A 56849-nucleotide genomic window follows, 5' to 3' on the forward strand; every position below is an offset into this window, starting at 1 on the left:
AGTTCATACAGGCTAAGTTGTGCGCCTTCTATGAGATAGCAGCGAAATCAGTTCGGGCTAAACACGTACTACAGCCGAAAATAGGAACGAACCCAAGTGCAGTATGCCAACTGCCCCCCAGAGAATTCGACTGGGTATCCAGTTGCTGTCGTTCTTTCGGAGTGTTCTGACATCGAGATAGAGGCATAGTGAGTATATGGGGGCCAGTAGACTGCCGACCAATACTGTGGCTCCCACTGTGAGGGTAGAGAACAGAAATATCAAACTCAGTTCTGGATTAGATGGAATCAGACTTGGGGGCGACCCGGCTTGCGGTTCGCTAACTATCTGAAGGATACCGTACGAGATCCACGTTAACCCCAATACTCCAATAAAGAACGCGACTCCGTACCACCACCGTGAATCAGGAGACCGGCTGGAGGACATACTTGACATAGACTACGTGTTAGAACGTTGTCCGTTGAGGTCTATAAATTCAGTGACCCAACGATTTGGTTGATAACAGTGTAGGATAGCTCCCCTGTACTGACCATACTGAGGTGGAATATATCACTTTCTACTGATTTCAACGAAGCCATAGTATAGAAACACCCGACCGCAAACTCGTCTTCCAGGACTCGACTCAGAACGTCAGGTGCGAACTCGACGACAGCCCCGCGTCGTCGTCGCCGTCATCGTCCGACAACCCCTCGGAGAGGTACGCGAGGCCGTCGTCGGTGAGGAACACCGCGACGTCGCGCACCTCGATATCGATAGCGCGCAGCGTCGTCCCCGCCGCCTCGCCGTTGTCACAAGAGCCCTCGCACGTATCGAACGCCGAGCTGTGCTTAGGGCAGACGACAGACCCGTCCCGCGTCACGGTGCCCACTCCCGCGCGGTGAAGCCGCTAGTCCTCGTGGGTTCAGCGGTTTATCCACGCGCGGACGAGCGGCTCCTCGCCGTCCACCTCGCCCGCGTCCGTTTCTCCGTCCAGCTCGTCCGCGCACGGCACGAGGAACACCTCGCGGTCCGCGTCGCCCTCGCGGGCCGTGAACGCCCACGACCCTTGCTCCCGGACCGTAAGACCGTAGTGAGTACCCCCTTTCGCCTCAGTACTTCGCGTCGGCGCCGGTCGTCTCGTAGATCCGGTCCATGATCGCGTCGCGCTCGCCGGTCCAGTTCGCCATCGCGGCCGGGCTGGTCGGGTACGACTCGTAGTGGGCGAGCAGCTCGTCCGCGAGCGACTTCGTCTGGTAGAAGTTCCGGATCGTCCCCCAGTAGCCGAAGCTCTTGACCGCCGCCTTCAGCTTCAGGCCGAACGACATCGACGTCGACCCCTCGTACAACGCCTCCGCGAGCTTCTCGCCCGGGAGCGACGCGAGCAGGCCCATCAGGTCGTCCACGTCGACCGCGGTCGAGAGGACGTTGTACACGTCGAGCCCGGCATAGCGCCCGCCGAAGTGGTCCATCACGCGGGTGTTGTACCGCCAGAGGTTTTCCTCGCTGACGTCGCTGTCCGAGACCGCCTTCACGGCCTGCTCGCCGGCGTATTTGCCCGCGTACGCCGCCCCGGCGATGCCGCCGCCAGTCGTCGGGTTGACGTGGCCCGCGGCGTCGCCGACCGCCATGTACCCCGGCGCGACCGCCGAGTCGTACGGGCGGCGGGTGGGGAGCGCGGCGCCGAGCTTGTCCGTGACCGTCGCGCCCTCGAACTCGGGGCGGTCCCGCAGGTCGCGTTTCAGCGCCTCGACGAGCTGCATCGGCTCCTCGTTCATCTGGAAGCCGAGCCCGGCGTTGATCTCCGTGCTCGTTCGCGGGAAGTACCAGAGGTAGCCCGCGGCGCGGTCGGTCGCTTTGAAGACGAGGGCGTCGTCCCACTCGACCGGCTCCGGGACCTCGACGATCTCGCGGTACGCCGAGCAGAACTGCGAGTAGCGCACGTTGGTATCGAACGTCGTCCCCTCGAAGTCCGTCTTGTCCTGGAGCAGCGACAACGACCCGGCGCCGTCGATGACGAGGTCCGCCTCGTAGGTGACCGGGCCGCCCTTCCGCTTCGCGCGGAGCCCCGTGACCCGGCCGCCGTCGCTCTGTGTCACGTCGTTGATGACGGTGTCGTAGTGGAAGTCGACGCCCGCGTCCTCCGCGCCCGAGATGAGCTGCCGCCCGTACTCCCAGCGGTCGATGACCGCGAGCTCGCCGGGGACGGGGATCTCGAGGACGGTGTCCTCCTGCGGGATCTCGAAGCGCCCGTGGTCGACGCCGGTGTTGGTGAACGCCGGCTCCAGCCGGTCTTTCGGGATAGCCTCCGGGAAGGCGTCGGCGCCCTTCAGCGCGTCGCCGCAGGCGATGTGGCCCGCCTCCTCCGCGTCCTTTCGCTCGACGATGACGACGTCGAGCCCCTCGTTCGCGATCGTCGCGGCGGCGTAACAGCCGGCGGTCCCGGCGCCGGCCACGACGACGTCGTACTCGTCGATACTCATGTCACGTGGGTCGTTGCCCCGGTGGCAAAACTCTTTGTTCCCAATTCGGTCCCTTATGAACCGACACGAGCGGTGCGGATCGCGGGACTGCAGCGGCCCCGGCGACGCGTCGCCGTCGGACCAACCGGTTGGTCCGGACCGCATCTCGAAATCGGCTCCCACCTCGGGCTCGGAACCGGCTCCCACCTCGGGCTCGGAACCGGCTCCGACCTCGAGACGGATCGGTCTCTCCCCCGCCTCACTCCTCAGTCTCGTAGTGCTCTCCGGCCGCCTCCGGGAGCCGCGTCCGACCGACTAGCGCCAGGACGATGATGACCACCACGAACGGCGTGATCCGGATGAGCTGGCGGGGGATCCCGATCCCCTGCAGCTGGAGCACGGTCTGGACCGCGTCCAGCCCCGCGAACAGCATCGTCGAGAGGAACGCCCCGACCGGGTTGTAGTTGCCGAACAGGTACGCCACGATGGCGATGAACCCCTTCCCGTTGACCATCGTCGGGCCGTTGCCGGTGAACTGGCCGAGGTCGAGCGACAGCGCCGCGCCGCCCATCCCGGCGAGCACGCCCGATATCAGCACCGCCGCGTACCGGACGCGGGTGACGCTCACGCCGGCGGTGTCGAGCGCCTTCGGGTTCTCCCCGCTGGCGCGTATCCACCGGCCGAACGCCGTCCGCTCGAAGACGTACCACGAGCCGAAGACGGCGGCGAACAGCAGGTACACCGACGGCGACGCCGAGAAGAGCGCGCCGAAGAACGGGAGGTCGGCGAGCACCGGCACGTTGATCGACGGCGACGTCGCGACGGTCGGCGTGTTCGGGCTGCCGTAGATCACCTGCGAGGCGAACGGCGCGAGCCCGAGCGCGATGAGCCAGACCGCGAGCCCGGCGATGATCTGGTCCGCGCGGAACCCGATCGTCACGACGGCGAACAGCGCCGCGAGCAGCGTGCTCGCGGCCACGCCCCCGGCGAAGCCGATCCAGACCCCACCGGTGACGTCGGCGACGTAGATGGCGCTGAACGCCGAGATGATCAGGAGCCCCTCCAGCCCGATGTTGATCACGCCCGACTTCTCGGCGAAGATCCCCCCGAGGGCGGCGAACGCGATCGGCACGGACAGCCGCAGCGCGGCCGCGAGCGTGTTCCGGCTCGTGAGCGCGTCCGCCAACGTCCCGGCGAGCGAGTCCGGGAACAGCAGCCCGGCGAGAAGGAGCGCGACGACCGCGGCCACGGTCACGCCGCCGACGAGCGCGCGGGTCGTGTACCCCTCGAGGAAGCCCGCATCGTCGTCTCCGGGGGCGGTGTCGGCGTCCGCGCGGTCCGCGGGCGCGTCACTCATCGGCCTCACCTCCCCGGTCGCCGGCGGCGCCGCCGTCGGTCGCGACCGCCTCCGGTTTCGACCCCGTCCCCGGCAGCCCGCGGGCCAGCAGCCGGAAGAACTCCGGCATCGCCACGAACAGGATGATGAGCCCGCGGAGGACGCCCACGAGCTGCGGCGGGACGTCGGTCGCGAACTGGACGACCGTCGTCCCGCTTTTTAAAACACCGAACAGCAGCGCTGCGACGCCCACGCCGAGCGGGTTGTTGCCGGCGAGGATCGAGACGGTGATCCCGTCGAAGCCGTAGGCGGGGATCCCCGTCTGGAACGTCCCGAGGACCATCATCACGTACATCGCGCCGGCGATGCCGCCGAGCGCGCCCGACAGCGTCAGGCTCGCGACGACGGTACGCTTGGCGTCGACGCCGCCGTACTCGGCCGCCTCGGGCTGGACGCCGCTCGTGCGGACGTCGTACCCGAAGGCCGTGTGCTCGAGGACGTAGTACAGCGCGACGACGGCGAGGAGGCCGAACCCGAGCGCGACGATCGAGAAGTCCTGTTGGGCGCCGAACAGCAGGGCCGGGAACTGCGCGAACTCCGGGAGCGGAACGGTCTGGTTCGCGGCGCTCTCTGGGTCTTTGAACACCCCGCTGACCAGGTACAACGCGATGCCGGTGGCGATGAAGTTGAGCATGATCGTCGTGATCACCTCGTTGGCGTCGGCGTACGCCTTCAGCAGGCCGGGGACCGCGCCGTAGAGGCCGCCGAACACCGCGCCGACGAAGAGGCCGAACGGGATCAGGACCACGGTGCCGAGGGCGCCCGACACGAGCGACGACGCCCAGAGGACGCCGAGCGCGGTCGCCAGCGCGCCGACGACCATCTGCCCCTGCGTCCCGATGTTGAAGATGCCGGCGCGGAACGCCAGCGCGACCGAGAGCCCGGTGAACAACAGCAGCGTCGACTCCCGCAGCGTGACCGCGAACTGCCCGTTCGGCGACCAGCCGCCGCTGAACGGGTCGCCAAGCGCCCCGAGGAAGAGCCGGTCGAAGACGACGACGGGGTCGTAACAGAAGCCGGTGCCGAAGTAGTACACCGCTTCGCCGACGGTACACGTCGTCATCCGACCCGCCACGAGCACCAGCACCGCGCCGATGAGGACGGAGAGGACGAGCGCCGCCGTGCTGATCAGGACCCGTTCGGTCGCGGACGCGTCGACGAGTCGCGCGAGCGCGTCGCGAGCGCGGTCGGCGGTGCTCACGCTCGCTCACCGCCCGCGGCGTCCGTGCGGTCGGCCAGGCCGCCCCGTTCGGTTCCGTCCGCGTTCCCGGTCGGCTCCGGTTCGCCTCCGCCGCCCCCGTCGTCTCCCGGCCGCTCCCCGGCCATCAGCAGGCCGAGCTCCTCCTCGGTCGTCTCGTCCGGGTCGACCACGTCGATGAATTCCCCTTCGTAGACGACGGCCAAGCGGTCCGAGAGGCCCTGTACCTCCTCCAGCTTGGAGGAGACGAGGAGGATCGCCACGCCCTGCTGGCGGAGCTCCAGCAGCCGCTCGTGGATGAACTCGATCGACCCGACGTCGACGCCTCGCGTCGGGTGCGAGGCGACGACCAGCTCGGGGTCGCGCTCGAACTCCCGGCCGACGATGAACTTCTGCTGGTTGCCGCCGGAGAGCGACTCCGCGTCGGTGTCGGCGTCCGGCGGCCGGACGTCGTACTCGTCGATGATCGCCTGGGCGTGCCCTCGCGTCTTCGACCAGTCGATCCGTCCGTTGGCGGCGAGTTCGGTGCCGTGTTGGCTGCCCAAGAGGCCGTTCTCCACGAGATCGAACTCCATCACCAGTCCGCGGTCCTGGCGGTCCTCGGGGACGTACGCCATCCCCGCGTCGATCCGGTCTCGCCGCGAGGCGGTCGTGACGTCCTCGCCGCGGAACCGGATCTCGCCCGCGTCGGGGGTCCGGAGGCCGGTCACCGCCTCGACGAGCTCGGACTGGCCGTTGCCGTCCACGCCGGCGATCCCGAACACCTCGCCGCCCCGGACCTCGAAGGAGACGCCGTCGACCGCCCGGACCCCGCGGTCGTCGTCGACGGCGACGTCCGAGACCGAGGCGACGACCCCGCCCGTCTCCGCGGTCCCGTGGTCGACGTCCAAGAGGACCTCGCGGCCGACCATCAGCTCCGCGAGCTCCGCTTGCGTGGTCGCGTCCGCGTCGACGGACCCGACCTTCCGCCCGTCTCGGAGGACTGATATCTCGTCGGCCGCGCGCATCGCCTCGCCGAGCTTGTGGGTGATGAAGATGATCGTCTTCCCCTGGGCGGTGAGCTCGTCGAGCACGTCGAACAGTTCTCCGACCTCCTGGGGAGTCAGCACGGCGGTCGGTTCGTCGAGTATCAGCGTGTCGGCGCCGCGGTACAGCGCCTTCAGGATCTCGACGCGCTGTTGCTCGCCGACGGAGACGTCCTCGATCCGCGCGTCCGGGTCGACGTCGAACCCGTAGCGGTCGGCGAGTTCGACGACGGCCTCGCGCGACCCCGCCCGGTCGACGGCGAGCCCGCCCCACTTCCGGGGCTCGTTGCCGAGCGTGATGTTCTCGGTGACGGTCATCGGGTCCACGAGCATGAAGTGCTGGTGGATCATCCCGATCCCGGCGTCGATCGCGTCCCGTGGCGAGCCGAACGCGTGTGTTTTCCCGTCGAGCCGGACCTCCCCCGACGTTGGTTCGTAGAGGCCGTAGAGAACGTTCATCAGCGTCGTCTTCCCGGCCCCGTTCTCGCCCAAGAGGGCGTGGACGGTGCCGCGCTCGACTTCGAGGTCGACGTCGTCGTTCGCCACGACCCCCGGAAACCGCTTCGTGATCCCGTCGAGGTGGACGGCTGAGGGCATTGGTCTAATACCTCCTGGTTCGAGGGCGGCTGAATATGTTTGGATATGTCTCGGTCCGAGCAGGCCGGCGAACGGCCGGCAATCCGACCGAACCGCGTGACTGACGACCCGACCGGACTACGAACCCGCTCCGTTAGACTTCCGAGGGAACGGAGAGGTCGCCGGCGATGATATCCTCGCGGGCCGTCGCGACCTCGTCTCTGACGTCGTCGGGGATCTCGGACCCGAGCTGGTCGCCGTAGACGAGCGCGACGCCGTCGTTCTCCAGGCCGAGCGCGACGACCGACCCACCGGGGAACTCGTCATCGACGGTCGCGTCGATCGCGTTGAAGACGGCGGTGTCGACCCGCTTGACCATGCTCCCGAGGATGACGTCGGCGTAGTCGGGTCGCGTGACCGACTGGTCACGGTCGACGCCGATCGCGAACTTCCCCTGTTCCTGTGCGGCCTGGAAGACGCCGGTGCCGGTGTTGCCCGAGGCGTGGTAAACGATGTCGGCGCCGCTGTTGTACATCGCGGTCGCCGCCTCGCGACCCGCAGCGGGGTCGTTGAAGCTCCCGGTGTAGTTGACGCTGACGTCGACGTCGTCGCTGCCGGCGGCGACGCCCGCCTCGAAGCCAGCTTGGAACTTCTGGATCAGGTCGGACTCGACGCCGCCGACGAACCCGACGTTCGTGGAGTCACCTGCGGTCGACCCCGCGCCAGCGGAGAAGTCGCGGGTGGTGAGCAGGCTCGCCATCAGGCCACCGAGGTACGACCCCTCGTGCTCTTGGAACGTGTAGCTCGCGACGTTGTCCGCCTCCACGACCGAGTCCACGATCATGAAGTCCTGGTCGGGGTACGACTCGGCCGTCTCCGAGAGCGAGTCCGCCTGGAGGAAGCCGATACAGGACACCAGGTCGTAGTCGGGATCGGACGACTCCGCGAACTGCTGCTGGAAGTTGCTGAACTGCGAGACCTCGTCCGGCTGGGCCTCCTGGAACGAGATGTTCAGCTCCTCTTCCGCCTGGATCGCCCCCTGCTGGGCCTGATCGTTGAACGACCCGTCGCCGAGGCCGCCGGTCGCGTACACCATCCCGATGTTCGCCGCGGGGCCGCTCCCGCCGTCGTCGCCGTCGGACCCGTCGGAGCCGTCGGAGCCGTCCGATCCGTCGCTGCTCGGACCGCCGCTACAGCCCGCGAGGCCGATGAGCCCCGCCGCGCTTGCCGCCTTGACGAACCGCCGCCGATCGAGGTCGGATACCATGTCAGGTACAACGGGGCGCGAGCGCATCATAAATTCGTCGCTCTCGGCCCCCAGATATGCACGCTCTCGGAACGCTACGGGGAAAATGTTCCCTATGCGGGCGGATCGAGCCCGAACGTGTTCACGTCCGTAATTTATAAGCGTCGACCGGCGGGTTACGCGCCGTCGGCCGCGCTCACCGCGTCGGCGACGACGCCTTCGACCTCGGCGACCAGCTCCTCAACTGCGTCGCTCTCGGCGTACACCCTGACGTACGGCTCCGTGCCGGAGGGCCGGACGAGCGTCCACGAGGCGTCGGGGAACTCCAGGCGCACGCCGTGGTCGGTGTTCACCGTCGCGTCGGTGAACGCCGCCGGCAGCGCGGTCTCCAGCCGGTCCATCGCGTCGGCCTTGGCGTCGTCGGGGCAGTCGACGCTCAGCTTGCGGTACGGGCGCTCCGTGATCGGCTCGCGGAGGCCGTCGAGCCCCTCGTCGGCGACGAGCCGGGCGATCACGGCCGCCGAGGCGACGCCGTCGATCCACTCGCCGTGAGCGACGTGGATGTGCTTCCACGGCTCCGCGGCGAAGACGACGCTGGTGTCCGCGGTCGTCCCCGCCGACCGGGCCTCCTCGCGAACCGCCGCGATGCCCTCGTGAAGGGCGCCGAGCCGCACGCGCTCGACGCGCCCGCCCGCCTCGCGGACGCGCTCGTCGATACGACCGGAGGCGTTCGGGGTCGTGACGACCACGGGGTCGGCGGCGTCGCTCTCGCGGGCGTACCGCTCCGCGAGCAGCGCGAGCACGGTGTCCTCGTGGACGACCTCGCCGTCGGCGTCGACGATCACGATCCGGTCGGCGTCGCCGTCGTGGCCGATGCCGAACGCGAACCCCTCGGCGTCGCCCTCGCCGCCCTCGGCGTCCGTCTCCCGTCGACCCGGATCGTTCACGCCCTCGTTGGCGTCGGCGACGAACGCCCGGAGGTCCCGCAGCGTCCCCGGGGTCGGCTTGCTCCCCCGGCCGGGGAAGTGGCCGTCCACGTTCCCGTTGAGCGTGACGACGTCGGCGCCGAGCTCGCGGAGCACGGTCGGCGTCGCGGGCGCCGACATCCCGTTCCCGCAGTCGACCGCGACCCGGAGTCCGTCGAGCGGGGCCCCGAACCGCTCCGCGTACGCGCGGACGTCGGCGAGGTAGCGGTCCGCGGCGTCGACGCGCTCCGTCTCGGTCCACGCGTCCCACGCCGCCGGCGGCTCCTCGTTCGCCACGCGCTCCTCGACGGCGAGTTCGGCCTCGCGATCGAACTCGCCGCCGTCGCGGAACAGCTTGATCCCGTTGTCGGTCGGCGGGTTGTGCGAGGCCGTGAGCATCACGCCGTACCGGTCCCGCGAGGCGTGTGCGAGCGCGGGGGTCGGCAACCGTCCGGCGCGCAGCACGCGGACGCCGCCCGAGGCGAGTCCCGACTCCATCGCCGCCGCGAGCGCGGGGCCGGTCACGCGCCCGTCGCGGGCAAGCACGACCTCGGCGGGGCGCGCGTCGGCGTCGCCGCTCTCCCGACCGCTCGCGCCGCCCTCTGCGTCCGCCCGTACCTCCGCCGCGACGGCGCGTCCCACGGCGAGCGCGAGCTCGGGCGTGACCCGTTCCTCGGCGCTCCCGCGGATCCCCGCGGTTCCGAACAAGTCCATACCCCCGCCTGGGCCGGCGAGGAGTTAGAAGCCGTCGGTTGGCGAGCGTCGGCTCCACGGCCGCCGTGCGTCGGCCGGACGAGCGTCGGCCGGACGGGCGTCGGCGTCGACGCGCCGAGCGCCGGGCGTCGTTTTTAACCCCGCGGCGGTCGCACGCTCCGGTCATGGCAGACCGCACGCGAGCGCACGTGTACGTCTCGGGCCGCGTCCAAGGCGTCTACTACCGCGCGACAACGCGCGACACCGCCCGGGAGAAGGGGGTCGACGGCTGGGTGCGCAACCTCGACGACGGGCGCGTCGAGGCCGTCTTCGAGGGACCGACGGACGCGGTCCGCGAGATGGTCGCGTGGTGCGAGACCGGGAGCAAGGCGGCCGACGTCGACGACGTCGACGCGACCGAGGAGGAGCCGGAGGGGCTGGACGGGTTCGAGGTCCGGTGGTAGGCGGGCGGTTCCGGCGGGCTCAGGGCGCCACCGGATCGCCCGGTGAGTCGCGGACGCCGAGCTCCGCTAGCGCGCGCAACACCACGATCGCCTCGACGACGTCGCGCTCCTCGGTGTAGGGGTCGTCGACGGCGTCGAGGGTCGCCTCGGCCTCGGCGGCGAGCCGAGACTCCAGCTCCGTCTGGTCGGTCTCGGGCTTGGTCGCCGACAGCAGCGCCTCGTGGTCCTCGCGTAGGTCCAGCGAGACGTGCGCCGCGTTGCACCGCGAGAGCGGGTGGGTATCCATCTCGATGGCCAGGTCGCTCACGAGCTCCCAGTCGTCGGCACAGAAGCGCAGCGTCACCGCTCCGACGACGTCGCGCCACGAGATCGGGCCGCCGTTCGCCATCAGCCCGATCGCCCGCGGCGGCACCGCGATCCGGGTGTGCGTGTCGTCGCGGCCGCACAGGCAACAGGGGGTGTTCTTCAGTCCGGCGTACACGCCGATTTGTACGGGCCGGAGAGTGGTGTGCGTTTCGGCGCCGAGAGCGGACTGCCGACGACACGGTATATAAACGAACGCGGTGCGGTGGCGCGCGCCTCCGAGCGGTCGCCCTCGGCGGCCGCGAGGAGCGCGTGCGAGGGAGTCGGTCGTCCGGAGCGAAGCGGAGGACGACTGACGAGGCTGGGGAGGTGTGAGGTGCGGTTGCGGTGCGCTGCGGGGCGGGACTCAAAGGGGCAGCCGCGAGGCGGGCGCAGGCGATGTAAGCACCGCAACGAGGGAGCGGTAGCGACCGAGTGAGGAGCGCAGCGAGCGTGCGCCCGCCTCGCGGCTGGGGCTTTGGGAGAGTTCGCCGCCGCTCCAGTCTAATAAGTTTATAACCGAGCGGCTGGGGCTTTGGGAGAGTTCGCCGCCGAGTTGGTGAAAATTTATAAATAGACGCCCACAGAACCAACTATCACTTATAAACAACCAACGACCTCGCAGACGAATTCCTATCCGCTACATTCGGCGAGCCACTCGTGGGCCCAGTCGTCGATCTCCTCGAAGACGGGCGCGAGCGACTCCCCCTTGTCGGTGAGGCTGTAGTACGTCGCCACCGGCGACTCCTCTTCCAGGCGCCGGTGAACGAACCCCGTCTCCTGGAGGTCGTCGAGCACGCGAGAGAGCGTGCGGGCGTTCGCGTCGGTCTCCCGCTTGAGCTCGTTGAACCGCGACTCGCCGTTCAACAGCTCGTGGAGTACGACGAGCCGCCAGCGCGAGCCGATCTGTTCGAGCGAGTCGACGACGGGGCACGGCGTCTCTGGGGGCGACGTTGTCTCCGACGCCGACGACGCCTCAGAATCGGCCTCTACCTCGGTCGTTTTCCCCGGGTCTCCGCCGGCGATTTCCTGCGATGACATCGGTGTTACCTACTTACACGTTCGTCCGGGAAGCGATAAATAGGTTACGTCCGTATACGTAGTTACACGATGTTAGCTGAATTCACGACGCTACCGCTGCAGCTCGACGCTCCCCTCGCGGGCGAACTCTTCTTACTCGGCCGGATCCTGTTCGGCGCGACGCTCGCGTTCATGGGTCTGAACCACTTCATGGACGTCGACACGATGGCCGGCTACGCCGAGTTCAAGGGGCTCCCGGCCCCGCGCTTCTCCGTTGTCGCCTCCGGGCTCGTCCTGGTGCTGGGCGGGCTCGGCCTCGTCGTCGGCGCGTTCCCCGTACTCGCGGCCGGCGCGCTCGCCGCCTTCCTGCTCGTCTCCGCCGTGACGATGCACGACTTCTGGTCGGTTGACGACCCCGAGGAGAAGCAGAGCGAGATGACGAGCTTCCTCAAGAACGTCTACGGCGCGGGCGCCGCGGTCGCGCTGCTCGCCGTCGGCGGCACCGCGTGGCCCTACGCGCTGGGCCTCGGCCTGTTCTGAGCCGGCCGGGACCGTTCCGGGCGACCGCGACCGTTCCGGGCGACCGCGGCATCGCTTTTCGACCGCGCCTTCCGAACCGTCACTACCACTAACTGACTCCGCACTCACCGACGACATGCCCATGACCGACGCCCCGCCCACCACCGGACTGCACCACGTGACGAACATCTGCACCGACATGGACGAGACGGTCGCGTTCTACGAGGACGCGCTCGGCTGGTACACCGTCAAGCGGACCCAGAACTACGACGACCCGGGGACGCCCCACTACTACTTCTCGTCCACGCCGGAGGGGGAACCGGGGACCAACGTCACCTACTTCGAGTACCCGAACTCGCAGGGCGCGCCCGGCCCGGGAGCGAGCCACCACTTCGCGTTCGGCGTCGAAGACGAGGCGACGCTCGGGGAGTGGCAGACGCACCTCCGCGAACAGGGGGTCCGCGTCTCCGAGGTGAAGGACCGCACCTACTTCAAAAGCATCTACTTCAGCGACCCCGACGGGCTCGTCTTCGAACTGGCGACCGATGGGCCCGGGTTCGCTCGGGACGAGGAGGAGCCCGGCAGCGAGGCGATCGACCCGTTCGCCGAGGGGTACGAGAACTGAGGGGACGCGTCGCGGGTCCGCGGTCTCAGCAGTCGGCGTCGGTATCGGTCGATTCGTTCGCCGAGGGCGACTCCGCCAGCGCCGCGAATCGGTTGAGGGCCCGCCGACAGACGGGGACGTACCACGCCGCGACGGCCGGGACCTCGATCACGACGCGACTCCGGTCCGACTCCCCGGCGTAGCCGTCGACGCGGTGGCCCGTCGCCGGGACCCCGGCGATCCGCCAGTCCCAGCGTCGCCCGTTGCACGCGGTCACGCGGAACGGGACCCACGCCCCGCCGACCGAGACCCGGCCGCTCGTCCCGCGAGTCACGTAGCGGTCGTCGCTCTCGACGGCACCGATCGCCGGCCCCCACTCCGGCCAAGCGCGGGTGTCGCGGAGCGTCTCGGCGGCGACGTCCGGCGCGACCGCGACGTCGCGACCCACGGCGAGCGTCGCGCCCTCCCGGACGACCGTCGACCGGGAGTCGCCGCCGCGACACTCGAGATCGAAACGTCCGTCCGATTCGCCGCCCGACCGAGACGCGTAATTCACGGTTCGTCCAACGATCTCGTCGCGCTTAACCCGACGCATATTAATACCTTAAATGCTATCAGGTCTCATTATCTCTTATCACGAAGGCTTAATATCCGGATCCGCGCAAGCGAGAGGCAAGATGGCCGACGACCGCGACACCATGAAAGACGTCTCGCACACAGCGCCGAACGACACCTCCGTGGAGGGAGTCTGGGAACGAGGCCGAGTGTCCGTCGAAGAAGAGGAAGAAGAGGAGTAGCGCCGGAGTCCGACCGCCGACCGCCGGTCGACTCCTCGACCGACGCCGTCTTTCGCGCCGAGCGAAGAGCGGAGCGCGTCTGCTTCGATCACCGCCGCTGGCCGACACCCTTTTTGAGGTCGTTTTTGCACACGCGGTATGATCGGAGTCGCACTCGGGGCGGCCGGAATCGCAGCGGTGACCGCGTTGCTGGCGCTCAGCGCGTTCTTCTCCAGCTCTGAGACCGCGATCTTCTCGCTGCCGGCTCCGTTCTCGCGGCTGATAGCCGCGGAGGTGGGTTTAAGCCCGGCCGCGGCCGAGCGATCTCCATGATCGAGGTGGCGGGGTTGCGCAAGACGTACGGCGACTTCGCGGCGGTCGTCGACAGCGACTTCTCCGTCGAGGAGGGCGAGGTGTTCGGCATCGTCGGCCCGAACGGCGCCGGCAAGACGACGACGCTGAAGGTGCTCGCCGGGCTCGTCGACCCCACCGAGGGGGACGTCGAGGTCGCCGGCTTCCCCTCGGACGACCCGGAGATGCGGCGGCGGCTCGGCTTCCTCCCCGAGGAGTCGCCCCTCTACGAGGAGATGACGCCGCTGTCGTACCTGAACTTCTTCGCCGACCTGTACGACGTGCCGAGCGAGGTCGCCGACGAGCGGATCGAGGCCGCCCTCGACCGGCTCGAACTGGACCACCGAGACCGCCGGCTCGGCGACATGTCGAAGGGGATGAAACGCAAGGTCGCCATCGCGCGGTCCCTCGTCAACGACCCGGACGTGCTCGTGTACGACGAGCCCGCCTCGGGGCTCGACCCGGTGACGACCAACTCCGTGCTGGAGTTCACCCGCGAGCTGCGGGCGGCCGGGAAGACGGTCGTCTTCTCCGCGCACAACCTCTACCACGTCGAGTCCGTCTGCGACCGCGTCGTGGTGATGAACGAGGGCCGCATCGTCGCCCGCGGGAGCGTCGACGGGATCCGCGAGCGACACGGCGAGACGACCTACCACGTGTTCACCGACGTCGCGCCCGCCGCCGGCGAGCGCCTGATCGAGGCCCTCGCCGACCCCGACGCCCCGACCGAGGAGGTCGGCGACCGGTTCCGCACCGTGGTGCCGGACATGGACGCGGTCGAGGCGGTTCGGGCGGCGGCCGCGGAGGCCGGCGGCGAGGTCGTCGACATCCGCACCCGCGAGCCGAGCCTCGAGGACGTGTTCCTCGACATCGTCGGCCGGCCGATGCCCGGGCGGTACACCGGGGGCGGCGGGGCGGTCGACGAGACCCGCGACACCGCCGGAGACGGTGGCGAAGGTGACGACGAGAGGAACCGACCGGCCGAGCCCCCGGAGGGCGCCGAGTGATCGACCGGCTCCGGAGGGTCCTCCGGGTCGCCCGCTGGGAGGTCGCCCGCGCGGGCGGCGGCGTCGACCGCCGAACGCTGGCCGCGGCCCTCGCGCTCCTACTCGTCGCCGGCGGCGTCCTCGGCGGCGGGCTCGCGGTCGGCGCGGTCGGGCTCGACGTCGACCGCGACGTGTACCGCGTCGCCGTCGACGGCGACTCGCCGTACGCGGACGCGGTCGAGGAAGCCCCGGCCCTGACACCGGTGCCCGTCGAGGGAGCCGACCTCGGCGACACGGCCGACCTCGTCGTCTTCGACGGCGGCGGGAGCCGAACCGACGCGGTTGAGACCGTCGCCGTCCGCGCCAGCGACACCCGCAAGGGCGAGGCCGCCGCGGCCGAGTTCCGCGCGGCCGTCGAGGCGCACAACGAGCGGCTGATGGCCGCCGAGGAGAACGCGACCGCCGCCTTCCCGGTCACCGTCACCCTCCGGTACGTCGGTCGGACGAGCGCGCTCGACGAGGGCTCGACCCTCGGCGAGGATGACGGCGGAAGCGACGACGGCTCGGGAGGCGGGACCGGCGGCGACGCGGAGGGCGGCGACGACGGCTCGGGAGGCGGAACCGGCGGCGACGCGGAGGGCGACGACGGCGACACGAGCGAGACTGCCCCGACCGGCGGCGACACCGCGACCGACGGCGGCGGCCTCGCGGTCCCCTCGGTCGGCGGCGGGACGTTCGGCGCCGACACGGTGGGCTCGCCGGGGTCGATCTCGCCGCCGTTCCCCTTCGTCTCGCTGCTCTTAGCGTTCGTCTTCCTCGTCCCGATGAACTTCCTCATCCAGGCGTACGGCTCCTCGGTGCTCGACGAGCGCACGAACCGCCGGGGCGAGCCCATGCTCGTCACGCCGCTCTCGCCGGTCGACATCGTCGCCGGGAAGACGCTCCCGTACGTCGCGGCCGCGCTCGTCGTCACGGCGCTCATCGCGCTCGGGGTCGGCGGCGGCGTCCTCTCCGTGCTCGCCGTGCTCCCCGTGGCCCTGACCTTCCTCGCGGCCACCTTCGTCGGCGCGATGTTCGCGCGGTCGTTCAAGGAGCTCACCTTCGTCACGGTGGGCGTCAGCGTGCTCCTCACGACGTACGCCTTCGTGCCGGCCATCTTCACCAACGTGACGCCCGTCGCGCTGGTGTCGCCGCTGACGCTCGTGGTCTTCGACCTGCAGGGCGAGGCCGTCTCGGCCGGCGAGGCCCTCTTCTCTACGGTCCCGATGGCGCTCGGTTCCGCGCTCCTGTTCGGGCTCGGTCTCGGGGTGTACCGCGAGGAGGACATGTTCACCCAGAAGCCTGTGCCGCGGAAGTTCCTCGACGCGCTCGCGGTGCGGCTCTCGCCGGTCGAGGACGTCGCCCTCGCGGGACTCGTCGACCGCGGGCGACTCCGCGCGCTCGGGTCGGTCGCGTTCCTCACCGCCTGCACGATCCCCTTCGTGTTCGTCGCGGAGCTGCTGGCGGTCGCGACGCTGTTCGCGCTGCCGGTGACGGTGTCGGTCCCCGTGCTCCTCGTGACGATCGCCTTCGTCGAGGAGGTCGCGAAAAGCGTCGGCCTCTACGCCGGGTTCGAGCGCGACGTCTTCGCCCGGACCGACCGGGTCGCCGTCGCGGTCGGCGTCGCCTCCGCGGTCGGGTTCTTCCTCGCCGAGAAGGCCACGGCGGTCGCGCAGGCGGTCGGGCTCACGGAGCTGTACGTCGGTCGGGCCGCGTTCGGGAGCGTCGCCGGGGGAGCGGGGCTCTCCCCGGTCACCGCCGTGGCGCTGCTGTTCGCGCCCCTCCTGCTCCACGGGTTCGCGACGACCGTCGCCGCGGTGGGCGCGAGTCGGGACCGGACGTACTACGTCCTGACGCTGGCGCTGGCGACGCTCGTCCACGCCGCGTACAACTTCGGGGTGGTGAGCCTCCATGGGTGAGACCGATAGCCGACCGGCGAGCGCCGGGCGGAGCAGTCGTCTGACGATCGCCGGCCGCGAACTGGCGGGCCTGCGCGCCGAGAAGACGATCCTGCTGGCGATCGCGATCCAGCTGTTCATCGCCGCGTTCTCGTCGTTCCTCGTCGTCGGGCTCGTCTCGATGTACGACCCCGGATCGCTCGGCGGCGCGGAGGTCGAGGTGGCGGGCGCGGGCGACGCCGTGAGCGACCTCGAACGCGCCGCGAGCGACGTCGAGGGCGCCTCGGTCACCCGATACGAGGACGGCACCGCCGCGCTGAACGCCTTCGACCGGAACGCCGCCGACGCGGTGGTGATCGCGAACCGCAACGATGACGGTCGGGTCTCCGCGGTCGTCACGGCGCCGGACGCAACAGTCGAGACGACCGTGATCGTCGTCCAACTCCGGGAGCTGCTCCGGTCCTACGAGCTGGACGAGCGCGAGGACCGCGCCGCGTACCTGAGCGAGTCGCCGCTTCCCCTGCCGGACCGGACCGGCTCCAGTCCGTACTTCACGTTCACGTACACCGTGTTGATCCCGGTCCTCGTCTTCCTCCCCGTCTTCATCTCTGGGTCGCTCGTGGTCGACTCGATCACCGAGGAGATCGACGAGGGGACCCTCGAGCTGCTCCGCGTCGCCCCGGTCACCCTGGGAGAGATCGTCGACGGAAAGGCGCTCGCGGCGGTCGCGATTGCCCCCGGACAGGCGCTGCTGTGGCTCCTCTTGCTCCGCGCGAACGGGACCCCCGTCGCCAACGTCCCGTCGATCCTCGCGCTGATGACCGCGCTGACGACGCTCGTCGTCGCGCTGGCGGTCGCCATCTCCGCGCTCGCGCCGGACCGGCGCGCCGCCCAGTTCCTCTACTCGATCGGCGTCCTCGTCCTCTTCGGCGGCGCGACGGCGATGGCCGGCGGCCCGGCGAACGCGGTCGCGCGCCTCGCCATCGATAGCGCGGACGCGGCGACGACCGCCCTCGTCGTCGCCTACGTGGGTATCGCGGCGGTCGCGTACGTCGGCGTGCGGCGACTCGTCGCCGAGAACGGGTTCGAGGGGTGAAAGTTCCGCCGTCGATGCGTGCTCACCGCTCGCCGGTGACGTGGTCGACGAGGTCTTCGACCCACCCCGCGGTCGGAAGCTCCCAGCCGTACGCCACCGCGATCAGTCGCGTGCCGACGGTCACGGCCGCGCAGCCGGCGGCGGCCGCGCCCCCGAGGCCACCCAACGCGCCGAGCGTCCAGTACGCCGCGCCGCCCAGCACCGCGCAGGTCGCGTAGAAGTCGTCGAACAGGATGAACGGCGCGCGGTCGAGGAGGATGTCCGCGAACGCGCCGCCGCCGACCGCGTTGATCGTCGCGACGGCGACGACGCCGAAGGCGGAGGCGCCCGCGTCGGTGGCGACGATTGCGCCGGTCGTCGCGAAGGCGGCGAGCCCGATCGCGTCCGCGACGAGCGTGATCGGGTGTGTGTCGGCCGATCGGAGGACGACGCTGAGGCCGACGGCCAACCCCACCCCGACCAGCCCGAGCGCGATTTCGACCGGCGACTGGAGGGCGAGCGGGACCCGGTTCACGAGGAGGTCGCGGGTCACCCCGCCCGCGAACGCCATCGCCAGCCCGACGACCGCGACGCCGAACAGGTCGAACTCCTCGCGGACCGCCTTCGTTGAGCCCACGAGCGCGAACGCGACCAGTCCGACCGTGTTCATCGCGGCGAACGGATCGCCGAACAGCGCCGTTCCGAGGTCGCCCGTCACCCGCCGAAGGCCCCCAGACTCGACTGTAGTTCGCGGTCCGGCACCTCGTCGGTGAGCTCGTGGCCGACCAGCTCGCGGGCGTCGACCGCGTACGTTGAGCCGCCGCGGTCGAGCACCAGCACCCGGCCCTTCCAGCCGCGCACCGTCCCGGCCGCCATCGTCTCCGTGACGGGTCGCTCGTCGAGGTCGAGCCCGTCGTCGAACGCGAAGCGCTCGATGGGGTCGAACCGCGCCAACAGCCCCTCCCACGCCGACTCGTCGACCCCGCGACCGAACCCGGCGAGCTTCGTCGGCACGCGAACCCGGTCGACGAGGTCGTCGCCCTCGGCGAGTTCGGCCTCGACCCGTCGGGCGATCCGCCCGTCGGGGAAGGTGCGGACGTGGGCCGCGCGGTCCGCCCCCTGCTCGCGGAGCCGGGTCTCCAGCCGCCACAGCCGCGTCACGCCGACCTTCAGCACGTCGGGAGCGAACGCGGCGAGGTACAGCGCGTGTTCCTCGTGGCAGTCCATCTCGTCTTTCAGGCAGTCCCCCGTACACCGCGCACAGACCCAGACGCCCCCGTGGGCGTCGCAGTAGGGGGCCTTCGGGGCGTCGCAGGCGACGTGGTCGCCGTCGTGGAGGCTCCCCGCGCAGCGCCGGTCGCCGAGCCCGTACGCCAGCTCCGTCCCGGCGCCGGCCTCGACGAACTCGACCGCGCCGCCGCTGGCGACGTAGAGGCCTTCTCCCGACTCGTAGCCGACGACTTGCACGCGTTCCCGTAAGGGGAGCCGGGACTTATGCGCGTCGTCGGGGGAGCGATCGAATCGGTGGCGCCTCGTCATCCGGCCGAATCGCCCGCGAACGGCTCTGACGGCTTCTCGGCGAGTAGACTACCCCACCCTACTCGCTCACGGCGTTGCCGCTCGCTCCTTGAGGTCGGAGGCTCCACCTCGGGTTACGCTGAACAGTCAGGTGTCCCTCCGACCCCCTGTGCGGGTCGATCGACTTCTTCTGGGACGGACACAACGGTTATTGGTCGAGAAGGCGAACGCGTCACGTATGCGAACGTCAACAATCGTCGTGGTGGTGGGCGTGGTCTTGTTCGTCCTCCCACTTCCGGGAACGTTCATTCTCGGCGCGCTACTCGTGCTCGCGGGAGTCGTCGCTCGCCTGCTCGGCGCGTGAGTCCGTGAGGGAACTGCCCCCGTCTCAGCACTCGCGAGCCCGGGAGTAGCACACGTCTATCCGTGTTTCTGGCAGCGAAATCCGAGTTAAGGGTTCCGACCCGATAGCAGCCGACGGATCCGAGGGAGTCAACGGTATCTACGCTGCCGGTACCAGCGAGACCGACCGCGGTTTTATTTATTTTAACCATGATCCGTCCGCATGCTCGACGCCGCGCTCGCGCCCACCGGCGGCGATTCCGGAGTCATGCTCGCGCTCACGGTGACAAACGGTGGCGACGATCCGGTCACGCTCCGGTTCCGGACCGGCCAGCGCGCCGACTTCGCGGCTTTCGAGCCCGCCGCGGGCGACGGGGCGGACGACCCCCGTCGCAGCACTGTCGGGCCCGTCTGGCGACACGCCGAGGGACGGCTGTTCACGGGGGCGCTCGGCACCGAGACGCTGGCGCCGGGCGAGTCGGCGACCTACGAGGCGACGTGGCCCGATCCGCCGGCGGGCGAGTACTTGGTCGTCGGAACGCTGACCGCCGAGGAAGGGGACGCGGAGGCGACCGCGACGGTCGCGATCGACTGAGTCAGCGCCCGGTGCGGGCGAGGTCTCAGTCAGCGCCGTCGCCGTGGACCGCGTCGGCGTGGACTACGTCGCCGTGGACCGCGTCCTCGACCGCGGCCGCGAAACGTTCGCGCGTCCGATGGCTCGACTCGGCGTCGGTCCGGACCTCGATCAGGTGGGAGCCGTCGGCGTCGCAAGCCCGCGCGTACGCCTCTCCGAGCGCGTCCGCGGCGGCTTCCGCGGCCTCCTCTGGGCCTCCGTCCCCGTCGCCGACCCCCTCGGGCCGCGCGTCGATCCGGGCGTACTCCAGCCCGTGGAGGTCGGCCATCGGCTCGAACTCGACGCCGTGCGGTGTTTTAAATGACTCCGTGAACTCCGGTTCGAACGACTCGATCGGGAGCGCGTGGAAGATCCCGCCGCCGTCGTTGTTGATCAGGACGATCGTCGCGTCGACGTCGCACCGGTCGATCGCGAGCAGCCCGTTCGTATCGTGGTATAAGGCGAGGTCGCCGACGACGAGGGTGAGGTCGTCCGTCGTGGCCGAGCCGGCCCCGAGAGCACTGGAAACGATCCCGTCGATCCCGGAGACACCGCGGTTGCCGAGCGCGGTGACATTCGTCGTCGTCGGCCCCGCGAACCGGTCGAGGTCGCGCACGGGCATGGAGTTCGAGACGAACAGGGTCGCCGGGTCCGGGAGCGCGTCGGCCACGACGCGGAGCGCGTCGCCCTCGTGGAACGGCGCGGGGTCGGACGGGTCGGGGAGCGCGTCGGTCTCGCGCCCGTGGACCGCCCGCGCGGTTCGGTCGGCCTCCTCCCACTGCGCGCGCCAGTCGGGGTCGCCGCCGCCCCCGCCGCCGAGCCGCGAGAGGCGAGCGCAGAGCCGGCTCGGCTCGGCGACGACGAGGTCGGTCGCGGCGAACTCGGCCTCGCGCCAGCGCCCCGCGGGATCGACCTGGTACTGGTCGGCGCCGGTACCGGCGAGGTACTTCCGGAGGTTCTTCGAGGTGGGGGAGGCGCCGAGCCGGACGACGACCTCCGGGTCGGTCCACTCGGGAGCCGGCTCTGACTCCCCCGCCACCGCTCCCGAGAGGTACGCGTCGTACGCGCCGATCACGGGCGCGACGCGAGTGTGGCCGCCGTACCGGACGCCCGAGAGCGGGTCGGCGAGCACCGGGAACCCTGTCGCGTGCGACAGCGCAGTCACCGACTCGGCGTCGAGCCCCGGCGGGTCGGCGGGGCCGGCGACGATCAGCCCGCGGTCGGTCGTCATCAACTCGTTGGCGAGCGCCCGGAGTTCGTCGTCGGCCGGCTCCGGCGATCCCGGCGTGACGTCGACGTACGGACCGTCGCGGCCGGCCTCGGCGACCGGGTCGAGGTCAGCGGGCACGTCGCCGGACACCCGCGTCGGCTCCAGCGGCTTTTTAAAAGGGACGTTGAGGTGGACGGGTCCGGGGTCGTCGCCCTCGGCGGTCGCGACGGCCCGGCTCACGGTGGTCCGCAGCGACCGGAGCGCCCGGTCGTTCGGCGCCGGCTCGGGGAGATCCTTATAAAAGCGCACGGCGTCGCCGTACAGCTTCTCTTGGTCGGCGGTCTGGTTGGCGCCCGAGTCCCGCAGCTCGGGCGGGCGGTCGGCGGTGAGCGCGAACAGGGGGACGCGAGCGTTGTTCGCCTCCATCACGGCGGGATGGTAGTTGGCGGCGGCGGTGCCCGAGGTGCAGATCAGCGGCGTGACGCTCCCCGTCCGCCGGGCGCGGCCCAGCGCGAAGTAGGCGGCTGAGCGCTCGTCCAGCTGCGAGAAGACGCGGAGGTCGTCGCGGCGCGCGGCGGCCATCGTCAGCGGCGTCGAGCGGCTGCCCGGCGAGACGACGACGGCGTCGACGCCCGCGGCGGCGAGCTCGTCCACGAGCGCCCCCGCCCACAGCGCGTTCCGGTTCGGCGCGGTCATTGCCACCGCTTGGGGGTCGATATTTAAATACTCCCGCGGGTCGGGCTCGGCGGCGACGACCCGCGGTGACGCTCAGGCTCGATCGAGCCGCGAGAGGCCGTGCCACACCGCGTCGACGAGCCGGTCCTCGCCCTCGCCCTCGGCGTCGCCCCACCCGCGGGCGATGGCGTCCTCTAACACCGGGACCGGGTGGTTCTCGAAGTTGTTCATCCCGCGGAACGTCTCCAGCGCCTCGCGGTGGGGCTCGCCGAAGGCGTCGACGCCGTCCGCGTCGCCCTCGCCGAGGAAGCCGAGGTCCGCGAGCGTCGCCGCCGCCTCGGCCGCGGCGTCGCCGGTCAGCTCCCGGGTCTCGTCGGGCGCCTCGCGCTCCAGCAGGGTGACGTCGTACAGCTTAAACACCCGTTCGAGCTCGTCGATCGGGCGCTCGTGGTCGTCGACGCGCACGTCGATCCACCGGTCGTTGCGACCGTCGTAACCGCCCTCCGGCTTGGCGACGTACAGCGCCGCCGACTGCTCGCCGCGCTTGTCGCCGCCGGCCGCGTTGCCGGCGTGGAGCGCGGCGATCAGCCGCTCCGGGAGCCCGCCGTCGGTCTCCTCGAACGCGTCCGCCATCGCGGTCAGGGTTTCGGCGTTCTCGAGGATGTTGCCCTGGACGGTGTAGCTCTCGCCTTGCAGGTCGCCGGCGTAGTCGTGGCACTCGTCGCCCGTGAACGCGGCCGGCTCGCCGTCGAGACCGACGACGCCGACCTGTCGCGACCGGGCCTCGTCGTCGCCGCTCGTGAGCTCGTCGACGACCGTCGCCGGCTCGTTCCCTTCCCGGAGGAGGTCGAGCCCGTCGGGGCCATAAGCGACGTTGGCGAAGCTCTGCGTCGCGATCGCGCCGGCGTTCGCGCTAACGAACGGGACGACCGCGCCGACGCTGACGAACTTCGACTGGACCGCGACGCCGACGGCGTCGGTCTCCGGGTCGCGAGCGGCAATCGAGAACGTCGAGGGACGAGGTTGCATACGGACGGATCGATCGGCGGGCGACCTCATAAATGCGGTCGGCCCGTCGCGACGATCGTCGGCGCCCTCCGCACCCCGGCTCGCGGCCGCGTTCTGCAACGCTTATGCACGCCGACCGACTTCGATCGGGTATGAGCGACGACGACGCCGTCGACGTCGAGGTCGAGTCCTCCGACGACGCCGCGGCCGACGCGGCGAGCGCGAACGGCACGGCGGAGGCAACCGCCGAGGGAACGAGCGGCGAGTCGCCCGGAGAAGCCGGCGAGGCCGACGATGACGGCGGAGAGGCCCTTGCCGCCGCCGTCGCCGAGCACGACGAGGCGCTCGCGCGGGAGGTCGCGGAACTGGAGGCGGAGCTCGCGGAGACGCGCGAGGAGCTGCTGGAAGCCGAGGGGGAGGTCGACGACCTGACGAGCAAGCTCGCCCGCGTGAAGGCGGACTTCAGCAACTACAAGGGGCGCGCCAAGCGCAAGCAGGAGGAGATCCGCGAGCGCGCCTCCGAGCGGCTCGTCGAGCGCATCGCCCCCGTCCGGAACGACCTCCTGCGCGCGCTCGACCAGGAGGCGGGGAGCGACCTCCGCCCTGGCGTCGAATCGACGCTGGAGAAGTTCGACGAGGTGCTCGGCGAGGAGGGCGTCGAGCCCATCGCCCCCGACCCGGGCGAGGAGGTCGACCCCGCGCGCCATCAGGTGATGCTCCGCGTCGAGAGCGATCAGCCCGACGGGACCGTCCACGAGGTGTACGAGCCCGGCTACGAGATGGGCGACCGCGTCGTCAGCGAGGCGAAGGTCACCGTCAGCGCCGACGAGTCGTAGTCGGCGTCACCGGGTCCTTCCGCTCTCACTCTCCGTTTTTGCTCTCCTCACTCCCCGTTCCCGCCGTTCGTCCCGTACCGCTTCGCGAGTTCGTCGAGCCCCGCGTCCGGCTCCGCGGCGTGGGGCACCGACAGCGGCGAGACCGACACCTCGCCGTCGACGACCGCGCGCCGGTCGGTGCCGACCGGGTCGGGCACGTCGGCGGGCGTCATCCGCCCCCAGATCGGGTCGGAGATGGCGACGCCGCCGTTGCCGTCTGAACTCGCCTCCATTCCGTACCACTCCGAGGGCGTGGTGACGCGCATCGGCGCGGGGTCGACCCGGCGTTCGTCCGCGGCCGCCTCCCGACCCCCGTCGACCTCGGCCGGCTCCGCTATCGGCGCGTTGACGTTGAGGTAATCGGCACGCTCGAACACGCCCGCGGCGTCGCCCTCGTCGACGAGGAACCGCGTGGCGCGGACGGCGTGCGCGAACGACGCGGGGGGCAGCTCACGCTGCCGCCAGTCGTCGCCGCCCGGCACGTACATCGACGCCGCGATTCCGGGGACGCCGAAGAAGGCCCCCTCGACGGCCGCCGAGACCGTCCCGGACCGCCCGAGGGTGTACGCGCCGAGGTTGGCGCCCTCGTTGCAGCCGGCGACCACGAGGTCCGCGTCTGGGACGAGCTCGTCGAGGCCGGCGACGACGCAGTCGACGGGCGTTCCGTCCACGGCGTAGCCCAGTTCGTGCTCCGCGACCTCGACGTCGGCGGAGATAGCGCGGCCGATCGACGACCGGTCGCCCGTGGGCGCGACTGTCACCACGTCGTAATCGGCCGCGAGCGCGTCGTACAGGGCGCGGAGGCCGACGGCGTCGACGCCGTCATCGTTCGTCAACAGGATCCGCTCGACGCTCATACCGTCATATCGGGCGGTTCGGACAAAAGCCCACCGTCGCCGGGCCGGCCCCGTCCGTTCCGACCGCGCCGAACGGAAAAGCCCACGTATCCCGGGCCCGCACCGTTCGATATGGGATTCGGGGACACGGCGAAGAAGATCCAGACGCTCGCCGACAAGGCCGAGCGCACGTATCAGAAGATAAACGAGCTGCGCGCCGAGGTCGAGGAGACGCAGACGACCGTCCTGGACACCTCCGAGCGCGTCCAGCGGCTGGAAAACGAGATGGCGGAACAGCGGGCCGTCCTCGACGCGGTCGCGCGCGAGGTCGGCGTCGACTTGGAGAGCGTTAGCACCGAGGCGCACATCGCCGAGGCGGAGCGCGTCGCCGCGGAGAATGCCGCCGGCGACGACGCGGATTCCGCCGAGGGCGACGACGCCGCGTAAGCGGCTATTCGGCCGCCTCGGCAGTCCCGTCGGCGCTCCGTCCTCCCTCGTCCGCCCGGGACACCACCTCGGCCGGCACGCCCGCGGCCGTCGTCTCCGGCGGGACGTCCGCGGCGACGAGAGAGTTGGCGGCGACTCGCGCGCCCTCGCCGACCGTGACGCCCGGGAGGACGACCGCACCGGCCCCCACCATCGCGCCCTCCTCGACGACGACGTCGCCGAGGCGGTACTCCTCCTGGAGGAACTCGTGGCACAGCAGCGTCGCGTCGTAGCCGACGATCGCGTCGCTCCCGACCGTGATCCGCTCGGGCCAGAACACGTCCGGCGTCGACTCCAACCCCCACGCGACGCCCGTTCCGACCGTGACGCCGATCCGCCGCAGCAGCCAGTTCTTCAGCCGGAGGCTGGGGGAGACTCGCGCCAGCACGATGACGACGTAGTTGCGCACGACGACCAGCGGCGACTTCGCGTCCGGCCACGACCACAGCGAGTTCCGCGGCCCGCGCGTCGGGCGGCGCTCGAGCCGATCGGTGCGGGAGTCGTCGGTGGTCGAGTCGCCCGCTCTGTCGGTGCCCTCGGCCTCGCCCGACGTGTCCGCCGCGCCCGCCGCGCCGTCGTCCTCGTGAGTCACGAAGTGACGTTCGGGCGGCTTCGGTAAAAGGGTCGCTGCGCGCTCGGCGGCCGGACGCGGGGACGTGCGAGGCCGCGACTACCCCCGCAACTCGTTCATGTGCTCGATCCGGCGCTCGACGAGAGCGGCCTTCCCCACGTCGTGGCGGATTCGCAGGCCGTCGCCGGCGGCCGAGAGTCCCGCCTCGGCCTGTCGCTCCGCGGCGTCGATCGAGCCGCCGCGGCCGACGACCGCGAACGACCGGGACGTGGTCGTGTACAGCCCGTCGTCGCGCTCGTCGACGCTGGCGTAGTAGAGCAGCGCATCGCCGACGCTCTCCTCGTCGACCGCGATCCGCGCGCCCGCGTCGGGGTCGACCGGGTAGCCGTCCGGAACGGCGTACTTACACACGGTCGCCTCGCCGGAGAAGGAGAGGTCGGGGAGATCGGTCTCCTCCCGCGCGGCCGTCAGCACGTCGATGAACGGGGTGTCCAACGCCGGCAGCGTGTTCATCGCCTCCGGGTCGCCGAAGCGCGCGTTGAACTCGACGACCTTCGGCCCCTCGTTGGTGAGCATGAACTGCCCGTAGAGGACGCCCTTGTAGTCGGGGAGCGCCTCGACGACCGCCTCCAGCACGTCGACCGCGTCGGCGTAGTCGCCCTCGCCCATGAACGGGAGCGAGAGGTCCGTGTCCGTGTACGAGCCCATCCCGCCGGTGTTCGGGCCCTCGTCGCCCTCGTAGGCGCGCTTGTGGTCTTGGACCGCGGGCGTCGTCCGGACGTCGCCGTTCGCGACGAACGCCTGTATCGTGAACTCCTCGCCGACGAGCCGTTCTTCCAACACGACGCGGTCGTAGTCGGAGTCGCGGAGGTACGTCTTCGCCTCCTCGGGGGTCACCTGGTCGCCGATCACCTTCACTCCCTTCCCGCCCGTGAGCCCGGCCGGCTTCACCGCGAGGTCGCCGTCGTAGGCGTCGATGTAGTCGCAGGCGGCCTCCGTGTCGTCGAACACTTCGTAGTCCGGACAGCCGGGAATGTCGGCTTCGTCCATGAACTCGCGCTGGTACGCCTTGTCCGTCTCCAGGCGCGCCTCCTCGGCCCGCGGGCCGAACGCGTACACCCCGGCGTCGTCGAGCGCGTCCGCGACGCCCGCCGCGAGCGCGGACTCGGGGCCGATCACCGCCAGATCCGCGCCCACCGCCGTCGCGTACTCGGCGACTGCCTCGGCGTCGGTCTCGTCGATCGACTCGAAGCCGTCGGCGAGCCGGCGGATGCCCGGGTTTCGGTTGCTCGCGCAGGCGTACAGCGCGCAGTCGTCGGCGACCGCGCGGGCGATCGCGTGCTCGCGTCCGCCGCCCCCCACCAGCAGTACGGTCTCGGTCATATCCGACGGATGAGTACACGGTAGTGTAAGCTTTACTTTCCGCACGCAAGCAGATAGCCACAGACGTGGATCGGACCCCGGAGCGGGCCTCGCTCGCGTGGCTCGTGTGACGGCTTTTTGCCTCGCCGGGGCGAACCGGAGGTATGTCACAGCCGACGGAGCGGAACCGCCTCGCGGACGAGGCGAGCCCGTACCTCCAGCAGCACGCCGACAACCCGGTCCACTGGCAGCCGTGGGGCGACGCGGCGTTCGAGCGCGCCCGCGAGCACGACGTCCCGGTGTTCGTCTCTATCGGCTACTCTTCCTGTCACTGGTGTCACGTGATGGCCGAGGAGAGCTTCGAGGACGAGGGGGTCGCCGAGGTGCTCAACGACTCGTTCGTGCCGGTGAAGGTCGACCGCGAGGAGCGCCCCGACGTCGACAGCACGTTCATGACCGTCTCCCAGCTCGTCACGGGCGGGGGCGGTTGGCCGCTCTCCGCGTGGTGTACGCCGGAGGGCAAGCCGTTCTACGTCGGGACGTACTTCCCGCCCGAGCCGCGCCGGAACCAGCCGGGGTTCCGCGACCTGTGCGAGCGCATCGCCGACTCGTGGGCGGACCCCGAGCAGCGAGAGGAGATGGAGCGCCGCGCCGAGCAGTGGACGACGAGCGCCCGCGACGAGCTGGAGTCGGTCCCCGAGCCGAACGTCGCGGACGGCGCGAGCGGGAGCGAACCTCCCGGTGCCGACCTCCTCGACGAGGCGGCCGCCGCCGCGGTCCGCGGCTACGACGACGAGTACGGCGGGTTCGGGAGCGGCGGCGCGAAGTTCCCGATGCCGGGCCGGGTCGACCTGCTCATGCGCGCCTCCGCTCGGAGCGGCCGGGACGCCGCGCTCGCGGCCGCGACCGGAACCCTCGACGGGATGGCCCGCGGCGGGATGTACGACCAGGTCGGCGGCGGCTTCCACCGGTACGCGACCGATCGCCAGTGGACCGTCCCGCACTTCGAGAAGATGCTGTACGACAACGCGGAGCTTCCCCTGGTGTACCTCGACGGGTACCGCCTGACCGCCGACCCGACGTACGCCCGCGTCGCGAGCGAGACGCTCGCGTTCCTCGACCGGGAGCTCCGCCACGACGAGGGCGGCTTCTTCGGCACGCTCGACGCGCGGAGCGCGCCCCCCGAAAGCCGGCGGGGAGACGCGAGCGACGACGGAAGCGGACACGCTGACGTCGAGGGGGCCTTCTACGTCTGGACGCCCGGCGAGGTCGACGCGGTCCTCGACGAGCCGGCCGCCTCGCTGGCGAAGGACCGATGGGGGATCGAGCCGGGCGGGAACTTCGAGCGCGGCACGACCGTGCCGACGGTCGCGGCGTCTGTCTCGGACCTCGCCGACGAGCACGATCTGTCGGCCGAGGAGGTCCGAGAGCGCCTGACCGACGCTCGCGTCGCGCTGTTCGAGTCCCGGGAATCGCGCCCGCGTCCCGCCCGCGACGAGAAGGTGCTTGCCTCGTGGAACGGCCGGGCGATCTCCGCGTTCGCGAGCGCGGCCGGGCCCCTCGGCGAGCCGTACGTCGAGATCGCCCGCGAGGCGCTCGACTTCTGTCGCGACCGGCTGTACGACGAGAGCTCCGGCGAGCTCGCCCGGCGATGGCTCGACGGCGACGTCCGCGGACCGGGGTATCTCGACGACTACGCGTTCCTCGCGCGCGGCGCGCTCGACGTCTACGCCGCCACCGGCGACCCAGAGCCGCTCGGGTTCGCGCTGGAGCTGGCCGAAGCGATCGTCGCGGAGTTTCACGACCCGGACGACGGAACGATCTACTTCACGCGGGACCCCGGCGGCGCCGATCGGGGAGACGACACTCTCTTCGCCCGCCCGCAGGAGTTCACCGACCGCTCGACGCCGTCGAGCCTCGGCGTGGCGGCCGAAACGCTGGCGCTGCTCGACGGCTTCCGGACCGACCGCGAGTTCGCCGCGATCGCGGAGCAGGTCGTGACGACCCACGCCGACCGGATCCGCGCGAGCCCGCTGGAGCACGTCTCGCTCGTCCGGGCGGCCGAGCGCGTCGAGACGGGCGGAATCGAGGCGACGATCGCCACCGACGCGGTGCCGGACGCGTGGCGCGAGACCCTCGGCGAGCGGTACCTCCCCGGGGCGCTCGTCGCGCCGCGACCGCCGACCGAGACGGGACTCGACGCGTGGCTGGACCGACTCGGCATGGACGAGGCGCCGCCGGTCTGGGCCGGGCGCGACGCCGTCGACGGCGAGCCGACCGCCTACGTCTGCGAGGGCCGGACCTGCTCGCCGCCCGAGACGGACCTCGACGCGGCGCTCTCGTGGCTGGCCGAGCGGCGGTAGGGAAAGCCCGCCCGGGGCGCCGAGAGGAGGCGCGGTCCCGGGACCGCGCTCCGGGCACAGCGCGAGGTAGCCGCGTCGTACTTTTAAGTATCGGCCACGACGCTCCGATCATGCACGACTTCGTCGTCGTCGGCGCGGGCCCCCCGGGCTCGCGGTTCGCCAGGCGCGCGGCCGAGGCCGGCCGCGACGTCGTCGCCTTCGAGAAGGGGACGGTCGGCGAGCCGCTGGCCTGCTCGGGGCACGTCTCCGACGACGTGTGGGAGTACGTCCCCGACGAGGCCCGCGACCGGCTCCTCCAGAACCGCGTGTACGGGGCGCGGTTCCACGTCGGCGGCCCCGGCTCGACGGCGTACCCGTTTTATAAGGATCGACCGGTCTCGAACGTCATCGACCGCGTCGGACTCGACCGGACCCTCGCCGACTGCGCGCGGGACGCGGGCGCCGACGTGCGAGAGAACCACACCGTCCTCGACGTCGACGAGCGCTCGGACCGCGTCGCCGTCGAGGTCCGGACCCCGGACGGCGACGTGGAGACGGTCGAGGGCCGGATGGTCGCCGGCTGCGACGGCCCTACCTCCCGCGTGCGCCGGTCGCTCGACCTCCCCGAGCCGGACGAGCTCCTCCACGGCGTGCTCGCGTTCGACGACGCGCCCGACGACGGCGACCTCGTCGACGTCCACCTCACCGCGCCGACGTTCTTCGCGTGGCGGATCCCGCGGGGGGACGCCGGCGTCGAGTACGGGCTCGCGGCGCCCCCGAGCGACGACGTCACGGCGATGTTCGACCGGCTCACCGACGCGTACGGGGCGACGACCGACCGGTTCTGCTCCGGGGCGATCCCGGTCGGCCCGCCGGACCGCGTCACCGCGGACCGCGCGTTCCTGATCGGCGACGCGGCGGCGCAGACGAAGCCGTTCACCGGCGGCGGCATCCTGTACGGGATGACCGCGGCCGACGTGGCCGCGGACGTCGTCGACCCCGCAGACCCGGGGACGCTCGCCGACTACGAGTCCGGCTGGCGCGACGCGATCGGCCGGGAGATCCTGCTCGGAAAGGGTATCCGGCGGTGCTACTCGCTACCGGAGCCGGTCCAGCGACTCGGCCTGTGGGCGCTCTCGGGCGAGATCGGCGTCCACATGGACCGCCCGAGCTCCTTCTTCTCCCCGGCGCACCTCCGGCGGCTGTTCTCGCGGAGCGACCCGCCGGAGTGACCGAGGGGTGGAGTCAAACCGGACGCCCCGGCCCGCCTACTCCTCGACGACCTCGGCGAACGAGACGTTCTCGCGGACGCTCGTGATCTCGACGGTCGGCTCGTCGCCCGGCTCGGAGTCCGGGACGATGACGACGTAGCCGCGCTCGATCTTCGCGATCCCGTCGCCCTTGTCGCCCAGCGTCTCGATCGTGACCTCGCGGACGTCGCCCTCGGAGACCGGTGGGCCGGCGGCCTCGTCCGGGGTGGAGCGGGCCCGCGACCCCCCGGTGCCGTTCCCGGCCACGTCTCGGTTCGCCGACGCGTCCGTCCGTGACTCGGTCGAGGCGGCGGCCTCGCCTCCTCCGTCTCGTTTTATCAGTGCCACGCGGTACGTCTCGTCGTGAGCGACGGTCTCATGCTCGATTTCTGAGGAGGGAACGACGACGACGTGATCGCCGTCGCGCTCCTCGACCTCTCCGGTGAACAGACACGCGAGCGAATCGGTGATTTCGACCATGGGCCACGTTGCGAACACGGCAATGAAAAGCTCCCTATTTATGCCACGCCGCGCGGGCCGTCTGAAGATCGTAGGATTCGTGCCGCAGTGAGCGTCGGGATTTCGGACTGACGTCCTCCCAGCGCTAAACGGCGAGGATTCCACGAAGTGGAGTTTGAGGTTCCGTGTTTCCTCGGGGTTCAAGAACGCTTTCGCGTGACCCTTCGACGGTAGCTGTCCAATTGTCACCGAGAACGTGGCGAACCGGTTCTGGTCTTGTTACCCACCACGGTCGCTGGGCGAAGACCGTCTGACGGTGAAACCGTCGTACCGTTCGTGGGGAAGACTATCACCGTACAGTACGCTTAAACCCTAATAAGTGGAGGGAAGCCAAACTCAAAAGCCCATCCTTGGTAGCTCATGTAGTCGATTGTCGGATTCATCCCCGGCCTACAGCACGGGGCTTTCTCCTCGATTCTCCGTAACGTCCACTCTCGCAATCGGTCACGCGGTGAGCTCAACCGAGTCCCGTCAGTCCCGTTCTTCCACGAACGTCGCGATCCGGTCGGTGGCCTCCTTCAGCTCGCGCATCGAGGTCGCGTACGACACCCGGAGGTGCCCCTCGCCGCCTTCGCCGAAGACGGAACCCGGGACGACCGCGACGCCCTGCGCCTCCAGCAGCGCCTCGGCGAAGGCCTCGTCGTCGCCGCCGCAGTCGGGGAACGCGTAGAACGCGCCGCCGGGCTCGAACGTGTCGAGCCCCATCTCGTTGAACCGGGAGACGACCAGCCGCCGGCGGCGGTTGTACTCGTCGACCATCTCCGCGACCTCGTCGTCGCAGTGGTCGAGCGCCTCGCACGCCGCGTACTGGGGCGTCGTCGGCGCCGACAGCATCGTGTACTGGTGGATCCGGTTCATCGCGTCGATTGCCTCGCTCGGCCCCAGCGCGTAGCCGAGCCGGAGGCCGGTCATGGCGTACGCCTTCGAGAAGCCGTTGACGACGACGGTGCGCTCGCGCATCCCCGGCTGCGTGGCGATCGAGCTGTGGTCGGCGCCGTAGGTGAGCGCGGCGTATATCTCGTCGGCGACCACCCTGAGATCCTCGTCGCGGCAGAACGCCGCGACCTCGGCCATCTCCTCGTCCGTCATCGTCGCGCCCGTGGGGTTGTTCGGGTAACAGCAGACGAGGAGGTCCGCGTCGGCGGCGCCCGCCGCTTCCAGCGACTCCCGCGTGAGCGCGAAGTCGTCCGCGGCCCGGGTGGGGACCGTCAGCCGCTCGCCGCCCGCGAGTTCGATCCCCGGCCCGTAAGAGATGTACGTCGGCTCGTGGACCGCAACCGTGTCGCCGGGGTCGACGAGCGCGCGGAACGCGAGGTCGACCGCCTCGCTCGCCCCGGTCGTGACGAGGGTCTCGTCGGTCGGGTCGTACGACTGGTCGTAGCGCTCGTGGTGGTCTGCGATCCGCTCGCGGAGCGCGGCCATCCCCCGGTTCGACGTGTAGGAGGTCTTCCCGCGCTCGAGCGAGTCGATCGCGGCGGTGCGGGCCGCCCACGGCGCGGAGAAGTCGGGCTCGCCGACGCCCAGCGATATCACGTCGTCGCGCGCCTCCGCGAGCTCGAAGAACTTCCGGATCCCCGACTCCGGGAGGTCGTTGGCGCGGTCGGACAGCCTCATGGCGAGACTGAGAGGCGGTCGTCGTCGTCGCCGTCCTCGAACCGCACCCCGCCGTCCTTGTACGTCTCCATGATGTAGTGGGTCACCGTCTGGGTGACCTCGGGCATGGGCGCGACCTGCTCGGAGATGAACCGGGAGACGTCCTCCATCGTCTCGCCGAGCACCTCGACGGCGAAGTCGTAGTCGCCGGAGACGAGGTGGAGGGCGTCGACCGCCGGGAACTTGGCGATCCGGTCGGCGACCTGCTCGTAGCCGGTCTCGCGGTCGAGCTCCACGTTGATCTCGGCGACCGCGCGGATCTTCCCCTCGTCGACGCGGTCCCAGTCGACGACGGCCTGATAGCCGTGGACCACGTTGTCCCCCTCCAGCGCGTCGATCGCCGCCGCTACCGCGTCGGCGTCGAGGCCCGTCTGGGCCGCGATGTCGTCGATGTCCTCGCGGGCGTTCCGCGCCAACACGTCGAGTACCTCGCGCTCGGCGTCCATACCGAACAATCGGACGGGGACGGTTTATGAGTAGCGACGCGCGCAAGACGGGCGAGCGCTCCGGACGGCGGACCGCGGCCCTCCGGCGGCGATCCTTCCGCCATCCCCACGGCTTTCCACGTGGCACGCGAACGCTCGATTATGGCTTCAGACACCGCGACCCGGAGCGACACGTTCGACATCGGCGGCGACCTGACCGTCGACCGCCTCGGCTTCGGCGCGATGCGGATCACGGGCGAGGACATCGTCGGTCGCCCCCACGACGAGGACGAGGCCAAGACGGTCCTCCAACGAGCCGTCGACCTCGGCGTCGATTTTATTGATACCGCCGACTCTTACGGCCCGGGCGTCTCGGAGCGGCTGATCGGCGAGGCGCTCGGCGACTCCGACGACGTCGTCGTCGCCTCGAAGGCCGGCCTGCTCCGCAACCGCGAGGGCGACTGGCTCCCCCACGGCGACCCGGAGTTCCTGAAGAATCAGGTCCTGTGTAGCCTCGATCGACTCGGGACCGACACGATCGACCTGTATCAGTTCCACCGCCCGGACCCCGACACCGACTTCGAGGAGTCCGTCCACGCGTTCGCGGAGATGAAAGACGCCGGCCAGATCGCTCACGTCGGGCTCTCGAACGTCACCGTCGAGCAGCTCGAGACCGGGATGGAGATCGTCGATATCGCCACCGTTCAGAACCGGTACAACGTCGGCCACCGCGACGACGAAGACGTGTTGCGTGCCTGCGAGCGCAACGACGTGGGGTTCATCCCGTGGGGCCCGATGTACACGGTCGACGAGGAGGGCGTCGCGGGCGCGCTCGGGGAGGTCGCCGACCGCCGCGACGCGACGGCGCGGCAGGTCGCACTCGCGTGGCTCCTCGACCGGTCGGACGTGACCCTCCTGATCCCGGGCACGTCGAGCGTCGACCACCTCGAATCGAACGTCGCGGCCGCGGAGCTGTCGCTGACGGACGAAGACGTGGCGACGCTGAACGAGATCGATCCGCAGGCGTAGCGGTGGTTCTCCGAAGCTCCGGCCGGCGCCTACTCCTCGAACGGGTTCGTCAGCTCGACCGTCTCCTCACGGTCGGGGCCGACGCCGACCGCGTAGATCGGCGTGTCGATCTCGTCGGCGACGAACTCCAGGTACTCGCGGGCCGCCTCCGGGAGCGCGTCGTAGCCCTCGTCGGCGACCGCGGCCGAGTCGAACTCCTCCCAGGTGTCGAGCTCCGCGAACACGGGCTCGCAGCGCTCCCAGCGGTCGGTCGTGGTGGGAACGGTGTCGAGCGTCTCCCCGTCTATTTCGTACCCCGTACACACCTTCAGCTCGTCGAGCCCGGCGAGCACGTCGACGTGATTGACCGCGACGCCCGTGAAGCCGGAGACGCGCGCGGCGTGACGCAGCATCGGGAGGTCGAGCCAGCCGATGCGGCGGGGGCGACCGGTGACGGTGCCGAACTCGCCGCCCTTCTCGCGGATGTGGTCGGCGAGCGCCTCCTCGTCGGCGTCGCCGTCGAGCTCGGTCGGAAGCGGCCCCTCGCCGACCCGCGAGAGGTACGCCTTCACGATGCCGACGACCTCGCCGGAGCCGACCGCGGTGACGCCCACACCGGAGCCGACGGCCGCGCCGCCGGCGGTCGGGTTCGAGGACGTAACGAACGGGTAGTTCCCGTGGTCGACGTCGATGTGAGTGCCCTGCGCGCCTTCGAAGAGGACCTCGTCGCCCGCCTCGCGGCGTCGGTAGAGGTAATCGGAGCAGTTGACGGTCATTTCCTCCTCGGCGAGGCGCTCGCCGATCGCGGCGAACTCCTCGTGGAGCGCGTCGACGTCGAACGCGTCCGTGTACTCCTCGTCATCGGCGTCGAGCCCGTACACGTCCTCGACGAGCGCGCGCTTCTGCGGCACGGCGTACTCGAGCTTCTCGCGGAGCACGTCGGGGTCAAGCAGGTCGGCGACCCGGATCCCCCGCCGTCCGGCCTTGTCCTCGTACGTCGGGCCGATGCCGCGGCCGGTGGTGCCGACCTCGTCGCCGGCGTCGTCGTCCGCCTTGACCTCCTCTTCGATCCCGTCCAGCACGCGGTGGTACGGCATGATGACGTGCGCCCGGCGAGCGACCCGCACGTCGGGGTCGAGCCCCCGCTCGCGCAGGTCGTCGATCTCGGTGAACAGCGTGCGCGGGTTGACGACGCAGCCGTTGCCGAGGACCCCGACCGTGCCTCGGACGGCCCCGCTCGGTACCAGCGAGAGCTTGTACTCCGCGCCGCCCTCGACGACGGTGTGGCCGGCGTTGTCGCCGCCCTGATAACGGACTACGACGTCCGCGTCCCCTCCCCACCGGTCGACGAGCGCGCCCTTGCCCTCGTCACCCAGCTGGGAGCCGACGATGGTGAGTGTCATACGGCCCGGAGGTTCCGGCCGGGGGGTAAAACAGATTACGGTCCACGGCCGCGATCACCCCACGGACGTGTATCACACGGGGCCCGGTTCCCGTGAGATGTCCCCGTTCGTGCGATAGAATCGCGCCCGCGCCGCATCCCGTCGCCGGGGCGCCCCGAGCGGTTCGCGGACCCCGTCGGCGCCGAGGCGATCGAACACGTTAACTACTGCCACGTCGAACGCTGCGATCGAGCAACCCCGGCCCCGTCGCCGACAGCAACTTTTAAACCGGGGCACGACGAGTTAACATGTGCCATGATAGATCGATTAGAGAAGGAGGTAGACATGCTTGAACGCCACCTCCAGGTTCTGCGGATGGTCATCGAGAACGAGCCGATCGGCATCGTGAAGATGTCGAACGAGACCGGCTACCCCCACCACAAGGTCCGCTACTCGCTGCGCGTGCTCGAGGAGGAGAACCTCATCGAGCCCTCCAGCCAGGGCGCGATCACCACCGAGCGGACCCACGAGTTTGTCGACGAGCTGGACGAGAAGCTCGACGAGACGGTCGAGAAGCTCGGCTCCATGCGGATCGACGACGCTGCCGAACTCGAGAACTGAACCCCGCGTTCGTACGTCTGACCGGCCGAGAGTTTGCGTTTTGATCTCGGGTCGTCACGGCCAGTAGCGCCTCGGGTCTCGATCCGAATTCTCCGTCACTGCTCGCTCGTCCCCGAGAGGCCCGTCTACAGGTCGGGGACGGTCATGTGGAAGCCGCCGTCGCGGGCCTCGACCAGACAGAGGTGGTACCCCTGCTTGCGCGAGAGCTTCACGAAGCTCGCGCGCTTCGACCGGCTGAACAGCCCGCCGCCGACGGCGCCGCTCGCGGTCTCTAACGCGCCCGGCTCGAAGAAGCTCTCCGTCACCGCGAACGCCGCCGCGAACGACTCGTTCGACTCGGCGATGTCGCGCCCGTTACCCACAAGTGACTCCAGGGTCCCCTCCGCGGTCGGGTCCCGGCTGTCGTTCAGGTCGGCGACGAACAGGGGGTTCCCCATTCGGTCGCGCAACACGAGGTCGAACGCGCGCTGCTCACGCGTCTCCTCGCCGTTCTCGCGGATCGCGATCGACACCGACCCGCCGATCTCCGCGCGGTCGATCTCGGGGACCGCGTCGTAGAGGTCGCGGAGGACGCTCTGGTTGCCGGTCCCGCTCACCTCGAACGGGAGGTCCTCGACGAGCCACCGGGTGAACCCGTACTCGATCGTCCCCCGCAGGAACTCCTCGTACGGCCGCCCCTCGACCGCGAGCCCCTCGGTCTCGAAGCTCGTGTGGTGTTCGATTCGGAGGTTCTCGCGGAGTTCCTCGCGGTCCACCGCCCCGTCGTGGGCGTCCTCCAGCGTCGCCCCGCCCTTGGAGTCGTACCTCACGAAGAGGTTCGTCCCGCTCCGGGCCTCCCCGGGCGAGAGCGACCGGTCGCTCTCTGGGAGCCGGTCCCGGGCCGACGAGAGCTCGTCGCGCAGGCGGTCGCGCTCCTCGCGGAGCGTCGAGACCTCCGACTCCAGGCGGTCGACCTCGGACGCCAGCCGGTCGCGCTCGCCCTCGATATCGTCTCGCTCCGCGGCGGTTTCCTCCAGCTCCGAGGCCAACTCCTCGCGCTCCCGCTCGGACTCCTCCAGCTCGCTCTCCAGCTCCCGGAGGCGCTCCCGTCCCGACGCCTCGCCGCGAGACTCGCCGGAGCGGCGCGAGCGCTGCGAGACGGCCGACCGGTTCGAGCCGGTCTCACCGGTCGAGCGCGGCTCAGGCGACGAGTCGGTCCGGGAGTCCGCGGGCTGCCCGGCGTCTTCGCGGCGCATCGCCCCGTTCGACCCGCGCGACTGGGGCGAGCCCCGGGTCGGGGACGCCCCGTTGCCGTCGCCGCCCCCCGGCGGGTCGCTCGCCTCCGAGGGGTCCAGCGCGGGGATCGACTTCTGCTCGCGCCACTGCTCCTCCTCGGAGAACACGTCGTCGTCCGGGCGGGTCGCGTCGTCCTCGTCGCCGACGCGGTCCCGGCCGGCGGCCTCGGCGTCCCGATCTCGACCGGCGGGAGCGTCGTCCGAGCGCGCGGCGGCGTCCCCGGCGCCGTCGGAGTCGCTCGCCGACGGCTCGTCCGCGACGGGGGGGCCCTCGCTCGACACCTCGCTCGGATCCCGCGACCCGCCGTCGTCGTCGCGACCGCCCGCCGCCTCGATCTCGACGGACGACGGGCGATCGTCGCCGGCGGACCGGTCCCGGCTCCGAGCGGCGGAGTCCCGACTTCCGTCCGTCGACTCCCGCCCGGTGACCCCGGACGTTCGCGTCTCCTCGACGCCGTCCGTCTCGGCGTCCGCCGGCTCGGCGGATGCGGACCGGCGGTCGATCGACTTGTCGTCTGCCTCGTCGCCGCCTTCCTCGTCGCCCGTGGCCGCGCCCGCCGACGCGCCGCCTGCCGCGTCGCCGTCGGCTCCCGCATCACTTCCGGCTGCGCCGGGACTCCCGGCGTCCGAGCCGCGGGAGGGGAGCTCCCGGACGTCCAAGTCGACCTCGTAGACGGTGTAGATCCCGACCTCGTCGTCGGCCAGCGAGAACGCCTCCTCGCCGGTCTCGAGGCGTCGAGAGTTACCGACGTACGCGGCGGCCATCGAGTCGCCGGCCGTGTACGTGACGTAGTAGTCTCCCGAGAGTACGTTCTCCGACAGCTCGACGTAGCCGGTGAAGCCGCCCTGCGAGAGCTTGCGGTCCGCCTCCGAGAGCGGGGTGTCGTTCGTGTAGTACTTCGCCCGCGGCTCGCCCCCCCGCTCCTGCATGGCGAACAGGACCGGGAGGACCGCCTCGGGGGCCTCGTACAGCGTGCCGGAGGCCGCCGCGAACGCCTCCAAGTCGCCGTCGACTGCCCCAACGACGCGGCCCTCGAACACGAACAGCCACGCCGCGCCGTCGGTCACCGCGCCGGAGAACCCGCCGTCGACGAGGCGCTCGAGCTCGGCGAACCCCTCCGAGAACTCGCGGGAGTTCCACCCGGTGATCTCCGATCGTCGCTCTGCGTCCATGTTGGTCCATGTCGCCTGCAACGACCCAAATACCTTCCGGACCGTGAGACGGTCGTCTGACGCCGATCGGGCGGGGATCGGTCGGAGGCGGTATGCGCGTCAGTCGGGGATTCGGCCGACCGACTCATCGCGCAGTCGGTCGACTACGCGTCCTCGACGGTCGCGATTGCCTCGCGCCCGAGGTCGATCACGTCCGGCTGTAGGTCGCTCGCGGCCAGCTCGGCCGGCGTGTACCACCGCCAGCCGTCCGGGTCGACCTCGTCGTGGCCGTCCGGCGCGATATCGCGGGAGCCGACGCGGGCGTAGTAGAGGTGATCGACGTGCTGGTGCCCCACCGACCCGTCCTCGTGGACGTTGATGTCGTGGAGCATGAGGTGGGCCGGCTCCGGGAGGCCGCGCGTGTTCGGCCCCTCGATAGGGGACCGCGTCGCGGCCAGCTCGGCCTCGAGCCCGGTCTCCTCGCGGACCTCGCGGAGCGCCGCCTCGTGGGGCAGTTCGTCGCGGTCGACGTGGCCGCCTGGCGGAAGTCGGATGCCGAGCCGCTCGTGGGCGTGGAGCGCTGTGGCGCCGTCGTTGACGACGTAGGTCGTCGCGGTGAAGTGACGAGTGGTCTCCATACGCGCCGCTCGGTCCGCGCGGGCTTGGGCGTTCGGAAAAGCGGTCGAAACGAACTCCCGGCGTGCCGATCAGTTCAGCGCGACGCCGTCTTCGGCCTCCAGCAGCTCGTGGTAGCGGTTCCGGATGGTGACCTCGCTGATGTTCGCGACGTCGCTGACCTCGCTCTGGGTCACCTTCTCGTTGACCAGCAGGGAGGCGGCGTACACGGCGGCGGCCGCGAGCCCCACCGGCGACTTACCGGAGTGGATCCCCTGCGACTTCGCGGTGCCGAGCAGCGACCGGGCGCGGCGCTCGGCCTCGTCGGAGAGGCCGAGGTCGGAGGCGAACCGCGGGACGTAGCTCTCGGGGTCCGCGGGCTGGATCTCGAGCTTGAGCTCGCGGACGACGTAGCGGTACGTCCGGGCGATCTCGTCTTTCTCGACGCGGGAGACGGCCGCGATCTCGTCGAGGCTGCGCGGCGTGCCCGCCTGCCGGGCGGCCGCGTACAGCGACGAGGTCGAGACGCCCTCGATCGAGCGGCCCGGCAACAGGTCCTCGTCGAGCGCGCGGCGGTAGATGACGGAAGCGGTCTCGCGGACGTTGTCCGGGAGGCCGAGCGCCGACGCCATGCGGTCGACCTCGCCGAGCGCCTGCTTCAGGTTCCGCTCTTTGGAGTCCCGGGTCCGGAACCGCTCGTTCCAGGTGCGGAGCCGCTGCATCTTCTCGCGCTGACGGCTGGAGAGGGACTTACCGTAGGCGTCTTTGTCCTGCCAGCCGATGTTCGTCGACAGGCCCTTGTCGTGCATCATGTTCGTCGTCGGGGCCCCGACGCGCGACTTGTTGTCCTTCTCTTTGGAGTCGAACGCGCGCCACTCGGGCCCGCGGTCTATCTCGTCCTCCTCGACGACGAGCCCGCAGTCGACACACACGGTCTCGCCGTGTTCCGTGTCGCTCGCGAGCTGGCCGCTGCACTCGGGACAGCGCAGTTCCTCGTCGGCCGACTCGGTCTCCTGTTCGTCGTCGGCGCGCTCCGCCGTGTACGTTCGAACGTTTTCGCTCATTGGTGTGTTCAGGTGGAGGGAACGAGGGGACCGAGAGACGCGTCTCGGTTGGTTTCCTCACTAACAAGTAAGGGCTGAAAACATTTAAAACCTGCCCCTAATATCGGAAGTGAAAACAAACGAGAACGGGCGTCACACACGTCCGTACTCAGTAGTAGCCGTCGTTCTCTCGTGGGGTATCGACGCCGGCTGACTCTCGCCGAGAGCGCTATCGCTACTATATACATGTTTCGTGACGGATCCCTCGCGACGTCGGCTCCGCGCGGACGCGCCGCTCTCAGTGAACGACCCGAACGGAGGCCGGGTTCCGCCAGAGCGTCGTCGGTGAGTGTGTAGGCTATTGTCCGCTCGACCCCCGCCTCAGAAGAGCTAGGAATCAGGCGAGAACAGGGTGATTCTACCTCGTCCTACGATGGCGGCTTCGCCGCCCCAAGCAACCAAGCAATAATCGGAACCAGTCGATAACCGGCGAACCCTCACAGGATTCGACCGGAGTTGACTGCTGTAAGCAGCGTTAAACTAACTCCGAGTCCGTCGAGGTCTGCCGGACTCCCCGAGGCAAAAACAACTCTGGGAGTCCCTGTATGACGGAGGATAGGAGTACCGGGGGCTTGGCACTCCCAGCAGTCCCACTCGCCACAGTCCGTGAATCTCACACGGATTCTCACCGTGTCAGGGTTCGGTGAAACTGCAAACCTGAAATCTCCAACACTCAGGATTCCTCCGCGTTCACGCGGAGGAGGATGTCAACATCGTCTGGGCCTACTCGGACGCCACGCAGCGCAGCGACCAGCCCGCGTTCCTGTGGGCCATCGTCGCGTTCCTCGCGCAGCTGCTCGGCCTCGTCCTGTACTTCATCATCGGTCGGAACCGGTAGACGGTCAGACGCCCCGTAACAGCTCCGTGGCTCCGAGCGTCTCGGCGACCACCCACGCGATAAACAGGAGGTACGCGAGCAGCAGCAGCGACGACTCTCGTTCGGTGAGCGACAGGTCCGTCCGGAGCGTCGTGAACAGCAAGACGGTCGCGACGGTGAGCACGCCCAGCATCGGGACGGCGCTCGAGAAGTTCACCTCGACGCTCCCGACGATCAACACCCCGACCGGGATGGCGACGAGCAGGTCGAACGTGTTCGACCCCAGCACGTTCCCGAGGCTCGTCCCGCCTCGCCCCTCGCGCGCCGTCCGGACGCTCACGAGGGCGTCCGGGAGGCTCGTCGCCGCCGCGACGACCGTGACGCCGGCGAGGAACTCCGGGACGCCGAACGCCGACCCGAGCGACTCGACCGACGCGACCAGCCGCTCGACGCCGACGCCGATGACGAGCAGCCCGGCCGCCAGCCTCCCCCACTCGCGGCGAATCGCTACCCCCTCCCGGACTCGGTCGATCGCCGCGTCGTCGACGTCTTGGTACTGGATGAACAGGTAGAGCCCGTATAGCGCCAGCGGGATCGCCGCGACGGAGCGGGTCAGCTCCCCGACGATCGGGTCCGACGAGACGGGGAAGTAGATGACCGCGAGCGAGAAGGTGACGACCAGCGCCGACACCGCGATCATGTAGAACTGCGCCTCCTTGTACACGATCGCGCGGCTGGTCTCGAGGTCGCCGTCGGCGCTGAACCCGGAGAGCCCGGGGATGACGAGGACGTTGAAGATCGCGGAGCCGACGAGCGCGCCCACGCCCATGTCGAAGATACCGGTGGCCGCGGTGATGACGACGCTCGCGAACTCCGGGAAGCTCGACCCGACGGCGACGACGACCGACCCCTGCACTACCGCCGGCAACCCGTAGTACCCCGAGAGCGTCTCCGCGGCCTCCTCCAGCCAGGCGCTCCCGATCCAGATGGCACCGGTCGCGACGGCGATCAGGGCGACGTGGACGGCTGACCCGTCCGAGAGGGTCCACCCGAGCACCGCCCTACCGCACGTGACGCCCGGCGAGGTCCCACAGCCGATCCGCGATGGCGTCGTCGAGCTGGTCCCGCGTCAGCCGCCACTCCCAGTTGCCGTCGACCGTCCCCGGCTCGTTGAAGCGGGACTCGCTGCCGAGCCCGAGGAGGTCCTGCATCGTCGTCATTGCGAGCACCGCCTCGGAGTCCCACACCTCGTCGACGATCTCCCACTCGATCCCGCGGTCGCCGTCGGCGCCGACGTTGTACCGGAAGCAGTCGCGCTGGCGCTCGGGGAGGCCCTCGAAGTAGCCGACCCACGTGTCCGTGTCGTGGGTCGACGTGTAGCCGACGACCCCCTCCGGATAGTGCATCGGCTGGTACGGGTTCCCCTCCTCGCACCAGTCGGCGTACTGCGGGACGCGCATCCCCGGGAAGCCGAACTCCGCCATGATCTCGTTCATCGCCGGCTCCTCGAACCCGAGGTCCTCGGCGATAAAGGGCGCCTGTCCGAGCTCGCGCTCCACCGTCTCGAACAGGTCGCGCCCCGGCCCCTCCCGCCACTCGCCGGCGGCCGGGTCGTCGCGGTCGGCCGGGATCGCCCAGTACTTCACGAACCCGAGGAAGTGGTCGAGCCGGGCCACGTCGGCGAGGTCGAACAGCCGCCGGAACCGGGCGACCCACCAGTCGTACTCCCGCTCGGCGAGGCGCTCCCAGTCGTAGACGGGGTTCCCCCAGCGCTGCCCGTCGTCGCCCGGGTTCGGCGGGACGCCCGCGACCGCGGTGGGGCGGTTCCCCGCGCCGAGCCGGAACGCCTCCGGGTTCGCCCACACGTCGGCGGAGTCGAGCGCGACGTAGATCGGCACGTCGCCGACGACGGAGACGCCCTCCTCCGCCGCGACAGCCCGCATCTCGCGCCACTGCCGGTCGAACGTCCACTGCGCGAACTCCCGGAACCGGATCTCGGTCGCGTGTCGCTCGCGGGCCTCGGCGAGCGCCTCGGGGTCGCGCGTCCGGAGCGGGTCGGGCCAGTCGACCCACGTCTCCTCGGAGCGGGCCTCGGAGAGGGCCCGGAACAGCGCGTACTCGGCGAGCCACGGCTCGCGCTCGCGGAACGCGTCGAGTTCGCCTGCCGCCTCCTCCCCGGCCCCCTCGTCGAACCGCTCGAAGGCGGTCCGCAACAGCGGGAGCTTGTACTCCCGCACCGCGCCGTAGTCGACGCGGTGATCCGGGAAGTCGGGGACCGGTTCGAGGTCGGACTCGTCGAGCCAGCCGTCGGCGACGAGCCCGCCGAGGTCGATCAGAAGGGGGTTGCCGGCGAACGCCGACGGGGACTGGTACGGCGACTCCGCGGCGCCGTCCGTCGTCGGGCCGATCGGGCAGATCTGCCAGTGGTCCACGTCGGCGTCGCCGAGGAACGAGAGGAACGCGGCGGCGCCGTCGCCGAGGTCGCCGATCCCGTGTCGTCCCGGCAGCGAGGTGACGTGGCAGAACACGCCGGCAGAGCGGTCGAGTCGCATGCGTTCCCCTGTGACCCCCACCGACTCAAGCGTTGCGTCCGCGGGGCCGAGTCACTCCCCCGTCTCCCGGACGACCGCGACCTCCTCGGCGCGGATCCGCTCGGTCCCTTCGCCGTCGACGACGACGCAGGACTCGCCGGTGACCAAGTCGCGGTCCGCGTGGTCGGCGTCGACCGCGACGCTCGCCGTCTCCGGGGCGAAGTTGAGCACGACGAGAAGCGACTCCTCGCCGTCGCTCCGACGGAACGCCACCGCGTCGTCCGGGTGGATGTTCCCGCTGGCGACGATCGGCCGCTCGGAGAGGTCGCCGCTGGCGACGTGGTACCCCACCCGTTCGAGGTCGCCCTCGGGCCCGAGCGCCGGGTGGTCGGTGCGCGTCGTGAGCAGGCGCTCGTAGCGCTCGCGGACCTCGTCGCGCGCGTGGTCCCACGCGATCGCATCGCGGCGGCCGCGCTGGCCGATCTCCTGGCCGGCGTACACCATCGGCACGCCCGGAAGCGTCATCGTGGCGGCGGCCGCTGCGGCCGCCGCGGCGTCCCCGCACTCGACGCGGTAGCGCGTCTCGTCGTGGTTCTCGATGTACTGGAGGAAGCCGGCGTGGTCGGGGAAGCCGATCTCCGAGCGCTGGTCGATCGCGTCGAGCAGCGAGGCGGCGGGCTCGGCGCCGCGGCCGACCTGCCGGAGCTGGAAGTACAGGGTCGCGTCGAAGTGGACGTCGAACATCCCCTCGTGGAAGCCGGGGATGTACGGGATCGTCTCGTCCATCAGCAGGAACTCCCGGTCCTTGGCTTTCACCCGGTCACGCAGCTCGCGCCAGAAGGAGTCGGGCACGGCCCACGCCATGTCGCAGCGGAAGCCGTCCACGAGCGGGGCCCACTCGTCGATCACGTCGAGCAGGAAGCGGCGCACGTTGAGGCTGGCGTGGTTCAGGTTCGCGATCAGCTCCCAGTCGAAGTACGTGCCCGGCTCGCCGGACTCCTGCCACTCGAAGCGGTCGCGGTACGGCGAGTCGGGATTCCGGTAGGCGTCTCGGAACCACTCGTGGTCGCGCGCGGTGTGGTTGGCGACGAAGTCGAACAGCACCCGCATCCCGTGGTCGTGGGCGGTCTCGACGAGCGCCTCGTAGTCGTCGCGGTCGCCGAGGTCCTCGGCGACGTCGAAGAAGTCGACGATGTTGTAGCCGTGCGGCTTCCCGTCGTGCCCGAGGACGGGCGTGAGCCATAGCGTGTCGACGCCGAGGTCGGCGATCCGGGGGATCCGCTCCGCGATGGCCTCGAACGCCTCGCCCTCGTCGGCGTCGGCGAACGTCCGGACGTACACCTCGTAGACGGTCGCGTCCGTCGTCCACTCGGGCGGCTGGTTGAGTCGGACGGTCTCGAAGGCGGGGCCGTCGGCTCCGGTCGGGGCCGTCAGGTCCGGAGCGGCGGGCTCGATCCCGTCCGCGGCCGTGAGGCCGCCCCGGTCGACGCGCTCGACCGCGACCGCGTCGGCGACGCTCACCCGCTGTTCGCGCCCGGGCTCGCGAGCGACGGCGACCCCGTGGACGCGGAGGCGGTCCGGCACCGCGTCGGCCGGGACCCGAAGCGCGCGCCCGTCGTCGGTCGTCCGGAGCGCGTCGCGGGGGTTCCGCCGCCCCTCGGCGACCGCCGCCTCGACGTCGCGGTCGTCGACGACGAAGTCGACCGCGAGCGCCGACGCGTCGAGGGCGGACTCGGGGTTCGGCTCCGGCGTCGCCCGAACGACGACCTCGGCCCCCTCTTCCGCCTCTTCGACGGTCGCGTCGAGCCGGACCCGCGGGCGTCCGACGCCCTCGTGGGCGCGCTCGGCGCCGTAGTCGATCTCGGCGTGGTCGGCGTCGCGGTCACGGATCGCGGTCCCACTCCCGCCGGCGACGTCGGCGCCCTCGTAGCTCGCCGCGAACGCGCGTACCGTCAGGAGGTGGTCGCCGTCGGGCGCGTCGAGGCCGATCCGGTACCGGCCGGGCACGTCCGGCGTGAACTCGGTCACGGACTGTTCGCCCACGGTCGACTCGCTGTCCGGCGGCGCGTCGGCGACGCGCCAGTCGTAGTTCGCCGCCGGGTCCGGGTCCCGCGGCGCGAGCTGGGTCGTCTCCCCGGTCGAGAGGAATCGGGGGGGTCCAGGGTGGTGCATGTGCCATCCATCGGCACCCGGGGTATTTGTTGTTGCCCTTGGGTGATCCCGCTCGGACGGACTCATCGCCTCGTTCGTCAAGGCTTTTAGCCCGGGAATCGCAAAGCGACTATGCGACTGCGAACCGCTCTCACGGAGCACGAACGTCGGCGCGGCGAGCGCTATCCGGCGGAGCGTCCCACGACCGCCGGCGCGTTCACGGGCGACGACGGCCGTCTGGTCCACGTCGGGCCCGACGGCGCCGTCCACGACTGTTCGTACTCCCTGTCGGGAGTCGGCGGGGCCGACCGCCTCCGAATGGGGATCACGGCCGGCCGCGGCGTCCGCTGGTTCGACGACCTCACGACGACGCGCCAGCACTACGACGATGACACGCCGCTCGTCGAGACGGAGTACGACGCGGGCCGATACACGGTCCACCAGTTCGACCTCGTCGTGAGCGACACACACCTCACGCACGTCGAGCTGCGCGGCGCGCCGCCCGCCGACGCCGAGCTCGTCGCCGCCTGCGCGTTCTCGCCCGACATGGTCGAGGGCCGCGTCGGCAACCTCGTCCACGAGGAGGCCGGGCCGGACGACGGGAGCGTCGTCGAGGTGTACCACCGGACCGAACACGACTTCCTCACGGCGTCGACGGGGCTCTCGGCGGCGCACGGCCAGCGGCTCCGCACAATCACGGAGCTCCTCGGCGAGGACGGGGCCGGGTTCCCCCACCGCGGGGAGATCGACCAGCGCGAGGACTCGCGGCTCACCCCCGACGTCGTCGTCCGGGCGCCCTTCGAGCGCGACGGCCGGACCGAGCGCGTCACGCTGGCGAGCCGAGCGATCGTCGACCGTCGGGAGACCCGCGAGACGGGCGACGACGCGATGGACGCGCTCTCCGAGGGGCCCGACCGCCAGCGTCGGATCGAGGAGCTCTCGCGGATCGCGACCGCCTACCCCGACGCCGCCGACCTCCGCGAGGCGGCCGCGGGCCGGGGGCCGACGGTCCCCGAGGACGTGCCGCGGCGGGACGTGATCGCGAGCGACCTCCGCGCGCTCGACCTGCTGACGGCCGAGTCCGGCGCGCGGATCGCGGCCCCCGAGTTCGACCCCTTCTACTCGACGTCCGGCGGGTACGGCTACACCTGGTTCCGCGACGAGGCGGAGACCGCGACGGCGCTCCTGAGCGCGAGCGAGGAGATCGGCCTCGACGCCGACGAGGAGCTGCTCGCGACCGCGTCGTTCTTCTGCCGCACCCAGGACGCCGACGGCTCGTGGCCCCACCGCGTGTGGGCCGACTCCGGCAAGGTCGCCCCCGGCTGGGCGAACGCCCGGATCGAGGGCGCGAACGGGACCGCCGGCCCGAACGACCAGCTCGACCAGCCGGCCTCGGTGGTCGCGTTCCTCGCCCGGCTCCGCCGAACGAGCGACCTCCCCGAGGAGTGGCGCGAGCGGATCGACGGGACGATCGCCGACGCGGTCGCGTTCCTCCGCGAGACGACCGAGGACGACGGGCTCCCCCGGCGGTGTCAGAACTGCTGGGAGAACGCCCTCGGGCGGTTCACCCACACCGGCGCGGCGTATCTCCGCGCGTTCGCCGCGGTCGCCCGCGCGCCGGTCGACGACGAGACGCGCGTCGCGGCGGCCGCGGCGGCCGACGACGCGCTCGCCGGGCTCGACGACCGCTGGAACCCGGACACCGAGCGGTTCCCGCAGCGCGCGAGCGAGGAGAGCCGCGACGACCGCGCGGACGCCAGCACCTTCGCGCTCGCCGGCGCGGCCGTCGAGTATGCGGCGCTTCGCGAGGAGCGCGCGGACGTCGACGGCGCGGTCACCGAGGGCTCGAGCGCGCCGGTCGCGACGGCCGACTTCGAGGCGTTTCTCGACCGCGTGGAGAGCCACGTGCGGAACTCGATCGAGGCGCTACACCGGGAGACGGCCGACGTCGAGGGGCTCGTCCGGTTCGTCGGCGACGACTGGCGCACGGCCGAGCAGGGCGGCGCGAAGGTCTGGTCGATCGCGACGCTGTGGGGCGTGACGGCGGCCGCCTCGCTCGGCGGACTCGTCCGCGAGCGCGACGGCGACGCGAGCCGGCTGTTCGGGGCGGCCCGCGACCTGTACGCGCTCTGTGAACCCGACGGCCCCTTCGTCAACGACGCCGGCCTCTTCGCCGAGCAGGCGTTCGACGACGGCGACCTCGACAGCGCGACGCCCGTCGGGTGGTCGCACGGACTCCGGATCGAGGCCACGGTGACGCTGGCGAAGCACGGGGCGCTGCCGGTCCCGCACGACCGACCGACCGGGCCGGGCGAGGCGCCCCACTGGACGACCGGCCGGAAGTTCGGCGTCGGTACCCCCGCAGACCACGAGGCCGACGACCCGGTGCCGGTCTGGTTCACGCTGACCGAGGGCGCGCTCACCGAGGCGCGCTTCCCGCGGATCGACGTGATGAACGTCCGGACGTTCGACTTCCTCGTCGCCGACCCGGAGACGGGGTACACGATCCGGACCTTCGACGAGACGAGCCACGTGACGGCCACGGAGACCGTCGAGCGCCGCACGGAGCCGACCGTCGACGACGCCCTGGCGTACACCCAGACGATCCGGGAGACCGGCGACGGCCACGGCCACGAGTGGACGCTCACCGTCGAGTACGCGGTCGACACCGACGGCGACGCGATCCTTGCGGACGTCGAGTTCGAGGGCGGCCGCGAGTACGACGTGTACGCCCTCGTCGACACGACGATCACGAACGTCGGCACGAACGACCGCGGCGACCGCGTGGGCGACGCCGACGGCTACCACCTCCTCGCGCGCAACGACGACGCGACCGACCGGGGCACGGGCAAGCTCGTCGACGACGACGGCGACTCCTTTGAGGTCGCGCTCGCGCTCGCGAGCGAGAGTCAGTTCGAGTGGGCCAGCGTTCTCGCGGCCGGGGGGAGAGACGCGAACGCCCTGTTCGGCGAGGGAGAGCGGGGCGAGGGCGCCGCCGAGGCGACGGGGAACGTCGTGCTCGCCGGCCTCGTCGGGAGCGGGACCGCCGTCTCCGACACGGTCGCGCTCGGCTTCGCGGAGAAGGCGGACACCGCGGCCGCGCTCGGCGAGGCCCGCGGCGCCATCTCGCGCGGCTTCGACGACGTCGCCGACTCGTACGTTGAGTCGTGGCGCGACTGGTTCGTCGGTCGGGAGTTCCCCGACTCGGTGACCGGCGACGCGGCGCTGGAGACCCAGTACCGCTTCGCGCTGATGACCCTCGCGGCCGTGGAGGACAAGCGGCACGACGGCGCGGGGATCGCCAGCCCGTCGGTGCCGTGGGGCGAGACTGAGTACGCCGCCGAGGACCGCGGCTACGGCTACAACTTCGTCTGGTCGCGCGACCTCTACCAGGTGTTCACCGCGCTGATCGAGGTCGGCGAGGTCGACCGCGGCGCGAACGCCCTGGCCTACCTCTACAACACCCAGCAGGACGCGGACGGCTTCCTCCCGCAGAACACCTACATCGACGGCCGCACCCGCTGGGGCGGCGAGCAGATGGACAACATCGCGTTCCCGTCGGTGATGGCGTGGCAGCTGTACGAGCGCGGGGTCGCCCCCGACGACGCCGACTACACCTACGACCAGGTCCGGCGCTCGCTCGGCTATATCGCGAGGAACGGCCCCGAGACGGCTCAGGAGCGCTGGGAGGAGGAGGCCGGCTTCTCGCCGTCGAGCATCGCCGCCGAGATCGCCGGGCTCGTCTGCGGCGCCGCGCTCGCGCTCGGGGAGGCCGATCGGATCGAGTCGGGCGGCAGCGGTGCGGCCGCCTTGGGCGGCGACCCGGCTCCGAACGGGCTCCGCGCAGACGCGCTCGCGTGGCTCGGGCTCGCCGACGACTGGGCCGCGCGCGTCGAGGAGTGGTGCGCGACGTCGACCGGGACCGAGCGCCACGCCGACACGCCGTACTACCTCCGGGTCACCGCCAACGGCGACCCCGAGTCCGGCCGGCCGCGGACGATCGCCAACGACGGGCCGACCTACGACGAGCGGGAGATCGTCGACGGCGGCTTCTTGGAGCTCGTCCGGCTCGGCGTGAAGCCGGCGGACGACGAGGCGGTCCGGAACTCCGTCTCCGTCGTCGACGATTCGATCCGCGTCGACACGCCTCACGGCCCCGCGTGGTACCGCTACGTGGGCGACGCCTACGGCGAGATCGCCGCCGGCGACCCGGGCGCGCCGTGGGCGGGCACCGGCGACGGCCGCGGGCGGCTGTGGCCGATCTTCACCGGCGAGCGCGGGGAGTACGAGCTCCGCGCCCGCGCCGACGGCCCAGACGCCTTCGGCGGCACCGACGAGGACGCCCTCGAACCCGACGCACTCTTGGAGACGATGGCCGGGTTCGGCAACTCCGGGCGGATGCTCCCCGAGCAGGTGTGGGACCGCGAGCACCCGACCGACTACGGGTGGGAGTTCGGCGAGGGAACCGGGGGGGCGACCCCGCTCGCGTGGACGATGGCCGGCTACATCCGGCTCGCCCACGGCGTCGACGCCGGCGAACCGGTCGAGACGCCCGACGCGGTCCGGGGGCGTTACGTCGAGCGCGACCGGCCCGCGGGCCCCGACCTCACCGCCGCCGTCGAGTACGCGGGCGAGGACCTCGTGATCTCCGGCGAGACCGACGGCGGCGCGGTCGCGGTGTACGCCGCGAACGGCTCCACGCTGGCGACCCCCAACGACGGCGAGTACGAGGTCCGGCTCGACGCCGACCTCGACGCTGACACAGTGGTCGTCGCGGCGGCGACTCCCGGTGAGGCGGCGGACGGCGACGAGTCGTCCCTCGGCGACTTCGCCGGCGCCGGCACGTCGGTCGAGCGGCTGCGGCTGTAGCGGACCCGCGATCTTTTTAAAAGAGCGGCCGGAGTCAACCGAGCGCGGTCACGGCTATCTCGCAGGTCGCGTTCCCCTCGCCGTCGCTTCCGGCGGCGACTCCGATCGCGATCGATTCGACGATCGATCCTCGGACTCGCTCCCGCCACCCTTCGACGGCCTCCTCGTGGAGCTCGCGGCGCGTCTCGACGTCGGCGTCGGGGTGCGCCGCCGCGGTCTCGTCGGCCTCGGGGTACGCGGGGACCTCGCCGACGAGGTCTCTGGGGTCGACGTGGATCGGGGCCGGCGAGTCGGCGTCGCCCTCGCCGGTGCCGGGGACGTCTCCGTCGGCGCTGGGGACGTCCTCACCGATCGCGTGCAGCCGGGCCCGCATCCGACCCGAGAACGGCGGCGTCACGCGGAGGACGACCTCGCGGTCGCTCCGAAGGGTCGCTTCGAGGGCGCTCGCGACGTCCTCGCGGTGGACCGCGATCGACCGGATCCGGTCGGGGGTCCCCCTCTCGCCGTCACTCATGCTCACCCGTCCACTCCGCGTCCGAGAGGGTGCGCTGGACGGCCTCCTCGCCGACGGCGCCGGCGAGGTGCTCGAAGCCCGCGCGGACGCCGCGGTCGCTCGCGTTCGCGACGAGCCGCGAGACGATGAACTCCGGGGTCGACTTCCCGATCGTGCCGAAGCGGGGCTGGTAGTCGACGCGCAGCTCCAGGTCGCTCGTGAGCCCCTCCGCGAAGATCCCGTCGATCCGGGCGGCGTCGGGCAGCGGGCTCAGGTCCTCCGCGAGATGCGTGACGTACACGCCGAGCGCCCCTCGGTCGACGGTGAGCGTCACGAGCCCGTTTAAAAGGTCCGCGGCCCGCCCCGGCTCCGTGATCGCCTCGAACTCGTCGACGAGCATCAGCGTCCGCCCGTCTTCGACCAGCGGCGGGACCACCGACTTCAGCGTCGACTCCAGCACCCCGGCGTTGAAGGAGGCGTGTCGGCGGTGGAAGACGATCCGGTCGAACGCGCCCACCTCCGCGGCCTCCGCGGGCACCGGGAGCCCCATCGACGCGAGCAGCGCGACCGCACAGACCGTTTCGAGGAGCGTCGTCTTCCCGCCCGAGTTCGCGCCCGTGAGGACGCTCACCCGGTCGCCGGTCGGCGGGGCGTCGGCGCTCGCGACGCCCGCCCCGTCGGCGAGCGAGTGCGTCCCGACCGCGTACGACACCGGCTGGACCTCGCCGGCGACGAAGAGATTTCGGGCGTTCCGCACCGCGACCCCGTCGTCGACGAGGGTCGGCCGGACCAGGTCGCGGGCGGCCGCGAAGCGCGCGAGCGAGAGCAGGAACGCGGCGTCCGAGACGGCGGCGACCGCGCGGGCGACGTGGCCGCCCCGTTCGCCGCCTCCGCCGTCTTCGTCCCCTCCCGCACCGACCCCCCCGATCCGCTCGCGGATGTCGGCGGCGACCGCCGCCTCGCGCTCTCCGACCGCCCCTTCCAGCTCCGCCACGAGGTCGCGGAGGGTGGCCGAGACGAAGTCGGCGGCGTCGAGCGCGTCGTCCGGGGCGACCGAGCGCACCGTCGCCGGGTCGACGCCGGTCTCGCTCGCGACGTGGTCGATCGTCGCGGCCTCCAGCGCCTCGAAGTCGCGCAGCGAGCCGTCCCGGACCGCGTCGAGCACGTCGAACGCGGAGTTCTCCAGCCCCTCGGCCGCGTCGAGCCGGTCCCGAAGGCGGTCCAGCTCCGCGTCGGCGCCGCGGGCGATCTCGATCGCGCCGTCGCCGTCGACGCTCGTCGGGTCGACCGGGCCGCGCACGTCCGCGAGCGCGTCGGCGGCGTCCCGCAAGGCGTCCGCCTCCAGGCCGCCGACCGCCTCGAACGGCCCCTCGTCCAGTCCGGCCTCCCGCAGCGCGAGGGCCGTCTCGACGGCCGCGAGGTCCGAGCCCTCGGCGTCGTCGTAGGCGTCGAACGCCTCGACGACGCGCTCCCGGTCGGCCTCGGCGAGCCCCTCCCACGCGTCCCGCGCGGCGACCACGCTATCGAGTCGGTCTTCGACCGCGTCTCGATCGGCGAGCGGCGTCAGCACCCGGATCCGGTCGGCAGCGTGGGCCGTCACGGCGTGGCTCGCGGCCAGCGAGAGCAGGTCGTCGTACACCGAGCGGGTGTCCCCCGTCGCGAGGACGTCCATGCCGGCCTCGCCGTTGGCCCGGCGGAGGATCCGAGTGGCTCGCCCCCGGTGGAGCCCGGCGTCGACGAGCGCCCGGACGTCGGCCGACTCGATCGCCTCGACCGCCCGCGAGGTCCCCAGCCCCGAGACGAGCCGTTCGCTCGTCTTCGGACCGATCCCCCAGTAGTCCTCGAGTCGCATACGTCGTGGTGTCCCCCCGGCGTCTTGGCGTTTTCGTCGCCGGGACCGCTCGCTCGCCCCGGCCGCCAGCGTCAAACCCCGCCGGTCGCTACGAGGCTCCATGGCGACGGAACTCGCGGACGGAGTGTGGCGGTTCGAGCTGCGCGGCGTCAGCGCCTACCTCGTCGACGACGGCGCCCCCGCGCTCGTCGACGCCGGGACGCCGTGGGAGGAGGCGGCGATCCGAGAGGGGGTCGCCGAGGCCGGCGTCGCCCTCGCGGACGTCGAGCGGGTGCTGCTGACCCACTACGACCTCGACCACGTCGGGACTCTCGCGGCGCTGACGCCGGAGCTCGACGCCACCGTGTACACCGGCGCGTTCGACGCGGCGCTCCTCCGGGGCGAGCGGTCGCCGCCGTGGCGGAACCACAAAGGCGCGCTCCAGCGGGTCGCCGGCCTGTTCACGACGCTGCCGGAGTTAGCGGTCGAGGCCGTCGCCGACGGCGAGCGGCTCGGCTCGTTCACCGCCTACCACACGCCCGGTCACACGCCCGGTCACGTCGCGTACGTGAGCGAAGATCTGGGCGTCGGACTGCTGGGGGACCTCGTCTCGGAGTCCGACGGCGCGCTGGAGCCCTCCGAGTGGGTCATCAGCTACGACACGGACGCGGTCTTGGAGAGCATCCGGGACCTCGCCGACCGCGCCCCCCCGTTCGAGGTCGCCTGCGTCGGCCACGGGAACCCCCTCTCGTCGGGCGGGAGCGAGGCGCTCTCGGCGCTCGCCGAGCGGATCTGAGGTAAAAACTCGACCGGTCCCGCGACGCCGACCTACCTGGACTGCTTGTAGATCAGGTTCCGCTGGATGTCGTTGGCGCCCTCGTAGATCACCGGGATGCGCACGTCGCGGTAGACGCGGGCGATCCGGCGGTCGGTCAGGATCGAGCGGCCGCCGTGGAGCTTCATCCCCCTCTCGGCGCAGTCGGTGGCGACCTCGGTGGATTTGGTCTTCGCCAAGGCGGCCCAGTAGCCCGCGTCCTCGTTGTCCGCGACCTTCTCGCAGGCGCGCCAGTTGAGCGCGCGCGCCGACTCGAAGCCGATCCGCATGTCGGAGAGGGTGTGTTGGACGGCCTGGAACTCGTTGACGGTGCGCCCGAAGGCGTTGCGGTCGTGGACGAACTCCTCGGCCTCCTCGATGGCCGCGGCGGCGAGCCCGAGCCCGTGTCCGCCGACGATCACGCGGCCGTGGTTGAAGAAGTCGGCGAGCACGTAGAAGCCGCCGCCCTCGCTGCCGACGACGTTCTCCTCGGGGACGAAGCAGTCCTCGAAGACGATGTGGCCCTGCTTGGAGGCGCGCATCCCCATCTTCTCGGGAATGTGCTCCGCCTCGTAGCCGTCCGAGTCGGTCTCGACGATGAACAGGGTGTAGTTAGAGTAGCGGTCCTCGCTCTCGCCGGTCTTGGCGTAGACGGTGAGCCAGTCGGCCTCAACCGCGTTGCCGACCCAGTACTTCTCGCCGGTGAGTTCGTACCCGCCGTCGACCTTCTCCGCCTTCGTCGTCATCCCCGCGAGGTCCGAGCCGGTCTCGGGCTCCGAGACGGCGAGCCCGGAGATCTGGTCGTTCTCCGCGACCGGGCGGAGGTACTCCTCCTTCTGTGCGTCGGTGCCGTACTGCTCGACCATCTCGGCGCCGAAGCTCGCGAGCTGGAGCGTGAGCGCGATGCCGGCGTCGGCGCGGTAGAACTCCTCCGCGATCGCGAGCACCTGCGCGAGGTCGAACCCCTTGCCCCCGTACTCCTCGCCGATGTCCTGCGCGACGAGGCCGGCGTCCATCCCCGCCTCCAGCACCTCCCACGGGTACTCGCCGGAATCGTAGTACGACTCCGCGTTCGGTGCGATGTGCTCGTCGGCGAACTCGCGGGCCTGGGCCTTCACGTCGCGCGCGTGCTCCGGCACGATGCTGTCGTCGAGTAGATCCATGACCGACCTGCGGGCTCCGCGGTCAAAACGTTCGTGAAACAACGAGAAATGTCGGGAGGGTTTATGAACCGGTCCCCGACTCCTCGGCGTCGACGGGTCCGTCGTCGCCCTCGTCGGAGTCGTCGCTCCCGTCAGCGATCTCGTCACCGCGACCGTCGTCAGCGTCTTCGTCCGGGTCGTCTTCCGCTTCGGTGTCGGTGTCGCCCCCAGCCGTCGCGGCGTCCGCGCTCGTGGTTCCCTCGGCGTCGTTGACCTCGGCGGGGTCACGCTCGGGTGCGTCACCCCCGTCGACTCCGTCGCCGTCGGCCGAGTCGGCGCCCGGAGGATCGGTCGGGTCCGCGGGCTCGAAGCCGGCCGTCTCCAGCTCGGGGTCGGGGCCGCCTAGGTCGTGGCCCCGGTCCCGAAGCGCCTCCCGGACGGCCTCTCGGTCGACGGTTCCCGAGACGGTCCGCGGGAGCTCGTCGGCGAGCGCCACCGTCTTAGGGAGCTTGAACCCGGTGAGCCGCTCCCGGGTGAAGGAGGCGAGGGCCGCCTCGTCCAGCGCCGCCTCCGCCGGGTCTTCGACCGCGAGCAGGGCGGCGACCCGCTCGCCCCACGTCTCGTCGTCGAGACCGACGACGGCGACCTCCTCGATCGCGGGGAACTCGCGGAGCACGTCGGCCACCTCGCCCGGCTCGACGTTCTCGCCGCCGGTGATGATCCGGTCGTCAAGCCGGTTGAGCACGAAGAGGTAGCCGTCCTCGTCGACCCGCCCCACGTCGCCGGTGTGGAGGCCGTGCGGACCGAACGAGGAGCGGTCCAGCTCGGGAGAGGCCTCGCCCCCGCCCTCCGGCCGACGCTCCAGATACCCGGGCGTCACCGTCGGGCCGTCGACGACGATCTCTCCGCTTTCGCCGGCCTCAACCGGCGTGCCGTCCTCGTCGACGACCGTCACCTCGGTGCCGAACAGGGGGCGACCGACGGTGCCGATCCGGTCCCGCGTCTGACGCGGCGTCGCGGTGGCGATCTGCGAGGCGGACTCGGTCATCCCGTAGGTGGGGTACACCGGGACCGAGTAGTCGCGGCAGCGCTCCAGCAGCTCGTCCGACGCCGGCGCGCCGCCGAGCAGGACCACGCGGAGCGTGTCCGAGAGGGTGCCGCGGCTGTCGAGCATCCGCTTGAGCATCGTCGGCACGAGCGAGACGCCGGTCACGTCGTACGTGTCGATGTCGTCGGCGGTGCCACCGGGGTCGAACCCGCCCCGGAGCACGAGCGTCGTCCCGTACAGCGCCGAGCGGTAGACCGGCGCGAGCCCGCCCATGTGGTGGAGCGAGAGGGAGACGAGCCAGCGGTCGCCGGGGTCGACCCCAAGCCGGAACGCGGAGGCGACGGCGGAGCTGTACACGTTGCCCGCGGTGAGCGGGACCGGCTTGGGCTCCCCCGTCGTGCCCGAGGTGAAGAGGACACAGAGGTGGTCGTCGCGCTCCCACTCGGGCGGGTCGACCGGTGACGGCTCGGCGTCGTGGACGGCGGTGACGGTCGGGTCCGCCGGGTCGTCGACGGAGAAGACGGGCGTGTCGCCGATGCCGTCGACGGCCGCCAGCGCGTCGTCTTCGGTCGGTTCCGCGCAGACGAGCGCGGAGAGCTCCGCCCGCTCGATCCGCTCGGAGAGCTCTCTCGGGGTGAGCTCCTGTCCGAGCGGGACGAACGTCGCCCCGATCCGCATCGCCGCGTGGACCAGTCCGACCGT

Annotated in this window: 49 protein-coding genes and 1 pseudogene (1 of these 50 running past the window's edge); 19 read left to right on the forward strand and 31 right to left on the reverse strand. The window is 70.9% G+C overall.

Annotated features, from left to right (window positions below):
- Positions 1–622 precede the first annotated feature (622 nt).
- The 7 genes and pseudogenes from N5096_RS08830 to N5096_RS08860 form a co-directional block, all read right to left on the reverse strand.
- Positions 623–1060: pseudogene (locus N5096_RS08830) on the reverse strand (Rieske (2Fe-2S) protein); the annotation flags it as partial.
- 28 nt (positions 1061–1088) lie between these two features.
- Positions 1089–2459 carry a geranylgeranyl reductase family protein gene (locus tag N5096_RS08835; RefSeq protein ID WP_267664051.1) on the reverse strand — a complete coding sequence of 457 codons (1371 nt, stop codon included), beginning with the start codon at positions 2457–2459 and terminating at the stop codon, positions 1089–1091.
- A 238-nt stretch (positions 2460–2697) separates the two neighbouring features.
- A complete protein-coding gene (locus N5096_RS08840; protein WP_267664052.1) occupies positions 2698–3795 on the reverse strand; it encodes an ABC transporter permease in 1098 nt (365 codons plus the stop codon).
- Entirely contained in the window at positions 3788–5035 is a 1248-nt protein-coding gene (locus N5096_RS08845) for an ABC transporter permease (protein WP_267664053.1), read from the reverse strand. The genes N5096_RS08840 and N5096_RS08845 overlap by 8 nt, the downstream gene beginning before the upstream one ends.
- The gene (locus N5096_RS08850; RefSeq protein WP_267664054.1) at positions 5032–6654 is read right to left on the reverse strand and encodes an ABC transporter ATP-binding protein; all 1623 of its coding nucleotides are present in this window, start codon (positions 6652–6654) and stop codon (positions 5032–5034) included. Before N5096_RS08850 ends, N5096_RS08845 begins: the two co-directional genes overlap by 4 nt.
- Positions 6655–6787: 133 nt before the next feature.
- On the reverse strand, positions 6788–7900 hold the full coding sequence (locus N5096_RS08855; protein ID WP_267664055.1) for a BMP family lipoprotein: 1113 nt from the start codon (positions 7898–7900) through the stop codon (positions 6788–6790).
- A gap of 155 nt (positions 7901–8055) precedes the next feature.
- Complete coding sequence (locus N5096_RS08860; protein ID WP_267664056.1) at positions 8056–9558, reverse strand: phosphohexomutase domain-containing protein; 1503 nt, start codon at positions 9556–9558, stop codon at positions 8056–8058.
- Positions 9559–9722: 164 nt separating this feature from the next.
- Between N5096_RS08860 and N5096_RS08865 the strand changes: the two genes are divergently transcribed.
- Entirely contained in the window at positions 9723–10001 is a 279-nt protein-coding gene (locus tag N5096_RS08865) for an acylphosphatase (RefSeq protein ID WP_267664057.1), read from the forward strand.
- A 19-nt stretch (positions 10002–10020) separates the two neighbouring features.
- Here N5096_RS08865 and N5096_RS08870 read toward each other — a convergent pair whose 3' ends face one another.
- The gene (locus tag N5096_RS08870) at positions 10021–10482 is read right to left on the reverse strand and encodes a DUF7960 family protein (RefSeq protein ID WP_267664058.1); all 462 of its coding nucleotides are present in this window, start codon (positions 10480–10482) and stop codon (positions 10021–10023) included.
- Positions 10483–10976: 494 nt separating this feature from the next.
- Positions 10977–11384: a winged helix-turn-helix transcriptional regulator gene (locus N5096_RS08875; protein WP_267664059.1), complete on the reverse strand. Its 408-nt coding sequence runs from the start codon at positions 11382–11384 to the stop codon at positions 10977–10979.
- 69 nt (positions 11385–11453) lie between these two features.
- On the opposite strand from N5096_RS08875, the gene N5096_RS08880 reads away from it, so the two are divergent.
- A complete protein-coding gene (locus N5096_RS08880; RefSeq protein WP_267664060.1) occupies positions 11454–11903 on the forward strand; it encodes a DoxX family membrane protein in 450 nt (149 codons plus the stop codon).
- A 121-nt stretch (positions 11904–12024) separates the two neighbouring features.
- A complete protein-coding gene (locus N5096_RS08885) occupies positions 12025–12507 on the forward strand; it encodes a VOC family protein (protein WP_267664061.1) in 483 nt (160 codons plus the stop codon).
- A 25-nt stretch (positions 12508–12532) separates the two neighbouring features.
- On the opposite strand, the gene N5096_RS08890 is transcribed toward N5096_RS08885, so the two are convergent.
- Positions 12533–13042, reverse strand: coding sequence for a hypothetical protein (locus tag N5096_RS08890; protein ID WP_267664062.1), 510 nt, complete (start codon positions 13040–13042; stop codon positions 12533–12535).
- A gap of 121 nt (positions 13043–13163) precedes the next feature.
- Between N5096_RS08890 and N5096_RS16650 the strand changes: the two genes are divergently transcribed.
- The 5 genes from N5096_RS16650 to N5096_RS08910 all read left to right on the forward strand — a co-directional run bounded on the left by N5096_RS16650 (position 13164) and on the right by N5096_RS08910 (position 17632).
- Complete coding sequence (locus N5096_RS16650) at positions 13164–13283, forward strand: DUF7989 family protein (RefSeq protein ID WP_464387854.1); 120 nt, start codon at positions 13164–13166, stop codon at positions 13281–13283.
- A gap of 138 nt (positions 13284–13421) precedes the next feature.
- Positions 13422–13595 (forward strand): hypothetical protein, encoded by a 174-nt coding sequence (locus tag N5096_RS08895; RefSeq protein WP_267664063.1) that lies wholly within the window; start codon positions 13422–13424, stop codon positions 13593–13595.
- Positions 13592–14620 carry an ABC transporter ATP-binding protein gene (locus N5096_RS08900; protein ID WP_267664064.1) on the forward strand — a complete coding sequence of 343 codons (1029 nt, stop codon included), beginning with the start codon at positions 13592–13594 and terminating at the stop codon, positions 14618–14620. Before N5096_RS08895 ends, N5096_RS08900 begins: the two co-directional genes overlap by 4 nt.
- A complete protein-coding gene (locus tag N5096_RS08905) occupies positions 14617–16557 on the forward strand; it encodes an ABC transporter permease (RefSeq protein WP_267664065.1) in 1941 nt (646 codons plus the stop codon). The genes N5096_RS08900 and N5096_RS08905 overlap by 4 nt, the downstream gene beginning before the upstream one ends.
- Positions 16550–17632, forward strand: coding sequence for an ABC transporter permease (locus N5096_RS08910; protein ID WP_267664066.1), 1083 nt, complete (start codon positions 16550–16552; stop codon positions 17630–17632). The genes N5096_RS08905 and N5096_RS08910 overlap by 8 nt, the downstream gene beginning before the upstream one ends.
- A 22-nt stretch (positions 17633–17654) precedes the next feature.
- Here the strand turns inward: N5096_RS08910 and N5096_RS08915 are convergent, their stop codons facing one another.
- A complete protein-coding gene (locus N5096_RS08915; RefSeq protein WP_303654953.1) occupies positions 17655–18281 on the reverse strand; it encodes a trimeric intracellular cation channel family protein in 627 nt (208 codons plus the stop codon).
- Between the two features lie 44 nt (positions 18282–18325).
- On the reverse strand, positions 18326–19078 hold the full coding sequence (locus N5096_RS08920; RefSeq protein WP_267664068.1) for a DUF2797 domain-containing protein: 753 nt from the start codon (positions 19076–19078) through the stop codon (positions 18326–18328).
- 289 nt (positions 19079–19367) lie between these two features.
- Here N5096_RS08920 and N5096_RS08925 point away from each other — a divergent pair, with 289 nt between their 5' ends.
- Both N5096_RS08925 and N5096_RS08930 read left to right on the forward strand, forming a co-directional pair.
- On the forward strand, positions 19368–19493 hold the full coding sequence (locus tag N5096_RS08925) for a hypothetical protein (RefSeq protein ID WP_267664069.1): 126 nt from the start codon (positions 19368–19370) through the stop codon (positions 19491–19493).
- 201 nt (positions 19494–19694) lie between these two features.
- Complete coding sequence (locus N5096_RS08930) at positions 19695–20066, forward strand: BsuPI-related putative proteinase inhibitor (RefSeq protein WP_267664070.1); 372 nt, start codon at positions 19695–19697, stop codon at positions 20064–20066.
- 25 nt (positions 20067–20091) lie between these two features.
- On the opposite strand, the gene menD is transcribed toward N5096_RS08930, so the two are convergent.
- Both menD and N5096_RS08940 read right to left on the reverse strand, forming a co-directional pair.
- Positions 20092–21990, reverse strand: a complete 1899-nt coding sequence (gene menD / locus N5096_RS08935; RefSeq protein WP_267664071.1) for a 2-succinyl-5-enolpyruvyl-6-hydroxy-3-cyclohexene-1-carboxylic-acid synthase — start codon at positions 21988–21990, stop codon at positions 20092–20094.
- A 72-nt stretch (positions 21991–22062) separates the two neighbouring features.
- Positions 22063–22998: a DUF1028 domain-containing protein gene (locus tag N5096_RS08940; protein ID WP_267664072.1), complete on the reverse strand. Its 936-nt coding sequence runs from the start codon at positions 22996–22998 to the stop codon at positions 22063–22065.
- 131 nt (positions 22999–23129) lie between these two features.
- On the opposite strand from N5096_RS08940, the gene N5096_RS08945 reads away from it, so the two are divergent.
- Positions 23130–23813: a nucleotide exchange factor GrpE gene (locus tag N5096_RS08945; RefSeq protein ID WP_267664073.1), complete on the forward strand. Its 684-nt coding sequence runs from the start codon at positions 23130–23132 to the stop codon at positions 23811–23813.
- 47 nt (positions 23814–23860) lie between these two features.
- Here N5096_RS08945 and surE read toward each other — a convergent pair whose 3' ends face one another.
- Positions 23861–24709, reverse strand: coding sequence for a 5'/3'-nucleotidase SurE (surE, locus tag N5096_RS08950; RefSeq protein WP_267664074.1), 849 nt, complete (start codon positions 24707–24709; stop codon positions 23861–23863).
- 111 nt (positions 24710–24820) lie between these two features.
- On the opposite strand from surE, the gene N5096_RS08955 reads away from it, so the two are divergent.
- Complete coding sequence (locus N5096_RS08955) at positions 24821–25135, forward strand: DUF5798 family protein (RefSeq protein ID WP_267664075.1); 315 nt, start codon at positions 24821–24823, stop codon at positions 25133–25135.
- A 4-nt stretch (positions 25136–25139) separates the two neighbouring features.
- On the opposite strand, the gene N5096_RS08960 is transcribed toward N5096_RS08955, so the two are convergent.
- Both N5096_RS08960 and purD read right to left on the reverse strand, forming a co-directional pair.
- Positions 25140–25766 (reverse strand): acyltransferase, encoded by a 627-nt coding sequence (locus tag N5096_RS08960; protein WP_267664076.1) that lies wholly within the window; start codon positions 25764–25766, stop codon positions 25140–25142.
- Positions 25767–25844: 78 nt separating this feature from the next.
- Positions 25845–27128: a phosphoribosylamine--glycine ligase gene (gene purD / locus N5096_RS08965; protein WP_267664077.1), complete on the reverse strand. Its 1284-nt coding sequence runs from the start codon at positions 27126–27128 to the stop codon at positions 25845–25847.
- A 143-nt stretch (positions 27129–27271) separates the two neighbouring features.
- Between purD and N5096_RS08970 the strand changes: the two genes are divergently transcribed.
- Both N5096_RS08970 and N5096_RS08975 read left to right on the forward strand, forming a co-directional pair.
- Positions 27272–29470, forward strand: a complete 2199-nt coding sequence (locus tag N5096_RS08970) for a thioredoxin domain-containing protein (RefSeq protein WP_267664078.1) — start codon at positions 27272–27274, stop codon at positions 29468–29470.
- A 110-nt stretch (positions 29471–29580) separates the two neighbouring features.
- Entirely contained in the window at positions 29581–30681 is a 1101-nt protein-coding gene (locus N5096_RS08975) for a geranylgeranyl reductase family protein (protein ID WP_267664080.1), read from the forward strand.
- Positions 30682–30717: 36 nt separating this feature from the next.
- On the opposite strand, the gene N5096_RS08980 is transcribed toward N5096_RS08975, so the two are convergent.
- The 3 genes from N5096_RS08980 to N5096_RS08990 all read right to left on the reverse strand — a co-directional run bounded on the left by N5096_RS08980 (position 30718) and on the right by N5096_RS08990 (position 33317).
- Positions 30718–31179, reverse strand: coding sequence for a TRAM domain-containing protein (locus tag N5096_RS08980; RefSeq protein ID WP_267664082.1), 462 nt, complete (start codon positions 31177–31179; stop codon positions 30718–30720).
- A 510-nt stretch (positions 31180–31689) separates the two neighbouring features.
- Positions 31690–32832, reverse strand: coding sequence for a pyridoxal phosphate-dependent aminotransferase (locus N5096_RS08985; protein ID WP_267664084.1), 1143 nt, complete (start codon positions 32830–32832; stop codon positions 31690–31692).
- Positions 32829–33317, reverse strand: a complete 489-nt coding sequence (locus tag N5096_RS08990; RefSeq protein WP_267664086.1) for an Lrp/AsnC family transcriptional regulator — start codon at positions 33315–33317, stop codon at positions 32829–32831. Before N5096_RS08990 ends, N5096_RS08985 begins: the two co-directional genes overlap by 4 nt.
- A gap of 141 nt (positions 33318–33458) precedes the next feature.
- Between N5096_RS08990 and N5096_RS08995 the strand changes: the two genes are divergently transcribed.
- Positions 33459–34325: an aldo/keto reductase gene (locus N5096_RS08995; protein WP_267664087.1), complete on the forward strand. Its 867-nt coding sequence runs from the start codon at positions 33459–33461 to the stop codon at positions 34323–34325.
- A gap of 29 nt (positions 34326–34354) precedes the next feature.
- Here the strand turns inward: N5096_RS08995 and N5096_RS09000 are convergent, their stop codons facing one another.
- Positions 34355–35707 (reverse strand): adenylosuccinate synthase, encoded by a 1353-nt coding sequence (locus N5096_RS09000; protein ID WP_267664089.1) that lies wholly within the window; start codon positions 35705–35707, stop codon positions 34355–34357.
- A 294-nt stretch (positions 35708–36001) separates the two neighbouring features.
- Here N5096_RS09000 and N5096_RS09005 point away from each other — a divergent pair, with 294 nt between their 5' ends.
- Positions 36002–36307, forward strand: a complete 306-nt coding sequence (locus N5096_RS09005; RefSeq protein ID WP_004595838.1) for a hypothetical protein — start codon at positions 36002–36004, stop codon at positions 36305–36307.
- A gap of 125 nt (positions 36308–36432) precedes the next feature.
- Here N5096_RS09005 and N5096_RS09010 read toward each other — a convergent pair whose 3' ends face one another.
- The 3 genes from N5096_RS09010 to N5096_RS09020 all read right to left on the reverse strand — a co-directional run bounded on the left by N5096_RS09010 (position 36433) and on the right by N5096_RS09020 (position 40412).
- Positions 36433–38754 (reverse strand): DUF7527 domain-containing protein, encoded by a 2322-nt coding sequence (locus N5096_RS09010; RefSeq protein WP_267664101.1) that lies wholly within the window; start codon positions 38752–38754, stop codon positions 36433–36435.
- 143 nt (positions 38755–38897) lie between these two features.
- Positions 38898–39371 carry an NUDIX hydrolase gene (locus N5096_RS09015; RefSeq protein WP_267664102.1) on the reverse strand — a complete coding sequence of 158 codons (474 nt, stop codon included), beginning with the start codon at positions 39369–39371 and terminating at the stop codon, positions 38898–38900.
- Positions 39372–39440: 69 nt separating this feature from the next.
- Complete coding sequence (locus tag N5096_RS09020; RefSeq protein WP_267664103.1) at positions 39441–40412, reverse strand: transcription initiation factor IIB; 972 nt, start codon at positions 40410–40412, stop codon at positions 39441–39443.
- Between the two features lie 751 nt (positions 40413–41163).
- On the opposite strand from N5096_RS09020, the gene N5096_RS09025 reads away from it, so the two are divergent.
- Positions 41164–41289 (forward strand): PLDc N-terminal domain-containing protein, encoded by a 126-nt coding sequence (locus tag N5096_RS09025; RefSeq protein WP_267664180.1) that lies wholly within the window; start codon positions 41164–41166, stop codon positions 41287–41289.
- 4 nt (positions 41290–41293) lie between these two features.
- Here the strand turns inward: N5096_RS09025 and N5096_RS09030 are convergent, their stop codons facing one another.
- From N5096_RS09030 to malA, 3 genes are read right to left on the reverse strand one after another with little or no spacing between them, the layout of a single operon-like run.
- The gene (locus N5096_RS09030; protein WP_267664105.1) at positions 41294–42325 is read right to left on the reverse strand and encodes a sodium:calcium antiporter; all 1032 of its coding nucleotides are present in this window, start codon (positions 42323–42325) and stop codon (positions 41294–41296) included.
- A 4-nt stretch (positions 42326–42329) separates the two neighbouring features.
- A complete protein-coding gene (gene malQ, locus N5096_RS09035) occupies positions 42330–43820 on the reverse strand; it encodes a 4-alpha-glucanotransferase (RefSeq protein WP_267664106.1) in 1491 nt (496 codons plus the stop codon).
- Positions 43821–43871: 51 nt separating this feature from the next.
- A complete protein-coding gene (gene malA / locus N5096_RS09040; RefSeq protein WP_267664107.1) occupies positions 43872–45971 on the reverse strand; it encodes an alpha-amylase MalA in 2100 nt (699 codons plus the stop codon).
- A gap of 111 nt (positions 45972–46082) precedes the next feature.
- On the opposite strand from malA, the gene N5096_RS09045 reads away from it, so the two are divergent.
- A complete protein-coding gene (locus tag N5096_RS09045; RefSeq protein WP_267664108.1) occupies positions 46083–50819 on the forward strand; it encodes a DUF7997 domain-containing protein in 4737 nt (1578 codons plus the stop codon).
- A gap of 34 nt (positions 50820–50853) precedes the next feature.
- Here N5096_RS09045 and N5096_RS09050 read toward each other — a convergent pair whose 3' ends face one another.
- The gene (locus N5096_RS09050) at positions 50854–51333 is read right to left on the reverse strand and encodes a DUF8009 family protein (RefSeq protein ID WP_267664109.1); all 480 of its coding nucleotides are present in this window, start codon (positions 51331–51333) and stop codon (positions 50854–50856) included.
- Positions 51326–53164 (reverse strand): MutS-related protein, encoded by a 1839-nt coding sequence (locus N5096_RS09055; RefSeq protein WP_267664110.1) that lies wholly within the window; start codon positions 53162–53164, stop codon positions 51326–51328. The genes N5096_RS09050 and N5096_RS09055 overlap by 8 nt, the downstream gene beginning before the upstream one ends.
- Positions 53165–53264: 100 nt before the next feature.
- Here N5096_RS09055 and N5096_RS09060 point away from each other — a divergent pair, with 100 nt between their 5' ends.
- Positions 53265–53939, forward strand: coding sequence for an MBL fold metallo-hydrolase (locus tag N5096_RS09060; RefSeq protein WP_267664111.1), 675 nt, complete (start codon positions 53265–53267; stop codon positions 53937–53939).
- A gap of 32 nt (positions 53940–53971) precedes the next feature.
- Here N5096_RS09060 and N5096_RS09065 read toward each other — a convergent pair whose 3' ends face one another.
- Positions 53972–55120, reverse strand: a complete 1149-nt coding sequence (locus N5096_RS09065) for an acyl-CoA dehydrogenase family protein (protein WP_267664112.1) — start codon at positions 55118–55120, stop codon at positions 53972–53974.
- A 61-nt stretch (positions 55121–55181) separates the two neighbouring features.
- Positions 55182–56849 carry the 3' portion of an o-succinylbenzoate--CoA ligase gene (gene menE / locus N5096_RS09070; protein WP_267664113.1) on the reverse strand. It continues 189 nt past the right edge of the window, so the window shows 1668 of its 1857 coding nt (coding positions 190–1857); its start codon lies beyond the right edge, outside the window — the gene reads right to left on this strand; the stop codon is at positions 55182–55184.

The organism is Halorubrum yunnanense (genome assembly GCF_026586675.1).
Classification (GTDB): Archaea; Halobacteriota; Halobacteria; order Halobacteriales; family Haloferacaceae; genus Halorubrum; species Halorubrum yunnanense.

Coding starts and splice junctions, on each gene's coding strand:
- N5096_RS08885 (WP_267664061.1), top strand. CDS start 12,025: ATGACCGACGCCCCGCCCACCACCGGACTGCACCACGTGACGAACATC.
- N5096_RS08910 (WP_267664066.1), top strand. CDS start 16,550: ATGGGTGAGACCGATAGCCGACCGGCGAGCGCCGGGCGGAGCAGTCGT.
- N5096_RS08985 (WP_267664084.1), bottom strand. CDS start 32,832: ATGAGGCTGTCCGACCGCGCCAACGACCTCCCGGAGTCGGGGATCCGG.
- N5096_RS08835 (WP_267664051.1), bottom strand. CDS start 2,459: ATGAGTATCGACGAGTACGACGTCGTCGTGGCCGGCGCCGGGACCGCC.
- N5096_RS09065 (WP_267664112.1), bottom strand. CDS start 55,120: ATGGATCTACTCGACGACAGCATCGTGCCGGAGCACGCGCGCGACGTG.
- menD (WP_267664071.1), bottom strand. CDS start 21,990: ATGACCGCGCCGAACCGGAACGCGCTGTGGGCGGGGGCGCTCGTGGAC.
- malQ (WP_267664106.1), bottom strand. CDS start 43,820: ATGCGACTCGACCGCTCTGCCGGCGTGTTCTGCCACGTCACCTCGCTG.
- N5096_RS16650 (WP_464387854.1), top strand. CDS start 13,164: ATGGCCGACGACCGCGACACCATGAAAGACGTCTCGCACACAGCGCCG.
- N5096_RS08945 (WP_267664073.1), top strand. CDS start 23,130: ATGAGCGACGACGACGCCGTCGACGTCGAGGTCGAGTCCTCCGACGAC.
- N5096_RS08875 (WP_267664059.1), bottom strand. CDS start 11,384: ATGTCATCGCAGGAAATCGCCGGCGGAGACCCGGGGAAAACGACCGAG.
- N5096_RS09050 (WP_267664109.1), bottom strand. CDS start 51,333: ATGAGTGACGGCGAGAGGGGGACCCCCGACCGGATCCGGTCGATCGCG.
- N5096_RS09055 (WP_267664110.1), bottom strand. CDS start 53,164: ATGCGACTCGAGGACTACTGGGGGATCGGTCCGAAGACGAGCGAACGG.
- N5096_RS08880 (WP_267664060.1), top strand. CDS start 11,454: ATGTTAGCTGAATTCACGACGCTACCGCTGCAGCTCGACGCTCCCCTC.
- N5096_RS08970 (WP_267664078.1), top strand. CDS start 27,272: ATGTCACAGCCGACGGAGCGGAACCGCCTCGCGGACGAGGCGAGCCCG.
- N5096_RS08900 (WP_267664064.1), top strand. CDS start 13,592: ATGATCGAGGTGGCGGGGTTGCGCAAGACGTACGGCGACTTCGCGGCG.
- N5096_RS08995 (WP_267664087.1), top strand. CDS start 33,459: ATGGCTTCAGACACCGCGACCCGGAGCGACACGTTCGACATCGGCGGC.
- N5096_RS08990 (WP_267664086.1), bottom strand. CDS start 33,317: ATGGACGCCGAGCGCGAGGTACTCGACGTGTTGGCGCGGAACGCCCGC.
- N5096_RS08850 (WP_267664054.1), bottom strand. CDS start 6,654: ATGCCCTCAGCCGTCCACCTCGACGGGATCACGAAGCGGTTTCCGGGG.
- surE (WP_267664074.1), bottom strand. CDS start 24,709: ATGAGCGTCGAGCGGATCCTGTTGACGAACGATGACGGCGTCGACGCC.
- N5096_RS08840 (WP_267664052.1), bottom strand. CDS start 3,795: ATGAGTGACGCGCCCGCGGACCGCGCGGACGCCGACACCGCCCCCGGA.
- N5096_RS08855 (WP_267664055.1), bottom strand. CDS start 7,900: ATGGTATCCGACCTCGATCGGCGGCGGTTCGTCAAGGCGGCAAGCGCG.
- malA (WP_267664107.1), bottom strand. CDS start 45,971: ATGCACCACCCTGGACCCCCCCGATTCCTCTCGACCGGGGAGACGACC.
- N5096_RS08895 (WP_267664063.1), top strand. CDS start 13,422: ATGATCGGAGTCGCACTCGGGGCGGCCGGAATCGCAGCGGTGACCGCG.
- N5096_RS08925 (WP_267664069.1), top strand. CDS start 19,368: ATGCGAACGTCAACAATCGTCGTGGTGGTGGGCGTGGTCTTGTTCGTC.
- N5096_RS08930 (WP_267664070.1), top strand. CDS start 19,695: ATGCTCGACGCCGCGCTCGCGCCCACCGGCGGCGATTCCGGAGTCATG.
- N5096_RS09020 (WP_267664103.1), bottom strand. CDS start 40,412: ATGAGCGAAAACGTTCGAACGTACACGGCGGAGCGCGCCGACGACGAA.
- N5096_RS09010 (WP_267664101.1), bottom strand. CDS start 38,754: ATGGACGCAGAGCGACGATCGGAGATCACCGGGTGGAACTCCCGCGAG.
- N5096_RS08865 (WP_267664057.1), top strand. CDS start 9,723: ATGGCAGACCGCACGCGAGCGCACGTGTACGTCTCGGGCCGCGTCCAA.
- N5096_RS09045 (WP_267664108.1), top strand. CDS start 46,083: ATGCGACTGCGAACCGCTCTCACGGAGCACGAACGTCGGCGCGGCGAG.
- N5096_RS09005 (WP_004595838.1), top strand. CDS start 36,002: ATGATAGATCGATTAGAGAAGGAGGTAGACATGCTTGAACGCCACCTC.
- N5096_RS08955 (WP_267664075.1), top strand. CDS start 24,821: ATGGGATTCGGGGACACGGCGAAGAAGATCCAGACGCTCGCCGACAAG.
- N5096_RS09015 (WP_267664102.1), bottom strand. CDS start 39,371: ATGGAGACCACTCGTCACTTCACCGCGACGACCTACGTCGTCAACGAC.
- N5096_RS09000 (WP_267664089.1), bottom strand. CDS start 35,707: ATGACACTCACCATCGTCGGCTCCCAGCTGGGTGACGAGGGCAAGGGC.
- N5096_RS08980 (WP_267664082.1), bottom strand. CDS start 31,179: ATGGTCGAAATCACCGATTCGCTCGCGTGTCTGTTCACCGGAGAGGTC.
- N5096_RS08860 (WP_267664056.1), bottom strand. CDS start 9,558: ATGGACTTGTTCGGAACCGCGGGGATCCGCGGGAGCGCCGAGGAACGG.
- purD (WP_267664077.1), bottom strand. CDS start 27,128: ATGACCGAGACCGTACTGCTGGTGGGGGGCGGCGGACGCGAGCACGCG.
- N5096_RS08975 (WP_267664080.1), top strand. CDS start 29,581: ATGCACGACTTCGTCGTCGTCGGCGCGGGCCCCCCGGGCTCGCGGTTC.
- N5096_RS08940 (WP_267664072.1), bottom strand. CDS start 22,998: ATGCAACCTCGTCCCTCGACGTTCTCGATTGCCGCTCGCGACCCGGAG.
- N5096_RS08915 (WP_303654953.1), bottom strand. CDS start 18,281: ATGAACACGGTCGGACTGGTCGCGTTCGCGCTCGTGGGCTCAACGAAG.
- N5096_RS09060 (WP_267664111.1), top strand. CDS start 53,265: ATGGCGACGGAACTCGCGGACGGAGTGTGGCGGTTCGAGCTGCGCGGC.